39 protein-coding genes, 1 tRNA gene and 1 riboswitch (1 of these 41 only partly in view) are annotated in these 48787 nt (G+C 71.8%); of the genes, 16 read left to right on the top strand and 24 right to left on the bottom strand.

Features of this window, described 5'->3' with window-relative positions; all coding sequences use genetic code 11:
- Positions 1-42 precede the first annotated feature (42 nt).
- A complete protein-coding gene (locus ACFV88_RS09945) occupies positions 43-1605 on the bottom strand; it encodes a hypothetical protein (RefSeq protein WP_385488041.1) in 1563 nt (520 codons plus the stop codon).
- A gap of 628 nt (positions 1606-2233) precedes the next feature.
- On the opposite strand from ACFV88_RS09945, the gene ACFV88_RS09940 reads away from it, so the two are divergent.
- Positions 2234-5590, top strand: a complete 3357-nt coding sequence (locus ACFV88_RS09940) for a S8 family serine peptidase (protein ID WP_385487985.1) — start codon at positions 2234-2236, stop codon at positions 5588-5590.
- Positions 5591-5702: 112 nt separating this feature from the next.
- On the opposite strand, the gene ACFV88_RS09935 is transcribed toward ACFV88_RS09940, so the two are convergent.
- From ACFV88_RS09935 to ACFV88_RS09905, 7 genes are all read right to left on the bottom strand, one after another.
- Complete coding sequence (locus ACFV88_RS09935; RefSeq protein ID WP_385487982.1) at positions 5703-6167, bottom strand: transglycosylase SLT domain-containing protein; 465 nt, start codon at positions 6165-6167, stop codon at positions 5703-5705.
- Positions 6168-6496: 329 nt separating this feature from the next.
- Entirely contained in the window at positions 6497-7429 is a 933-nt protein-coding gene (locus tag ACFV88_RS09930) for an ECF transporter S component (protein ID WP_385487980.1), read from the bottom strand.
- Entirely contained in the window at positions 7426-9045 is a 1620-nt protein-coding gene (locus ACFV88_RS09925; protein WP_385487977.1) for an ABC transporter ATP-binding protein, read from the bottom strand. Before ACFV88_RS09925 ends, ACFV88_RS09930 begins: the two co-directional genes overlap by 4 nt.
- On the bottom strand, positions 9042-10247 hold the full coding sequence (locus ACFV88_RS09920) for a CbiQ family ECF transporter T component (RefSeq protein WP_385487974.1): 1206 nt from the start codon (positions 10245-10247) through the stop codon (positions 9042-9044). The genes ACFV88_RS09925 and ACFV88_RS09920 overlap by 4 nt, the downstream gene beginning before the upstream one ends.
- A 3-nt stretch (positions 10248-10250) precedes the next feature.
- A complete protein-coding gene (locus ACFV88_RS09915) occupies positions 10251-10949 on the bottom strand; it encodes an SCO2322 family protein (protein WP_385487971.1) in 699 nt (232 codons plus the stop codon).
- Positions 10946-12163, bottom strand: coding sequence for a prenyltransferase/squalene oxidase repeat-containing protein (locus ACFV88_RS09910; protein ID WP_385487968.1), 1218 nt, complete (start codon positions 12161-12163; stop codon positions 10946-10948). Before ACFV88_RS09910 ends, ACFV88_RS09915 begins: the two co-directional genes overlap by 4 nt.
- A gap of 140 nt (positions 12164-12303) precedes the next feature.
- Positions 12304-12375: riboswitch (cobalamin riboswitch) on the bottom strand.
- Between the two features lie 64 nt (positions 12376-12439).
- Entirely contained in the window at positions 12440-14557 is a 2118-nt protein-coding gene (locus ACFV88_RS09905; RefSeq protein ID WP_385488039.1) for an MDR family MFS transporter, read from the bottom strand.
- Between the two features lie 1072 nt (positions 14558-15629).
- Between ACFV88_RS09905 and ACFV88_RS09900 the strand changes: the two genes are divergently transcribed.
- On the top strand, positions 15630-16436 hold the full coding sequence (locus ACFV88_RS09900; RefSeq protein ID WP_385487965.1) for a peptidoglycan-binding protein: 807 nt from the start codon (positions 15630-15632) through the stop codon (positions 16434-16436).
- A 78-nt stretch (positions 16437-16514) separates the two neighbouring features.
- Here the strand turns inward: ACFV88_RS09900 and ACFV88_RS09895 are convergent, their stop codons facing one another.
- Complete coding sequence (locus ACFV88_RS09895) at positions 16515-17201, bottom strand: HAD-IA family hydrolase (RefSeq protein ID WP_385487963.1); 687 nt, start codon at positions 17199-17201, stop codon at positions 16515-16517.
- A 354-nt stretch (positions 17202-17555) separates the two neighbouring features.
- Positions 17556-18137 carry a TMEM165/GDT1 family protein gene (locus tag ACFV88_RS09890; RefSeq protein WP_385487960.1) on the bottom strand — a complete coding sequence of 194 codons (582 nt, stop codon included), beginning with the start codon at positions 18135-18137 and terminating at the stop codon, positions 17556-17558.
- Between the two features lie 672 nt (positions 18138-18809).
- Here ACFV88_RS09890 and ACFV88_RS09885 point away from each other — a divergent pair.
- From ACFV88_RS09885 to ACFV88_RS09870, 4 genes are all read left to right on the top strand, one after another.
- Positions 18810-19517, top strand: coding sequence for a DUF1524 domain-containing protein (locus ACFV88_RS09885; protein WP_385487958.1), 708 nt, complete (start codon positions 18810-18812; stop codon positions 19515-19517).
- Between the two features lie 145 nt (positions 19518-19662).
- Positions 19663-21399 carry an alkaline phosphatase D family protein gene (locus ACFV88_RS09880; protein ID WP_385488036.1) on the top strand — a complete coding sequence of 579 codons (1737 nt, stop codon included), beginning with the start codon at positions 19663-19665 and terminating at the stop codon, positions 21397-21399.
- 198 nt (positions 21400-21597) lie between these two features.
- Positions 21598-22053: a DoxX family protein gene (locus ACFV88_RS09875; RefSeq protein WP_385487955.1), complete on the top strand. Its 456-nt coding sequence runs from the start codon at positions 21598-21600 to the stop codon at positions 22051-22053.
- 569 nt (positions 22054-22622) lie between these two features.
- Positions 22623-23246, top strand: a complete 624-nt coding sequence (locus tag ACFV88_RS09870; protein ID WP_385487953.1) for a DedA family protein — start codon at positions 22623-22625, stop codon at positions 23244-23246.
- 189 nt (positions 23247-23435) lie between these two features.
- Here the strand turns inward: ACFV88_RS09870 and ACFV88_RS09865 are convergent, their stop codons facing one another.
- On the bottom strand, positions 23436-23684 hold the full coding sequence (locus ACFV88_RS09865) for a DUF2277 domain-containing protein (RefSeq protein WP_385487950.1): 249 nt from the start codon (positions 23682-23684) through the stop codon (positions 23436-23438).
- Between the two features lie 133 nt (positions 23685-23817).
- Between ACFV88_RS09865 and ACFV88_RS09860 the strand changes: the two genes are divergently transcribed.
- A complete protein-coding gene (locus tag ACFV88_RS09860) occupies positions 23818-24162 on the top strand; it encodes a hypothetical protein (RefSeq protein ID WP_385487947.1) in 345 nt (114 codons plus the stop codon).
- 182 nt (positions 24163-24344) lie between these two features.
- On the opposite strand, the gene ACFV88_RS09855 is transcribed toward ACFV88_RS09860, so the two are convergent.
- Positions 24345-24416: transfer RNA gene (locus ACFV88_RS09855), tRNA-Val, on the bottom strand.
- A gap of 272 nt (positions 24417-24688) precedes the next feature.
- Here ACFV88_RS09855 and ACFV88_RS09850 point away from each other — a divergent pair.
- From ACFV88_RS09850 to ACFV88_RS09840, 3 genes are all read left to right on the top strand, one after another.
- Positions 24689-25489 (top strand): DUF4097 family beta strand repeat-containing protein, encoded by an 801-nt coding sequence (locus ACFV88_RS09850; RefSeq protein WP_385487944.1) that lies wholly within the window; start codon positions 24689-24691, stop codon positions 25487-25489.
- A gap of 407 nt (positions 25490-25896) precedes the next feature.
- Positions 25897-27210, top strand: a complete 1314-nt coding sequence (locus ACFV88_RS09845; protein WP_385488034.1) for a hypothetical protein — start codon at positions 25897-25899, stop codon at positions 27208-27210.
- Positions 27211-27325: 115 nt separating this feature from the next.
- A complete protein-coding gene (locus ACFV88_RS09840; RefSeq protein WP_385487941.1) occupies positions 27326-27544 on the top strand; it encodes a zinc ribbon domain-containing protein in 219 nt (72 codons plus the stop codon).
- Between the two features lie 40 nt (positions 27545-27584).
- Here ACFV88_RS09840 and ACFV88_RS09835 read toward each other — a convergent pair whose 3' ends face one another.
- Both ACFV88_RS09835 and ACFV88_RS09830 read right to left on the bottom strand, forming a co-directional pair.
- Positions 27585-28220, bottom strand: coding sequence for a response regulator (locus tag ACFV88_RS09835; RefSeq protein WP_385488032.1), 636 nt, complete (start codon positions 28218-28220; stop codon positions 27585-27587).
- Entirely contained in the window at positions 28220-29374 is a 1155-nt protein-coding gene (locus tag ACFV88_RS09830) for a sensor histidine kinase (protein WP_385487938.1), read from the bottom strand. The genes ACFV88_RS09835 and ACFV88_RS09830 overlap by 1 nt, the downstream gene beginning before the upstream one ends.
- Before the next feature lie 132 nt (positions 29375-29506).
- Between ACFV88_RS09830 and ACFV88_RS09825 the strand changes: the two genes are divergently transcribed.
- Positions 29507-30187, top strand: a complete 681-nt coding sequence (locus ACFV88_RS09825) for a DedA family protein (protein WP_385487935.1) — start codon at positions 29507-29509, stop codon at positions 30185-30187.
- Here the strand turns inward: ACFV88_RS09825 and ACFV88_RS09820 are convergent.
- From ACFV88_RS09820 to ACFV88_RS09810, 3 genes are all read right to left on the bottom strand, one after another.
- On the bottom strand, positions 30102-30848 hold the full coding sequence (locus tag ACFV88_RS09820; protein ID WP_385488029.1) for an HAD family hydrolase: 747 nt from the start codon (positions 30846-30848) through the stop codon (positions 30102-30104). The two genes, ACFV88_RS09825 and ACFV88_RS09820, sit on opposite strands and share 86 nt — an antisense overlap.
- A 107-nt stretch (positions 30849-30955) precedes the next feature.
- Complete coding sequence (locus ACFV88_RS09815; protein ID WP_385487932.1) at positions 30956-33712, bottom strand: phosphoribosyltransferase; 2757 nt, start codon at positions 33710-33712, stop codon at positions 30956-30958.
- A 12-nt stretch (positions 33713-33724) separates the two neighbouring features.
- On the bottom strand, positions 33725-34891 hold the full coding sequence (locus ACFV88_RS09810; protein ID WP_385487930.1) for an HpcH/HpaI aldolase/citrate lyase family protein: 1167 nt from the start codon (positions 34889-34891) through the stop codon (positions 33725-33727).
- 197 nt (positions 34892-35088) lie between these two features.
- Between ACFV88_RS09810 and ACFV88_RS09805 the strand changes: the two genes are divergently transcribed.
- Positions 35089-35916 (top strand): TerD family protein, encoded by an 828-nt coding sequence (locus ACFV88_RS09805; RefSeq protein ID WP_385487927.1) that lies wholly within the window; start codon positions 35089-35091, stop codon positions 35914-35916.
- A 65-nt stretch (positions 35917-35981) separates the two neighbouring features.
- On the opposite strand, the gene ACFV88_RS09800 is transcribed toward ACFV88_RS09805, so the two are convergent.
- The 6 genes from ACFV88_RS09800 to ACFV88_RS09775 all read right to left on the bottom strand — a co-directional run bounded on the left by ACFV88_RS09800 (position 35982) and on the right by ACFV88_RS09775 (position 40852).
- A complete protein-coding gene (locus ACFV88_RS09800; RefSeq protein ID WP_385487925.1) occupies positions 35982-36719 on the bottom strand; it encodes a Tellurium resistance in 738 nt (245 codons plus the stop codon).
- A 166-nt stretch (positions 36720-36885) separates the two neighbouring features.
- Entirely contained in the window at positions 36886-38028 is a 1143-nt protein-coding gene (locus tag ACFV88_RS09795) for a DUF475 domain-containing protein (RefSeq protein WP_385487923.1), read from the bottom strand.
- A 74-nt stretch (positions 38029-38102) separates the two neighbouring features.
- A complete protein-coding gene (locus tag ACFV88_RS09790) occupies positions 38103-38678 on the bottom strand; it encodes a TerD family protein (protein ID WP_385487921.1) in 576 nt (191 codons plus the stop codon).
- Positions 38679-38834: 156 nt separating this feature from the next.
- Positions 38835-39410 (bottom strand): TerD family protein, encoded by a 576-nt coding sequence (locus ACFV88_RS09785; protein ID WP_385487919.1) that lies wholly within the window; start codon positions 39408-39410, stop codon positions 38835-38837.
- A gap of 113 nt (positions 39411-39523) precedes the next feature.
- On the bottom strand, positions 39524-39982 hold the full coding sequence (locus tag ACFV88_RS09780; RefSeq protein WP_385487917.1) for a peroxiredoxin: 459 nt from the start codon (positions 39980-39982) through the stop codon (positions 39524-39526).
- A 432-nt stretch (positions 39983-40414) separates the two neighbouring features.
- Complete coding sequence (locus ACFV88_RS09775) at positions 40415-40852, bottom strand: DUF3052 domain-containing protein (RefSeq protein ID WP_385488027.1); 438 nt, start codon at positions 40850-40852, stop codon at positions 40415-40417.
- 588 nt (positions 40853-41440) lie between these two features.
- Here ACFV88_RS09775 and aceE point away from each other — a divergent pair.
- On the top strand, positions 41441-44188 hold the full coding sequence (gene aceE / locus ACFV88_RS09770; RefSeq protein ID WP_385487915.1) for a pyruvate dehydrogenase (acetyl-transferring), homodimeric type: 2748 nt from the start codon (positions 41441-41443) through the stop codon (positions 44186-44188).
- Between the two features lie 167 nt (positions 44189-44355).
- On the opposite strand, the gene ACFV88_RS09765 is transcribed toward aceE, so the two are convergent.
- Complete coding sequence (locus ACFV88_RS09765; protein ID WP_385487913.1) at positions 44356-44829, bottom strand: peptidase inhibitor family I36 protein; 474 nt, start codon at positions 44827-44829, stop codon at positions 44356-44358.
- A gap of 1037 nt (positions 44830-45866) precedes the next feature.
- Between ACFV88_RS09765 and ACFV88_RS09760 the strand changes: the two genes are divergently transcribed.
- From ACFV88_RS09760 to ACFV88_RS09750, 3 genes are all read left to right on the top strand, one after another.
- On the top strand, positions 45867-47078 hold the full coding sequence (locus tag ACFV88_RS09760) for an alpha/beta hydrolase (RefSeq protein ID WP_385487911.1): 1212 nt from the start codon (positions 45867-45869) through the stop codon (positions 47076-47078).
- Positions 47079-47153: 75 nt separating this feature from the next.
- Positions 47154-48020 (top strand): DUF4429 domain-containing protein, encoded by an 867-nt coding sequence (locus ACFV88_RS09755; protein ID WP_385487909.1) that lies wholly within the window; start codon positions 47154-47156, stop codon positions 48018-48020.
- 103 nt (positions 48021-48123) lie between these two features.
- Positions 48124-48787, top strand: partial view of a sensor histidine kinase gene (locus tag ACFV88_RS09750; protein ID WP_385487907.1) — the start only. 752 nt of this gene lie beyond the right edge of the window; the window shows 664 of its 1416 coding nt (coding positions 1-664); the start codon lies at positions 48124-48126; the stop codon falls past the right edge of the window.

The raw sequence follows: 48787 nt of genomic DNA, 5'->3' as shown, positions 1-48787 counted from the left end.
GCGTGTGACGCCGCGCCCCCCTCCCGCGTTCCCGACCGACGGTCAGGGGCAGGCCCCGCTGCTCGGGCGGGACCCCCAGGACGACTCGATGCGGTACGTGCCGGCCTCGGGGGCGACGAGGCGGGTGTACTCGCCGTGCTGCTCCAGACAGGCGCCCTCGACCCGCAGCCACGGCGAGTGGGCGATCCGCACCGTGGAGGACCCGGCGCTGCCCATCCGGACGGTGACGTCCGTGCTGCTGGAGTCCAGGACGGTGCCCGGCGCGGAGGCCAGCGGCACGGCGTCCCGCACCCGGTAGACGCGCCAGTGCGCGTCCCGCCACACCGGTTCCAGCCACTGGGGCTCCGAGCGGACCAGCGCGGCCTCGGCCTGCGCGGGGCCGTCCGGCTTCCCGTCGTGCAGCACCACGAACCCGACGGCCCACCGGTCGAGCCAGTCGCGGTAGGTGGCCTCGGAGAACGAGCCGTCGTAGAAGAGCCGGCCGCGCTCGACGTCGAGCTGCCGGTTCCAGCCCCGGGCGAGGTTCATGTGCGGGGCGAAGGCGCTGGCCTCGCGGTGGTTGCGGGCGGGCACGACCTCGATCCGCGTCCGGTCCGCGCCGAGCCGTTCCAGCTCGGCGATGACGTCCTCGGTGTTCTTCGCCCAGGCCGGCACCTTGGTGGACACGATCAGGTCGTCCACGGTCTTGTGGGTCAGCCACACCGAGGACAGCACCAGCGCCACCGCGAGCACCGCCCGGCGCAGCCGGTCCGCCTCGGGCACCAGCAGCGCGGCGAGCAGCACCGCGGGCGCCGCCAGCAGGGCCAGGCGCTCCACGTTGGTGCCGATCGGCGAGGAGATGAGATGGCTGAGGACGACGCCCACGGCGTAGATGAGGGCGCCCAGTCGGACGACGCGCCAGCTCTTGGGCGCGGCGACGGCCACCGCCAGCGCGAACCCGGCGGGCTCCAGGATGCGGCCCGCGGACATCGGCTGTTCGCCCTTGAACGGGAAGAGCAGGGTGGTCAGGCCGACGACCGCCGCCGGGGGCAGCAACAGGACCAGGGCCGGGCCCCAGCGCCGCACCAGGAACCACGCACCGCCGGCGACGACGAGGAACAGCCCGGACACCGGACTGGCCATGGTGGACAGCAGCGCCAGCACCGCGGCCCGGACCAGCGCGGGGCGGGGGCCGGTGAGGACGACCAGGGCGGCGAACCCGAAGGCGAGGCCGAGCGCGAAGGTGGTGCGACCGGAGGCGACGTCACACCACAGGGCGATCGACAACAGGACCGCGGGGCCCAGGGGGCGACGGACTCCGGTCCGCTCGACGAGCAGGGCAGCGAACCAGGTGGACACGATGCCGGAGGCGACGGTCACCGCCGGCACGCCGACGGCCGCCATGAGGTAAGGGGACAGCAGGCTGTAGTTCGGCACGTGCATGCCGCCGTACCAGAAGAGGTTGTACGGCGAGCCCGGGTTCTCGGTGGCGAACCGGGTCCACGCCACCTGCGCGGCGAGGTCACCGGCGCCGGTCGCGAGGAACGCCCACCACAGCGCGTACAGCGGCAGCGTGGGGACCGTGACGAGCAGCGGTACCCGGTAGCGGCAGGCGAAGGCCACCAGGCGGTGCGGTGCGGCGCCCGTGGCCCCGGGTCCGGTGCCCTCCTGCCCCGGGGCCGGGCGGGCCGCGGGGACTCCGGGAGGTGCCAGCGTCTGTGACCGGAGGGCTCCGGCACGCGCCTGCTGTGACGGGAGCTCCGGCGCCGAGTCCGTACGGGGCGTAGTGAGGGCTGGCGGCTCGGGAACCACGATGACCGTTTCTGCTGGAGCCCGGAGGGCGGCGGACAGACGAGTACGTCAGCCTAGACGCGCCGCGCCGGGGAAACGTTCACTGCCCCTGGATTCCGGCCCGCCGGTGGGGCCCGGCCCGGGGTGCGGCATCCAGCGGACCCACGGCTGCGGTGCGCCCGCCCCTCGACGGACGCGGTGTCCGCACCGCTGACCGGGGCGGCCGGAGCCGGGGGCCGGGCCGACCGGCGGCGCGCCCCGTTCCGGACGGCGCCCGCCCGACCGGTCCACCAGGGGCGACGGCCCCCGGGCTCCACGAGGTGACGGGAGTCACCTCCCCGCTCCCCGGGGAGGGCCCGTCACCCGGCTGGCGCGATCGCGCCGGGTGCGGCGGAGCCGGGTCCCCAGCGGGCGGGCGGCTGGTCGAATCGTCCTCTTCGACTCTGTCCCTCTGGGGGGAGACATGCAGATTCCACGTACCAGAGCGCGGATCTTCGTGACCGCGCTGGCGACCGTCGCGGGCCTGACGGCCGGTCTGACCACCCCGGTGTCGGCGCCGCCCGGCGCCGAACCGACCCACCGCTCGGCGAAGGGGCCGAAAGCGTCAGACGCCGGGCCACTGCGGACCGTCCCGCTCCTCACCGGGGACCGGGCCGTGGTGGACGAGAAGGGCGCGCTCGTCTCGGTGGAGCGGGGCGAGGGCCGTGAGCGCATCGCCTTCGAGAGCCACGAACGGGACGGCCACACGTACGTCATCCCGGCCGATGCGCGTCGGCTGATCGACAGCGGCAGTCTCGACCGGCGACTGTTCGACATCACGGAACGCGCGAAGGCGGCCTACCGCAGCGCGCACGGCACCGGGCTGAAGGTGATCGTCCGGTACGGGGACGGGGCCCGCTCCCGGGACGCCGCCCGCTCACAGGTGCGGGCCGCCGACGGCACCCGGCTCGCCCGGAGCCTGGCCACCCTGGGGGCCGACGCCCTGACCGTCTCCCGGGACGGCGCTGCGGACCTGTGGAACGCCCTCACCGACCCCCGGGGCTCCGGTGGCCGGGCCGCCGCTCCGGGCATCGACCGGGTCTGGCTGGACGCGGTCACCAAGGCGAGCCTGGACAAGAGCGTCCCCCGGGTCGGGGCACCCGCCGCCTGGCAGTCCGGGTACGACGGCACCGGGGTGAAGATCGCCGTGCTGGACACCGGAGTGGACGCCACCCACCCGGACCTCGCGGGGCGGGTCGTCGCGGAGCACAACCTCACGGACACGCCCGACACCAAGGACCGCCACGGCCACGGCACCCATGTGGCCTCGACGGCGGCGGGCAGCGGAGCCCGGTCCGGCGGCACCCACAAGGGGGTGGCCCCCGGGGCGTCGGTGCTCAACGGGAAGGTGCTGGACGACGGCGGGAGCGGCCTGCTGTCCTGGGTGGCCGCCGGCATGGACTGGGCCGCGGCGCAGGGCGCGGACATCGTGAACCTGAGCCTGAGCGCCGACGACACCCCCGAACTGGACGTGATGGAAGTCCAGGTCAACACACTGGCGCGGACCAAGGGCGTGCTGTTCGCCGTCGCGGCCGGGAACGCGGGCCGCGGTTGGCTGGGTTCGCCGGCCACCGCCGAGGAGGCACTGGCGGTGGGTGCGGTCGACGCCGCCGACAAGGTCGCGGACTTCTCCGGCAGTGGCCCCGGCGTCGGCACCGAGCTCGTCAAGCCGGAACTCACCGCGCCGGGCGTCGACATCAAGGCCGCGGCCAGTTCCCTGACGAACGGCGGGGCGGACCCGAGCGGGTACACCGCCATGAGCGGCACGTCCATGGCGGCGCCGCACGTCGCGGGCGCGGCGGCCCTACTGAAGCAGCGTCACCGGAACTGGACCCAGCGGGAGTTGAAGGGCGCCCTGATCGCCTCCGCGAAGGACACCGGCGATCCGACCCTCGTCCAGGGCACGGGTCGGCTCCAGGTCGACCGGGCGCTGACGCAGACCGTTTTCACCGACCCGGTCTCCCTGGGCTTCGGAACGGCACAGTGGCCGCACCACGACGACGTCCCGCGCACCAAGGAGATCACGTATCGCAACACCGGGTCCCGGGACGTCGTCCTGGACCTGAGCGTGACGGGCGAAGACCAGCAAGGGCGGCCCGCTCCGCAGGGCTTCTTCGCGCTCGGGTCGCCCCGGGTCACGGTGCCGGCGGGCGGTAGCGTCTCGGTCGGGCTGGCCGCGGACACCCGGCTCGGCGGCGACGTCGACGGGCACTACACCGCGGAGGTCGTCGCCACCGGCGGCGGGCAGAGCGTGCGCAGCGTCGCCACGGTGCACCGGGAGGTCGAGTCGTACGACCTGACGATCGAGACCCTCGGACGCGACGGCCTGCCGACCCGGGAGCACGCCACCACCCTCAACGCGCTCAGCGGCCCCGCCAAGGGGCAGCAGTACCGGCCGCACGACCCGTCGGGCACCGTCCGGCTCCGGGTCCCGGCCGCTGACTACAGTCTCGTGAATCCGGTGTACGTGGCCCTGAACGACGTGTCGAAGGGGATGGACCTGATCGTCCAGCCGAGGCTGCGGCTCACCGGGGACACCAAGGTCACCGTCGATGCCCGCACCGCCCGGCCGGTGGACATCACCGTCCCCGACGCCGGGGCCGCGCCGGTGAACGCCAGCCCGTCCTTGCGGGTGGACTCCGGGCAGGTCGTGCGGAACTTCGTGTGGGCGCTGCCCTCCTACCGCGTCCTGCGCACCGCGCACCTGGGCGAGCAGGTGCCCGACGGGTGGTTGTCCCAGCAGTGGGGCGGGCAGTGGGTGACCGGGCGCGGCGAGGAGTACAACACCGTGCACCGCACCCCGGTGAACGCCTACGCCACCGGTTACGCCAAGCAGTACCGGCCCTCGGAGCTGGCGACGCTGCGGGCCAAGCTCGGCGCGTCGGTCGCCGGCAAGCAGGGCGCCCTGTTCCTGTGGCCCCTCGTGCAGGGGGGCACCAAGACCCCGACCGTCCGCGTCCCACAACCGGTGCCCGGCGTGCGCACGGTGCACGTGTCCGCAACGCCCGCGGTCTCCTGGGACATGGAGTACCGGCAGAACAGCGGCGTCGTGGACGAGTGGGGGCCGGTCCCGGAGGTGTGGCAGAGCCTGCCCGCGGCGGAGACCTACCTCCCCGGGCGGACGTACCGCAAGGCGTTCAACACCGGGGTGCTCGGCCCGCGGCTCGGCGACCACTTCGGGTTGTACCGCGAGGGGAACGAGGTCTACGGCATGGTGCCGCTGTTCTCGGACGCCCGACGGAACCTGGGCCGGTCGGACCTCGCCTCGGTCCGCACGACCCTGCACCGGGGGGACGTGCTCGTCGGGGAGAACGACGACGCGCTGTTCGGCTGGAAGTCGTTCCGGGTGCCCGCGGACGAGGCCGAGTACCGGCTGAGCACCTCGGTGACCCGGGCCGCGACGGTGGCCACGAACGCGTCCCGGGTGGATGCGAGCTGGACCTTCCGTTCGGCCGCCGGGCCGGCCGGTGCGACGCGGCTGCCCGCGTCGGTGGCGTGGTTCGACGCCTCGGTGGCACCCGACGGGACGGTCCCCGCGGGCCGCGTCCAGGTGTTCCCGGTCCGGGTGGAGGGCACGGCAGCGGGCACCGCGGTGCGCTCCCTCACCGTGCAGGCCTCGTACGACGGGGGCGCCAGCTGGGACGAGCAGGACGTGCGGAACGGGAAGGTGAGCGTGCGGAACCCGGCGGCGGGCCGGGACGTCTCGCTGCGGGCCCGGCTCGTCGACCGGGACGGCAACGTCTCGACGGTGACCGTCCACGACGCGTACCGGGGTCGCTGACCCGGGGGTCTGGCGGGAACGGGACCGGGAACGACGGAACGGCGGCACCCTGTCGGGTGTCGCCGTTCCGTTGCCCCGGTGAGGGGTCGTGCAGAGGTCGAGCGGGGGCCGCTCAGTACCAGCTGTTGGCCTTCCAGAAGTCCCAGGCGCCGACGGGGCTGCCGTAGCGGTCCTCCATGTAGTCGATGCCCCACTTGATCTGGGTCTCGGCGTTGGTGCGCCAGTCCGAACCGTGGGTCGACATCTTGGAGCCGGGCAGGGCCTGGACCAGGCCGTAGGCGCCGGAGGAGGAGTTCTGCGCCGTGACGTCCCAGTTGGACTCACGGGTGACGATCTTCTCGAAGGCGGCGTACTGCGTGTCGTTCGCGATCAGCTTCTTCGCGATCGCCTTGGCCGACGTCGCCTGGGCCGCCTTGGCGGTCACCGGGGCTGCCTGCGGTGCGGTGGCGGCCTGGGCCGGGGCCGCGGCGAGCAGCATTCCGGTCGTGGCGGCGGCGACGGCGACACCGGTCAGGGCCTTCTTCGGGGACGCGACACGGCGGAGCAGGGAAGCGGAGGAGGCGAACGAGACGGACACGGTGGACCTTTCGGCCGGGGACAAGGACGGTCACCCGCGTTCCGTCCCCACGGCTGTGCCGGGGTGAGGAATGCGAGGGCGCCGCGGCCCGGGTGGGCTCGTGGCGCCTTGCGACTCGGTCCAGAGAAACAGGTTCGGGAACGTCCCGCAATCACCCCTTTTACTAGTGGGAGTCGCATGTGCTGGACCGACCCCTGGTGTGACGTGGCTCTCAAACCGCAGGTCAGACCCCCTGACGACGCGAACACGTCAAGGCGATCCGGCTACGACCCCGCCTAGTGGAGGGCCGAAGCCCTGTGGCGCGCCTCACCGGTCGCCCCCCGCCCCGCTCACGGACCGCGGTCGGGTCCGTACTCGGTGGGGCCGGTGGATGTGACCGGCGTCGCAGGAACCGGGTCGCGCGCGGGCCCTTCGGTGGACGCGGGCCCGTCCGTGGAGGCGGACCCCTCGGTGAACGCGGGGCGGGCGTCGAACGCGGCCCGCCGGGTCGCGCGCCGCAGCGCCTTCAGGACCGTGCCGCCCAGCGCCAGCGTGAGCACGGCGGTGAGCACCGCCCGTCCGAGGTCCCACCCCAGCGAGGTGGCCAGGCAGTAGGCGAGGAACCGGACGAGGTTCTCCGGGACCGGCTCCCCCGGCTGGAAGGCGACGGACGAGGTCAGCTCCCCCATGAACGGCCAGCCGGCGAGGTTCATCACCGTGCCGTACGCGAACGCCGCGAGGAAGCCGTACCCGGCCAGCAGCAGCCGCTCCCCCGCACCGCGCAGCCGCTCGGACCCGGGCAGCAGTCCGGCGCCCAGGGTGAACCAGCCCATGGCCAGCATCTGGAAGGGCAGCCACGGGCCGACTCCGCCGGTCAGCAGCGCCGAGGCGAACATCGTGACCGAGCCCAGCACGAAGCCGAAGCCGGGCCCGAGCACCCGCCCGCTCAGCACCATCAGGAAGAACATGGGCTCCAGTCCGGCGGTCCCCGCGCCGAGGGGTCGCAGTGCGGCGCCCGTCGCGGCCAGCACGCCGAGCATCGCCACCGCCTTCGCGCCCAGCCCGGACTCGGAGATCGTCGCCGCGACCACCCCGATCAGCAGCACCAGCAGCGCGGCGAAGAGCCAGGGCGCGTCCTGGGCGTGGGCGTTCACCGAGGAGGCGGGAGCCGCCAGGAACGGCCAGCCGAAGCCGGCCACCCCGACCGCGCCGACCAGCAGCAGCGCCGCGGCGGACCGGGGCCCCAACCGCACCGCCCTCGTCGTACCGTCCGGACGGTTCACCGCAGGGCCTCCCGCACCTGGGTCACGGTCAGCCACGGCCCGCTCCCCAGGACCTTGGCGACCTGCGGGGCGAAGGACGGGGAGGCGAGGACCACCTCGGCGGCCGGGCCGTCCGCGACGACCTCGCCCTCCGCGAGGATCAGCACCCGGTGTGCGAGTTCCGCGGCCAGCTCCACGTCATGGGTGGCCAGCACGATGGTGTGGCCGTCGGCGGCGAGCCCCCGCAACACCCCGACCAGCCGGGCCTTGGCCGCGTAGTCGAGGCCCCGGGTGGGTTCGTCGAGGAGCAGCAGCGGCGGTCGCGCGGCCAGGACGACGGCGAGCGCGAGGACGAGCCGCTGCCCTTCGGAGAGGTCACGCGGATGGGTGTCGTCGGTGATCGAGGGCAGCAGCTCGGACACCAGCGCCCGACAGGTGCCGGGCGGGGCCTGGGCGTCCCCGTCGGCGGCGGCGCACTCCGCGGCCACCCTGTCGGCGTACAGCAGGTCGCGGGGTTCCTGGGGAACGAGTCCCACCCGGCGGACCAGGTCACGCGGTCGGGTGCGGTGCGGCGCGGCGCCCCCGACCCGGACGGTGCCCCGGGTCGGCTCCACCAGGCCGACGAGCGCGGACAGCAGGGTGGACTTCCCGGCGCCGTTGCGGCCCATCAGGGCGACGGTCTCCCCCGCCCCGAGGGTGAGGTGGACCCCGCGCAGCGCCTCGACCGGGCCCCGTCGCACGCGCAGTCCCACGACCTCGGCGACCGGCGCGGCGGCCACCGGGGCCGCGGGCGGTGCGGGCGGGGGCGCGTCGGCGAGCCGGTCCCGCAGCGGCGCGGCCCGGCGCCGTGCGTCCCGGACGCTCAGCGGCAGCGGTGACCAGCCGGCGAGCCGCCCGAGGGCGACGACCGGCGGGTGGACGGGCGAGTGGGCCATGACCTCGGCCGGCGGGCCCAGCACCGGACGGGCGTCGGGGGCGGAGCCGGGGCCGGGCAGCAACAGCACCTGGTCGGCGTACTGCACCACGCGTTCGAGTCGGTGTTCGGCCATCAGGACGGTGGTCCCGAGGTCGTGCACCAGCCGCTGGAGGACGGCGAGCACCTCCTCCGCGGCGGCCGGGTCGAGCGCCGAGGTCGGCTCGTCGAGGACCAGGACCCGGGGGTGCGGGGTGAGGACCGAGCCGATGGCCACCCGCTGGCGCTGGCCGCCGGACAGGGTGGCGATCGGCCGGTCCCGCAGTTCGGCGAGGCCCAGCAGGTCGAGGGTCTCCTCGACCCGGCGGCGCATCACGTCCGGGGCGATGCCCAAGGACTCCATGCCGTAGGCGAGTTCGTCCTCGACGGTGTCGGTCACGAAGTGCGCGAGCGGGTCCTGACCGACGGTGCCCACCACATCGGCGAGTTCACGCGGCTTGTGGGTGCGGGTGTCCCGGCCGGCCACGGTGACCCGACCGCGCAGGGTGCCGCCCGTGAAGTGCGGTACGAGTCCGCTGACGGCGCCGAGCAGGGTGGACTTGCCCGCCCCGGACGGTCCGACGAGCAGGACGAGTTCGCCTTCGGGCACCGCGAAGTCGGCGCCCGCGAGCGCGTCCCGCCCGGCGCCGTCGTACCGCACGGACACGTTCTCGAAACGGATCACGAACCCCTCGCCTCCTCCTGTGGCCCCGGTGACCCCGTGGGGCGTGGGCGTTGCGTGCGCTTCGGCGGCGCCGGTGCGACGAAGGCGGGCAGCAGCCCGAGCAGGATCGCCGCGGCCGGCCACAGCGGCAGCTCGGGAGCCGTCAGCGGCACCACCCCCGGCCGCAGCACCTCGGCAGCGGCCCCGCCGAACGTCCCCCAGCCGATCAGCACCGCAGCCGCGCCCACCCCCGACCCGGCGACCAGCCAGGCCCGCGGCCCCCAACCGTCCGGGCGGTAGCGGGTGCGCACCGAGCGACGGCCGCCGAGCCACAGTCCGCCGAGCGCGGTGCACAGCCCGAGGAGCAGCAGCGGCAGGGCGTACCCGGCGCCGTCCGCGCCGAGCAGCCCGTACGTTCCGGCGCACACCCCGAGCAGTCCGCCCAGGGTGAGCGCGGCGGTCAGGCGGCGCACCGGGGCCGGGACGAAGGCGGTGCGCCCGTAGCCGCGCGCGTCCATCGCCGCGGCGAGGGCGACGGACCGTTCCAAGGCGCCCTCCAGGACCGGCAGCGCGACCTGGAGCAGCCCGCGCGGTCCGCGGTCCGGGCGGCCCCGCAGCCGCCGCGCGGCCCGCAGCCTCCGTACGTCGGCGATCAGGTTCGGGGCGAACGTCATCGCGACGACGACGGCGACCCCGGCCTCGTACAGCGCGCCCGGCAGCGACTTCAGCAGCCGGGACGGGTTGGCCAGGGCGTTCGCGGCGCCCACGCAGATGAGGAGGGCGGCGAGCTTCAGCCCGTCGTAGAGGGCGAAGACCAGTCCTTCGAGGGTGACCCGCCCGCCGATCCGCACGCCCTCGGCCCATGCGGGCAGCGGCAGCTCCGGCAGGGTGACCAGGACGTGCGTCCCGGGGATCGGCGATCCGAGCAGCACGGCGAACACCAGCCGGATGCCGAGGACCGCGAGCGCGATCTTCACGAACGCGCCGTACGACCGCGCCCACGGCGCTTCGGTGCGGCGGGCCGCCACGACGTATCCGGCGACCGCGACGAGCAGCCCCAGCAGCAGGGGGTTGGTGGTGCGGGACGCCGCGACCCCGAGGCCCAGGGCCCACACCCACCAGGCACCCGGGTGCAGCGCGCCCGACCGGTCCGCGGCGGGCGCCGCGAGACGGGTCGCCCGCGGCGCGGTGGCCGACCGGGAAGGGGACGGGCGCTCGGACATGCGTCAGCCCCGGCGCCGGGAGCGCCAGACGGCGGCGGCGCCCAGGGCCGCGACGGCGGCGGCGCCCACGTAGACCCCGGCGGACGGCCCGCCGCCCTCGCCGCCTTCGCCCGCTCCGTCCGCGGCGGGGCGCTCGGGTGTCGTCGCCCGGTCGGCGGAGACCTGTTCGCCGCAGCCGGTGCGGGGGTAGCCGTCGATGGCGCAGAGCAGTGCGTTGCTGTCGTAGCGCAGCGGTTTGGCGACGGCGGCCAGGGCCTCGGCGCTGGTCGCGTCGGTGCCGACCCGCGCGCACGCGGTGCGGGCCGCCGGCGGGCTCTCGCCCCCGGGGGCGTCGGCCGGGGTGCCGGGGTCGATGACGAGCGCGACCCGCTTGGTCCCGTCACGCGGGGCGGTCGCGCCGCAGATCCCGGCGAAGTCACGGGGTCCGCGGGGTTTCGCCGCGTCGCCGGAGTTCTCGCTCACCGAGAAGCGGAAGCCCTGGACGTCCCCGTCGGCGGGGCGGGCGAGCGCCGGCCCCTGGGTGGCGTACGTCCAGGAGCCGTCGGTGAGGTCCCAGAAGGACCAGTAGCGGTATCCGGCGGCCTGCGCGGGCGCGGCGGTGAGCAGGGCCACGGCGAGGGCGGTGAGCAGCGCCGTCAGCACGGCCGCCACCCGGCCGGGGGCGGAGGCGGAGGGTGCGGGGGCCGGGGGTGCGGCGGTCACTGTTGCCGCTTCCGGCGGCTGACCAGGAAGCCGATGCCCGCCCCGAGCAGGAGCGCGGGACCGATGATCCACACGGCGGCGGGACCGTCATCGCCGTCCTTCCCCGTGGCCTCGTCACGCGCGGCGCTCGGCTCGGGGCCGGTGGCGTTCAGCCCGGCGACCAGGTCGGTGCCGCCGAAGTCGCGCGGGTCGGCGCCGGTGGCGTGGGCGGCGAGCACCAGTTGGGCCCAGGCCGCGGGGCCGGTCTGCTTGGCCCAGTCGACGGAGTTGCGCTCCAGCCAGGTGACCGCGGGGGCGGCCCGGTCACCGAGTCCGGCGGCGGCGAGGGCGACCACGGCGTCCGCGGTGTTGCCGTGGTCGGGTTGGTCTTCGGCGCCCGGCAGGCTGCTCCCCAGGTGTCCGTCGGCCTTGAGCGCCCCGGCGAGGTGGGCGGCGCCGTCGCGGGCGGCCTCCTCGGCGGTGCGGGGCTTGGCGCAGTCGCGCGGAGCGGCATCGGGTGCGGCGGTCGGGGCGAGGGTGCGGTCCAGGCCGCCGAGCACTCCGGCGGCGGTGGCGTCGTCGTTGGCGACCAGCGCGCCCTTCTTGTCCGGCTGGTAGGCGAAGGCGCCGCCGCCCTCGGCCGCCGTGCAGGGCACGGTCAGGGCGAGGAGCGCGTCGTGCGGGGTGGTGCCCTCCGCGGAGCGGACCTGTGCGGGGCGGGCACCGGTGGCGGTGAGGGCGCCGATGACGAGGCCGGTGGAGTTGGTGTCGCTGGGCGCCCCGGGCAGGTAGCCCCAGCCGCCGTCCGCGTTCTGGACGGACGTCAGCCAGTCCACGGCGTCCCGGGTCGCGTCGTCCTGTCCGCCGAGGGCGGCGAGTGCCTGGACGGCGGCGGCGGTGCTGTTGGTGTCGACCGGGGTCTTGGCGTCGCACGGGGCGTCCGGAGCGGCCCGGTACGCGGCGAAGGCGCCGTTCGCGCACTGCTGGCCGGTGAGCCAGTCGACGGCAGCGGCGGCGGGGACGACCTCCGCGGTGTCCTGGGCGAGCATCGCCAGGGACTGCCGCCAGACGCCGTCGTAGGTGGGGTCGGTGGTGCCGTACAGGCCGGTCGGGAGCTTGGCGGACGGGGACGGCGAGGGGGTTCCCGCGGCCTGGTCGGCGAGGGCGACGGGGGCGGTCACCGTGCCGAGCACCGCGGTGGCGGCGAGGACCGCGGCGATGCGGCGGATGTTCATGGTCGGCGTGTGCCCTTTCGCTGCGGACCGGGCGCACGGGCACGCGTCGCTGGGGCGGCTCCGGGCGGCTCCGGCCCCGTGTTCCTCGACGGTGCCCGTCACCGGTTCCCGGTGGCGTGAGCCGGTCACGTCGACGTACGGGGTGCTCCGGCTGGCGCCCGGTCGGGCGGCTCACGGTTGCGGGTCAGCGCCGGATTCGCACCGGCTTCCCCCCGTGGGGACGTGATGACGACCCCCCATGCTACCGGTCGCCCGACCCTCCCCACGGCGGGCGTCTCACGGCGGCGGCCCGGTCGGTGGTGTGGTCGGCGGCCCGGTCGATGAGTCGGTCGACGGCCCGGCGGGCGGGCCGGTACCGGGCGGGCCGGTGTAAGGCGAGGTGCCGGTACCGGGCGGGGTGCCGGCGCCGGGCGCGGGGTCCGCGACCGTGCCGGGTCGGGGCGGGCCCTTGGGGCGCTCCGCGTGGGACCCGCACAGCTCCGCGCTCAGGGTCCGGACGAGGGCGGTGAGGTCGGCCGGCCGGTCCGGTCCCCACCAGTCCCCGAGCAGTTCGGCGAGCGATTCCTCCCGCGCGACGGCCAACGCGTCGGCGGCCCGGCGGCCCCGCCGGGTCAACGTCAGCCCCAACCCCTCCCGTGCGCCGAGCCCCCGCTCCTCCACCTGCCGGGCCGCCGCGGCGACCACCTCGAAGGGCACGTTGCCGCCCTCCGCGAGGATCGACGGCTCCACGACCCCGTGCCGGCGCATCCGCAGCAGCAGCCAACTGCTCGCGGGGAGCAGGTCGTACCCGGCTCGGCGGGTGATGGTCTCGTAGATCCGCCGTCGCCCCTCGCGGGTGCCGAGGACGGACAGCGCCCGTGCGCACTCGTCGTGCGAGGAGCGCTGCACGGGGTTGCTGGCCAGCGTCTCGGTGCCGTCGGGAACGGTCACCGAGCCGCGCAGCCGGTCCTCGTGGAGGAACCAGGCGAGGACGAATCCGAAGAGGGCCACCGGCACCGCGTACAGGAACACGTCGGTGATCGCCGAGGCAAAGGCGTCGAGCACGGCGGGGCGCACGGCCGGCGACAGCCGGTCGAGTCCCCGGGGATCGGCCGCGAGCGACGCCGCGTCCACCCCGGGCGGCAGCGCCTGCCCGCCCAGCGCGGCGGTCAACTTGTCGGTGAGGCGCCCCGCGAAGACGGACCCGAAGACGGCCACCCCGAAGGACGCCCCGATGGACCGGAAGAAGGTCGCCCCGGACGTGGCGACGCCCAGGTCCTCGTACGCGACCGCGTTCTGCACGATCAGCACCAGGACCTGCATCACCAGTCCGAGGCCCAGCCCGAACACGAAGAAGTACGCACTCGTCACGGCCGTGCTGGTGTCCGGGCCGAGGCGGTGCAGCAGCAGGAGGCCCAGGGCGGTGATCCCGGTGCCCGCGACGGGGAAGACCTTCCAGCGGCCGGTGCGGCTCACGATCTGCCCGGACCCGGTGGAGGCGAGCAGCAGCCCGACGACCATCGGCAGCATGTGCACGCCCGACATGGTCGGCGACACGCCCCGGACGATCTGGAGGAACGTCGGCAGGTACGTCATCGCCCCGAACATCGCGAAGCCGACGACGAAGCTGATCAGCGCCGCGAGCGTGAACGTCCGGATCCGGAACAGCTTCAGCGGCAGCACGGGTTCCGCGGCCCGGCGTTCCACCAGGACGAACGCCCCGGCCAGCAGCACTCCGAGCACCGTCAGGCCGATGATCCGCGCCGAGCCCCAGGCCCAGGTGGTGCCGCCGAGGGAGGCGACCAGGACCAGGCAGGCCGCGACCGAGGCGATCAGGAAGGTGCCGAGGTAGTCGATGGTGTGCCGGGCGTCCCGGTGCGGGATGCGCAGCGCGGAGGCGATCACGACCAGGGCGACCGCACCGATCGGCAGATTGACGTAGAACACCCATCGCCAGCTCAGTTGTTCGGTGAGCAGCCCGCCCAACAGCGGTCCGAGCACGCTCGTGGTGCCGAACACCGCGCCGAACAGCCCCTGGTACCGACCGCGCTCCCGGGGCGGGACGAGGTCCCCGACGATCGCCATGGACAGCACCATCAGTCCGCCGCCGCCCAGCCCCTGGAGCGCGCGGAAGCCGATGAGCTGCGGCATGCTCTGGGCGGCCCCGCACAGCGCCGAGCCCACCAGGAAGATCACGACGGCGGTCTGGAAGAGCTTCTTGCGACCGTACTGGTCGCCGAGCTTCCCCCACAGCGGGGTGGCCGCGGTCGACGCCAGGAGGTAGGCGGTGACGACCCACGAGAGGTGGTCGAGGCCGCCGAGGTTGCTGACGATCGTGGGGAGCGCCGTGGACACGATGGTCTGGTCGAGCGCGGCCAGCAGCATGCCGAGGAGCAGCGCTCCGATCGAGACCATGACCGAGCCGCCGAGCCCGTCCTCACCGGCGGCCCGACCCCGCTGCGGGAGGGTTCCGTCCCGCCCCTGCTCACCACGTGTCATGCACACCTCCTGAGCGGATCCGTGCTCTCCGCACCTCCCATCGTGGTGCGTGGACCCGGGTCCGGCCTGTCGGGAGCGGGGGGCGCGGTGCCTGCGGGGCCGCCCGGTTGTCTGCATAATCGCCTTCAACCAAGGGGAGGGGACCCAGACGGTGAACCGACAGACATGTCCACGGTGCGGGATGCCGCAGGGTGCGCAGGCACCCGACGGCTGCGGATGCGCGGCACGTACCGGTGCGACGGCTCGGGGAGCCGGGCAGGGCACCGATCCGACACACCCGTCCGGGCCACCGGACCCGACGCGCCCGCCGCGGCCCGCGGACCCGCAACAGCACACCGAACTCACCGACCACACCGGGCAGTTCGCCCGCCTCCAGGTGCGCCCTTACCTGGGTCAGGGACAGCCGGACTCCCCCACGAACGCCTTCGGGCCCGGCGCCCCGCCCGGCCCTGAGCCCCGACCGGGGCCGCCCCCGCCCGACTCCCCCACCCAGCCCCTGCCCCGAATGGCGGCGGGCGCCGACGGCACGCCCCCGGGGCCCACGCCCGGGGCCTCCCCCACGCCGGGCGCGGACGCGGGGAGGGCCGGACATCCCGCCGCGGGACGGTCGGACGCGCTCCCCGGCCCCATGCCGCCCTTCGACGACGCGGCCGGACCCCCGGCGCAGGTGCAGGCCCCGCAGGGGTACGGGCCGGGGCAGACGCCCTCGCAGGGGCGGGGGCAGGGGTACGGGCCGGGGCAGACGCCCACGCAAGGACAGGCTCCCTCGCCGGGGCATGGTCAGGGACACGGGCAAGGACAGGGACACGGCCAGGCGTACGGTCAGGCGCAGCCGCAGCCCCAGCCACACCCGGCGGACGGAGAGGTCGGGTGGACGGTCGAACAACCGGCGGCGGGCTTCCAGGCCCCCCACGCCCCCGCATCCGCCCCTCCCCCGACCTCCGGTCAGCTCCCGGGACCCGGCCACGGCGTGCCGGAGCAACCCACCATGAGCTTCCCGCACGGTGTCCGCGGCGAGGCGGAGGTCGGCCCGCGGCCGACCCTCGCCACCGACGGCCCGGGCAGCCCCGGGCGGCACCGTCCGGGACCGCGTGACCGGCACGAGCCCCCGGAGCCCGACCCCCGGGCCCGCCGGCGCCGCCTCGCGCTCATCGCCGCTTCGACCGTGGCGGTCGCCGCGGCCGGCATCGGCATGGTCGCCGGCGGGGTCTTCAGCTACGACAAGCCCCGGCACGACAAGGCCCTGCCGGACATCGACACCACCATCCCGGGCACCTCGGCACCGAACGCGGCGCCGCCCACCGGGAAGACCTCGGCGGGATCGACTCCGTCGAACAGGGCGACGAGCCGGGCGCCTTCGACGACCCCCTCGGCGAGCTCGTCCACCTCGACCGGACCGGCCGCCCCCGGAGCCACGACGAGCCCGTCCAAGAGCCCGAGCGAGAAGTCCACCGCCCCCAGTTCCAGCGCTCCGTCCAACTCCGCCTCCCGCCCCGCCGAATCGACACCGCCCCGCTCCGACGGCACCCTGCGCGCGGGCGACCGGGGCGCGGCGGTACAGGACCTCCAGCAGCGGCTGTGGCAGATGCGTCTCTACACCGGTTCGCGCGACGGCGTCTTCAACTCCGAGGTGGAGCAGGCCCTCACCCGCTACCAGATCGCCCGGGGCATCTCCGAGGAGCGCGGCACGTACGGCCCGTTGACCCGGGGCGTCCTGGAGTCCGAGACCTCGTCCTCCGGCGGGGGCGACGGACGCGGCGGCGAGGGCGGCAGGAGCGGCGGCAACGACGACTGACGGCCCGACGGCCTGACAGCGCGGTCAGGTCATCGGGCCGTCAGGCCGTGCGTGAGTGAGTGCGTGCGTGCCGTCAGCTCAGCTCAGGGTGAGTCGGATCGCCCCGTCCGCGGCCCGGTCCACCCGGATCCGGGTGAGGTCGTCGACCTGGACGGTGGCCCCGTGCTCCGCCGCCCGGGGCCCCACTCCGACCACGCGCATGCCCGCGGCCAGCCCCGCGGCGATCCCGGCCGCGGAGTCCTCGAAGACCACGCACTCGGCGGCCGGCACCCCGAGCTCCGCGGCGCCCTTCAGGAACCCCTCGGGATCGGGCTTGCTGGCCCCCACGTCCTCCGCGGTCACCCTCACCCGGGGCAGGGCGAGCCCCGTCGCCCCCATCCGGGCAGCCGCCAGCTCCCGGGTCGCGGAGGTCACGAGCGCGTACGGCACCGCCAGCGCGGCCAGGGCGGCGAGGAAGGCGGGGGCACCCGGCACCGGGACGACCCCGTCCAGGTCGGCGGTCTCCTCGGCGAGCATGCGGTCGTTCTCCGCGTAGTTCTCGGCCATGGGTCGGTCGGGCAGCAGCAGGGCCATGGAGGCGTAGCCCTGACGACCGTGCACGACCGACATCACCGCATCGGGGTCGAGTCCGTACCGGGCGGCCCAACGCCGCCAGCAGCGCTCGACCACGGCGTCGGAGTTCACGAGGGTGCCGTCCATGTCCAGGAGGAGGGCGCGGGTGGTCAGAACGGCGGTGTCCGGCGTCGGTGTGGCCGTCATCGGCATGCTCCAGGGTGAGGGTGGGCGCCACGGAACGCGCTGGCGCACGGAACGGTCAGGACCCCGCGTGCCAGGGTGGGACCGGCGCGGGCGGGGCCCGGTGAGCCCCGGGAGCCCTCAGGGAGGCGCACCCGGTGGACGGGAGGGCCGGTGACCGCGGGGCGCGGGCCCGCGCACGGCAACCGGCCGGTCCGGACGGCAACCGCCCGGACGATGACCGCCCGGGCCGGACCGCCGGCGGGGCCGGGCGGGCGCACGGGCGGCGCAGCGGACCAAGGTGGCCCCGCCCGCTGGTCAGGGAAGGCGAGCGGAACCACTTTGTTCAAACACGGTACAAAACAAACGGCGTGAATGCCACCGTCAGCCGGCCACCGCCTCGTACAGGCTCCAGACGCCGAGGCCCAGCATCAGCAGCGCGGCGATCCGGGTGATGAGCGCCAACGGCACCCGCTTCATCAGCGCCTTGCCGCCCACGATCCCGAGCCCGGCCACGGCCCACAGCGCCAGTACGGCGCCGAGCCCGACGGAGAGCGGGTCGTCGTAACGGGCGGCCAGGTTCGCGGTCATGATCTGCGTGAGGTCACCGAACTCGGCGACCAGGATGAGCATGAATCCGGCGCCGGAGACCTTCCAGAAACTCTGGTCCTCGGGCTGGCGGATCTCCTCGTCCCCGTCACTCTTCTTGAACGCGAGCACGGCCGCGCCGCCGAGGAACAGGACGCCCGTGATGGCGCTGAGCAACCGTTCCGGGAGCAGGGTGAGCACGCTTCCCGCGGCGACGGCGAGCGCGACGTGGACGGCGAAGGCCGCCGCGACCCCGGCGAACACGTACGAGGCCCGGTACCGCGTGCCCAGGACCAGTCCCGCGAGCGCGGTCTTGTCCGGCAGCTCGGCCAGGAAGACGACGCCGAAGACGAGCGCCACCACACTGATGCTGATCAAGGTTCCTCAATCGGTCGGGCTGCCCCACCGAGAGTCACTGCGGACGACGCCCTCGGCACGGCAGCGCTCCACACGCGCACGGGTGTGCGCATGAGCACTGCTGGCCGAAGGTCTCGCTGGCCGGACCCGGTGCACGGGCCCCGCCTCCGGGCGCCGGCTCAGACGAGCTGAGCAGTATGTCGACGGTCCGGCGAAGAGCTACTCCCCTTCTGCTGACCCCATGGTACGCGAGAGCGCCGCGCCCGCCCCAAGGACCTTCGTCACCCCGCACCGCGACCGACCCCCGACCGGCGCGGAGATCCCCGCGCAACCGGACCCGCCGGACAGGGGGCCGCCGTACGCCCGAACCGCCCGGGGCGCGGTCGCCCCACGCAACCCGGCCGCACCGCTCCGACCCGTCCGGCGCACCCGGGGGCGCACCCTCGCACGGCCGCGGACCACCCGCGCACCCCACCGCAGGACGGCGCACGACGGAGCACGGAACCCCCGCTCATTCTGGGAGGATTCACAACTCTTCACCTCTACGCGGAACATGATCCTCCGTTATCCCTCTTGATGTGACGTGCCCATGCCGCAACCCTGTTGTCCGGCACTCACTTTCCGGCAATCCCCGGACGCCACCACGGCCGCGCCCGCCCGGCGCCGCCACCCCATGACGATCAGGGAGCCCTCATGTCCCGTGGCCACGCGCACCAGTCCCCCACCGACACCCCGTCCGCCACCCCGCCTGCGGTCGGCGACCGTACCCGCACCCGCCGGTTCGGCGCCGTCGTGGCACTGACGACCGGACTGTCCGCCATCGCCGCCCTCACCGGCCCGACCGCCCAGGCCGCGCCGCCCACCCCGGTGAACGCGGCCACCGCCCGCGTCTACCTCGCCCAGCTGAACGAGGCCCCCGAGGGCTCCTCGACCGGCTACAGCAGGAGCAAGTTCCCGCACTGGAGCACCGTCTCCGGCACCTGTAACACCCGTGAGGTCGTCCTCGAACGCGACGGCACGAACGTGGTGCAGGACGCCAATTGCGCGGCCGTGTCCGGCACCTGGTTCTCCGAGTACGACGACGCCACCTGGACCCTCGCCTCCGACCTCGACATCGACCACGTGGTCCCGCTGTCCGAGGCGTGGCGCTCCGGCGCCGACAGCTGGACCAACAGCGCCCGCCAGGGCTTCGCCAACGACCTCGTCCGTCCGCAACTGATCGCGGTCACCGACAACGTCAACCAGGCCAAGGGCGACAAGGACCCGGCCGAGTGGATGCCGCCCAGCGCGTCGTACCACTGCCTGTACGCGCGGATGTGGGTGCAGGTGAAGAAGCACTACGCCCTCGACGTCGACACCGCCGAGAAGGCCGCGCTCCAGGGGATCCTCAACTCCTGCTGACACCCTCCCCCACCTGGGGGAACACGCCTCTCGCAGCTCCAAGCGGGGGACCCGCAGGACGGCGGCCACAGCCGCGCCAGCGGGAACCGGCCGGCCCTCCCCTGGCGTTCCGTACCGTACGGGGCGACAGAGGAGAGTGATCACCATCACGGTGCTACGCCTGGGGCCACTGCTGAGGTACGTCGACGACTCGTCGGCGACCGTGTGGATCGAGACGGGCCGTCCGTGCACCGCCGAGGTGCGCTGTGCGGACGGTTCGGCCGGCGCGACCCCGACCTTCCAGGTCGCGGGACACCACTACGCACTGGTCACGGTCCGGGGGCTGACCCCCGGCACCGCCACGGAGTACGAGGTGCTGCTGAACGGCACCCGGGTGTGGCCCCCACCGCACTCCACCCTCCCGTCGGCCACGCGGTTCCCGGCCTCGGTGATCAAAACCCCTGCGGCTCCCGCGGCCGACGGCACCGGCGACCCGAGCAGTCCGGTGCGGATCGCCTTCGGTTCCTGTCGCTGGGCCGCGCAGCCCCCCGGGGAACAGGACCCGATCGGTCCGGACGCCCTGGACGCACTGGCCGCCCGACTGGCCCTCGACCCCGGGGCCGACCGGCATCGCCCCGACGCACTGCTGCTGTTGGGCGACCAGGTGTACGCCGACGAGGTGTCCCCCGCGACCCGCCGCTGGCTCGCCACCCGTCGCGACCTCAGCGAACCCCCGGGCGCCCAGGTGGCGGACTACGAGGAGTACACCCGGCTCTACTACGAGTCGTGGCTCGACCCCGCGGTCCGCTGGCTGCTGTCCACCGTCCCGTCCTGCATGATCTTCGACGACCACGACGTGATCGACGACTGGAACACCAGCGCCGCCTGGCTCACCGAGATCAGATCCACCCCCTGGTGGCGCGAGCGGATCCTCAGCGGTCTGATGTCGTACTGGGTGTACCAGCACCTCGGCAACCTGCCCCCGGACGAGCTCGCCGACGACGAACTCTTCGCCCGGGTGCGCTCGACCCCCGACGGCACGGACGTGCTCCGGGCCTTCGCCGCCGAGGCCGACGCCGAACCGGCGGGGGTGCGCTGGAGCTACCGCCGTGACTTCGGACGCGTCCGGCTGCTGATGGTCGACACCCGCGCGGCCCGCGTGCTGGACGAGGACCGGCGCGCGATGCTCGACCCGGACGAGGCACGCTGGTTGCGGAAGCAGGCCCACGACGCACCCGGGAGCTACGACCACCTCCTGATCGGCACCTCCCTGCCCTGGCTGCTGCCGCCGCTGGTCCACGACGGCGAGGCGTGGGACGCGGCACTGTGCCGGGGCGACCGTGGCGAGCGCTGGGCACGCTTCGGCGAGCAGCTGCGCCGGCGGGCCGACCTCGAACACTGGGCGGCCTTCCCGGAGTCCTTCGCCCAACTGACCTCGCTGATCGCCGAAGCGGGCTCGGGCCCGTCCGCACCCGCAGCGGTGTACGTCCTGTCCGGCGACGTCCACCACGCGTACCTCGCCGAACCGACCGAGTGGCCCCTGGGCACCGACCCCGCGGCCCGCGTACTCCAGCTGACCTGCTCCCCCGTCCACAACTCCTTCCCCGCGCACCTCGCCTGGGCCTTCCGCTTCGGCTGGAGCCGGTTCGCCACCGCGCTCGGACGGGTCCTGGCGGGTCACGGACAGACCGGCGCGCGCGAGCTGAAGTGGGCCAAGCGCGGCGGACCGTGGTTCGGCAACCAGTTGATGACCCTGACCCTGCGCGGACGGGAGTCGTGGCTCCGGCTCGACCGGGCACGGCCGGAAGCGGACGGCGGAGCCCGACTGGAAGAGGTGTGGGAGACGATGCTCACCCCGGCCGCGGGAACACCGGCCGACACGGGGCGCACCACCGGCGGATGAGCCGGATCCGGCCTGCCGGGGCAGCAGCGCTCACCCGGCCCGCCGGGGCAGCGCCGCTCAGGGATCGCACGGGAACTCCACACAGGGACTACACAGGGACTACATATGGCCAAATGTTGAACTTGCAAGCACTCATTAGGTCAACCTAACCTGTGGCTTCACTCGGTTACGTCCCCACCACACCGAAGGAGTCCCCCCATGACTGGACGTCTCAACAACGCCCAGCCCTACGCTCTCGGCCTGTTCCGCATAGTCGTCGGCCTGCTCTTCGCCTGCCACGGCGCCGCCTCCCTCTTCGGCGTCCTCGGCGGCGCACACGGCGGCGGCACCATCTCGGCCGGCACCTGGCCAGGTTGGTACGCCGCGGTCATCCAACTCGTCGGCGGCGGCCTGGTCATGATCGGCCTGGGCACCCGCGCCGCGGCGTTCATCTCCTCCGGCTCCATGGCGTACGCCTACTTCAAGGTGCACCAGCCGGAAGCCCTGTGGCCGCTCCAGAACAGCGGCGAAGCCTCGGCGATGTTCTGCTGGGCGTTCCTGCTGCTGGTGTTCACCGGCTCGGGGGCCTTCGGTCTCGACCGGCTGCTCTCCTCACGGTCGCGGAACGAGGAGGGAAAGCAGTCCCGGCAGGAACCCGCGGCGGCCTCCGCCTGATCCGCTCCCCCGGGGCGCTCAGAACCTGCATGCCACAGACCGCAGACCGCACACCGCTCGCCGGGAGACTCCGGCGGTCGGGGCACCGGTAGCCGAGGCCGAGCCCCGAGCCCGACCTGACACCCAGCACGGCATCCGCCCACCCCTCTCGGCCCGGCACCACCGGGGTCGGGCGCCCGACCCGGCGCCCGATCCGGGCGCCGGGAGGGTAGTGGGCGGCGGGACGGTCGTGGGAGGCGGGACGGTCGCGGGCGGCGGAACCGGACAGGAACCCAGCCCCGGCCCGGACCGCCCCGTGCAGCACCTTCGAGCCCGCGCGGCACCCCCATCCCCATCGCCGCGCGGGCCCGCCCGCCTCACGGGCCTTTTACCTCACACCTGCGCTCACCTCAAGAGCACCATCAAGCCATCCTCCCGCCCGCCGAGAGTGAACACCGCGTGGAGAACATTTGAGCCCCCGGTGGATCACAGGAACGAACCTCCGCGTACGCTGTATGGCTGTCACCAAGCGCCGCCCCTGCCGCACCACGCGACATCGCGGCATCGCGATGCCGACCGGGGGAGATTCGGTGCTGGAGAGTATGGGCCCATTGACCGGGAGCTCATGGATCTACGCCATTGTGGCGATTTCCGTCCTTTTTGATGTGTTCCTACCGATGCTGCCCAGCGGCGTCCTCGTGATCACGGCGGCCACGGCCGCCGCGGCGGGGACCGGGGCGGCCACCGGCCAGGTCCCGCACGACGTGCCGGACATCCTGGCACTGATCCTGTGCGCCGCGACCGCGTCGGTCCTCGGCGACTTCTGCGCGTACCGGCTGGCCCGGCGCGGCGGTGCGCGGTTCGATCGGGCCATCGCCCGCTCCCGCCGGCTCACCTCCGCACAGGCCCGGCTCGGCTCGGCGCTCGCACGGGGCGGCGGGCCCCTGGTGGTGATCGCCCGGTTCGCCCCGGCGGGCCGTTCACTCGTCTCACTCGGCGCCGGCGCCGCACAGCGCCGCAACCGCGACTTCCTGCCCTGGTCCGCACTCGCGGGCATCGCCTGGGCCGGCTACAGCGTGGGGCTCGGCTATGTGGGGGCGCAGTGGCTGGGCGCGACCTGGCTGGCGGCCGGGGTGTCCCTGCTGGCGCTCTTCGGGGCGGGAGCCGCAGCGGCGTACCTGATGCGACGCCCCGTCGCGACCACCACCGGCTGAAGCCCTCCCCTCGGCACCCGGACCCGGGCGGTCACGGCCGGCTCACCCGGCGAGTGCCGTCGACCACCGCCCCCGGAGCCCGGCCGTGAGGGCTCCGGGGCCCGGACGGGAACTCAGGAGTCGGGGTCAGGCCCAGGAGGCAGGTCAGGCTCAGGGGCCGGGCCGCCGGGCTTAGGAGCCGGGCCGGGCTCAGGAGGCCGCGGCCGAAACGTGAGCCTTGCCCGCGGACCGGCCCCTGACCTCAAGCCCGGCCAACAGTTCCGCCGTGGCCGCGGCCACCGCCTCCACAGCGGCGTCGAACACCTCACGATTATGGGCGGCCGGGGCCCTGAAGCCGGAGACCTTCCGCACGTATTGCAGCGCGGCGGCCCGGATCTCATCCTCGGTGGCCTCTTCGGGGATGACGGGCGGACGGAGCGTCTTGATGCTGCGGCACATGACCCCAGTCTCCCTCCACGGACCCGACGGCTCCAAGCCCGCACCGGCATGACGGCGCACCCCCGCCACCCCCCACGCCGCGGGGGTCCGCCACGACTCGCTCGATAAATTCGAACAGGCGTACCATTCCTGCGTGGCTGCCACCTATGACTTCCCGAGCGACCTCCTGGCCGGCCAGGAGGAACTGCACCAAGTACGCGCGGAGCTCATCGACCTGCTCAAGCGCCTCCCCTGGTCGGTGGAACCCCTCGACGGCTTCAGCGACGAGACCAGCTGGCGCAGAGTCGAACGCCCCGCTTCCCCCGGCTGGACCCCCGACGAACAGGCTCAGGTGGAGAAGCTCCGCGCACGAGAGCGCGAACTCGCCGTCTTCGTCACCTGTCACCGCTACTGGGCCGAGGTCACCGCCCCCGACCAGGTCAACGCCCGAGCCGCCCTGAAGCACGCCCACGGCGCCCCGCCCGGCCCGCCGCCCTGAGCGGCAGTAAGGCACCGGGACCCGCGCGTACCGGCTCACCCACCTCGCCCGCCCGACGCGCCCGCTCTCCGGGATTCCGCGCACACGAAAACGGCCCCCGGAGCCACGTACTCTCCAGGGACCGTTCCGACGTCACACAGCATCAGATCGGTCGGGGATCACACCAGCACGACCGATTCCGGTGGGCGCGGACGGTTTCGAACCGCCGACATCTGCCTTGTAAGGGCAGCGCTCTACCACTGAGCTACGCGCCCGGGATGAGTCGACAGCCTACCTTGCTTCCTGCCGGGCCCCACAAACCCATTTCCCGCAGCGGCCGGGGGTTATCCCCACCCCAGATCCGGTAGGGACCCCGATGCCCGTGCGGACCGTTTCTCCCTATCGTCGAATCACGCTCCGGCGGCGGCCCGCGAGGCCCGCCGGCCCACCGACCCGCGAGGCACCTTGCGTACCGCTTCCGGGCACCGGAGCCGCACAGCGGTACCGGGGAGTGCCGCTACGGATCGTTCGTCCCAGGGGGATATCCATGACCGCACCGATCGCCCATCGGCGCCCGCGTCGCCGCCGCACGGCGCTGCTCGCCGCCACGGGAGTCACCGTTCTCGCCCTCACCGCCAGCGGCTGCGCGAGTGACCCGGAGGACGATTCCTCCCCCGACCGACGCTCCTTCGCGCTGTCCGGCAAGACGCTCACCGTCGATTCCGACGACTCCAGCCTCGAACTCGTGCCGACCGACGGTGACGAGGTCGAGGTGACCCGCTGGATCAAGGCCCGGAAGCTGATCGGCTCCAAGTCGACGTTCAACTGGCGGATGGAGGACGACCGTCTCGTCCTGCGTCGCGACTGCTCCGGATTCATCGCCACCTGTGGTGTCAAGCACCGCATCGAAGTCCCCCGCGGGGTGACCCTCGTCGTGAAGAACGACGACGGCCCGGTGCGGGCCTCCGGCTTCCGCACCTCCGTGGACATCAGCACCGACGACGGCTCCGTGAAGGTCGAAGACCTCAGCGGCCCCCTCACCCTCCGTAGCGGCGACGGCAGCATCCGCGCGAGCGACCTGCATTCCCGCGAGATGGCGGCCCATACCGAGAACGGGTCGCTACGGCTGGCTCTGACCTCCGTCCCGGACCGGGTCACCGCGCGCAGCAACGACGGCTCCGTCTCCGTCACCCTTCCCGGCCGTGAAGGCGACGCGACGGGGTACAAGGTGTCCGCGAAGAGCAATGACGGGAGCGTGAAGGTGTCCGTCCCCCGCGACGACAGCAGCCACCGCTCCGTCTCCGCCCACAGCGACAACGGAAGCGTCACCGTGCGGAACGTGAACTGAACGCCCCGTGTGTTCGTCCGTACCAGGTGGGACAATGACACTGGGCACGGCGGACCACAGCACGGGAGAGGTAAGTGACGGCGACACCCAGACAGCCGTACACACCGACAACACCACAGGCGTTCAACATCCCCCATCCTTCGGACACCCCTGACACCTCGGACGGCTCGGCCGGCGCGGGCAGTCCGGGCAGTCCGGGCAGTCCGGGTAGTCCGGGTAGTCCGGGCGACTCAAACGGCGCGGGCAGCCCGGACGGGCACCGCCCGGCAACAGCAGCCGGGGCACTGGCCCACGCCTTCGCACCGGCCACACCGAGCGCACCGGCCGCATCCGCTCGTGCCACGGTCGACCCGCGGACCCGTGACGGCCGTAGCGGCTCCCCCGCTCGGAACGCCCTCGCACGCTGCCTGCTCCCCCTCACCTTGCCCGTCGCCCTGTTCGCCGTGGCGGCCGTGGCCCTCCCCGGCGCCTTCAACGGCGGCGGCACCCGTCGCTGGTTCGGCGGGCGCGCCGAGGGCCAGCGAGCCCAGGCCCAGGCCGCCAAGGACGCCGCAGCCGCCGCCTTCTACGAACTGGACACCGCGCAGCGCGACCTGCGCATCTCCATAGAGACCATCACCGCCGTCGACGATTCGCCGGCCGCCCGGCGTGCCGTTGCCGACTTCGCCGCCCTGAGCGGACGCATCGACGACGTCAGCCACCAGTACATCGCCGCCGTCGACGCCCATGACCTCGACCGTGACGATCTGGAGGCGTCCACCGCGTCCCGGGCCCGCACCGAACTGGCCCAGGCCAAGGACGCCCTCACCAAGGTCAAGGAGGAACTGGACCGCTTCTCCCAGGGCCTCGGCCCCCTCCTCGACAAGGCCGAGACCCAGCTCGCTCGTCTGGCACCCGCCGTCGAGCGTGCCCGGCAGGCGCTCCTGACCGCCACGACCGCCCTCGACACGACACGTGCCTCCGGGCTGAAGGCGGACGACCTCGCCGCCCGCCTCGCAGCGCTCGCCCCCGAGTTGACCAAGCTCAACCAGGGAGCGGGACGCCACGGGGTCCCGGAAACCCTCCACCGCGCCGAGCGGGTCACCCGCGACGCCGAAGCGGTACGCGTGGCGGCCGAGCGACTTCCCGAGCGCGCTGCCGAGATCGACCGCCGGCTGGTCTCCCTGCGCACCCGTGCCGAGGCCCTCACCACCCGTGCCGAACAGGTGGAGCCGGTACTCAGCGAATTGCGCCGCCGCTTCACCATCGCCTGCTGGCAGGACCTCCAGCATGTGCCGGGCCAAGCCGCAGCCGACGTCCGTCGGGCTGAGGACAAGCTCGCCGAGGCCCAGACCGCGCGTGACGCTCAACGCTGGCCCGATGCCACCTCCCTCCTCTCCACCGTCCGCGCCCTGCTCAACGCCACGGACGAAGCAGTGTCCGCGGCGGGCAACCGCCTCCAGCGGTTGAACGCCGTCTCCAAGAGCCCCGAGGACGAGATCGAGCGCACCCGCTTCGCCATCCGCGATGCCCAGCGCCTCGCCATGGCCGGCCGCCACACCCCCGATCCCCGCCATGCACGCCCCCTGGACGAGGCCGTTGCCCGGCTGGAACGGGCCGTCCAGACCCTCCAAGGGCGCCACCCCGACTACTGGCACTTCCTGACCGAGACCGAGGCCGTGCGCCAGCAGGTGGCCGCGGTGGTGTCCCGCATCCGCGAGGACCGCGGCACCAGTACCTGACCTCTCCCCGTCCCTCCCTCCGCTCCCCTCCCGTGCCGCCGGCTCCTGAAGCCCGCCGTCAGGTGTCACTCGCGCACCACCTGAGCGGCCTGGACACGGCCGCTAACCTGTTTCCATGCCTCGCTACGAGTACCGCTGCCGGACCTGCGGCGACACCTTCGAAGTCAGTCGCCCCATGGCCGAGTCCTCCGCACCCGCCGACTGTCCGGCGGGCCACGACGACACGGTGAAGCTCCTGTCGACCGTCGCCGTCGCCGGAAGCTCCGCCGCCCCGTCGCCCCCTCCGTCCTCGGGCGGTGGCGGTGGCTGCTGCGGAGGGGGCCGCTGCGGCTGACCCGGCGTGGCGCCGTGCCTCCGGGCACGGCGCACCCGGCTCACGTCCCCAGGTAGCGGAGCACCGCGAGCACCCGGCGCGAGTACCCCGACCCCCCTGCGAGTTCCAACTTCTCGAAGATCGCGTTGATGTGCTTCTCCACGGCGCTCTGCGAGATGTGCAGACGACCGGCGATGGCGGCGTTCCCGTGCCCTTGCGCCATCTCCGCCAAGACCTCCCGCTCCCGCGCGGTCAGCCGGACGAGTTGATCGCCGTGGGAGCTACCCCCCAGGAGCTGACGCACCACCTCCGGGTCGAAAGCCGCCTCTCCCCTCGCCACCCGTGCCAAGGCGTCGAGGAACTCGTCCACTTGCACCACCCGGTCCTTCAGGAGGTAGCCCACTCCTCCCGCCTGCCCGGACAGCAGTTCCCTGGCGTAGCGCTTCTCGATGTACTGGGACAGCACGAGCACCCCCACCGTGGGCCAGCGTTCGCGGATCTCCAGGGCAGCGCGGAGCCCTTCGTCGGTATGGGACGGAGGCATCCGCACATCAGCAACGACCACGTCCGGGCGTTCCTTGGCGATCGCCTCCAGTAGCGCCTCGGCGTCCCCCACCGCGGCCAGGACCTCGTGTCCCTCGTCCGCCAGGAGCCTGATCAGCCCCTCTCTCAGCAACGTCGAGTCCTCCGCGAGCATCAGACGCACGGCAGCTCCACAGTGATCTTGGTAGGCCCTCCGGGTGGGCTCCGCACCTCGAACGTCCCGTCCAGCGCTGCGACCCTTCGGGCCAATCCGGTCAGCCCTCCGCCCTCGGGCACCGCACCGCCCTGGCCGTCGTCCTCGACCGTGACGTACAGCCGGTCGCCCTTCTCCTCCCCGATCATGACCACTATCTTGGTCGCGTTCGCGTGCTTGACCGTGTTGGTGACGGCTTCCGCGACCACGAAGTACGCGACCGCTGCGACTGCCTTGGGCGGCGGATACATGACGTGGTAGCCGAGGAGCACCGGTATCTCCGAGCGGTCCACGACCGTGCTCAGCGCCGCTTCCAGGCCCGCCTCGTCCAGCGCCGCGGGGTACACCCGCCAGGCGACCTCCCGTAGATCCACCAGAGCACGGTGGCTCTCCTCGTGCGCCTGGCGGAGCAGCACGCTGGTGCGGTCGGGGTCATCGCCGCGCCGCGCCCGTCCCAGCAACATCCCGAGGGCGACGAGGCGTTGCTGCACCCCGTCGTGGAGATCACGTTCGATGCGTCGGCGTTCGTCGTGCACGGCATCGACCACCCCGGCCCGGCTGGCGAAGAGTTCGTCGATGCGTCGGCGCAGTTCCTCCTCCGGGCTGGGTCCGAGGAGGTGCGTGATGAGTCGGCGTTCGAGCATGGTGACCCCGAGCACGCCCTGAACCGCCAGGAAGAGCAACAGGAGCCCACCGATGACACTGAGCATCACGTCGTCGGGGTGTCTCACCTCCATCACGATCCAGCCGAAGGTCAGGAACACCCCGTACCCGAGGCCGAGCACCAGACAGCCCAGCACCGCACCACCGAGGAGCCCCAAGGGCCAGCGGGCGGCGATGTAGCGCAGTGCGCGATCATCGCCGTCCGGCGCCCCGTACAGTGGAGGCAGCCGGGTCCGCTGGTACGCCGCGAGTCTCGCGCGTTCCCACGCCACGAACCGCCGCCCTATCCTGTGCACAGGTCGTAGCACGGTGTGGTGGCCCCGGGGCCAGGCGCGCAATGGCAGGAGGATGAGTCCGGCGAGCACGACGAAGACCAACTCGACGACTGCCGTGCAAGCGCCGAGTGCAAGTCCTGTGACGAGCTTGAGCCCGCCGCGTACGGCTGTGTTCACGTCGCTCACAGTAGCCAGCCGCAAGACACCCGCACATTGCGGAAAACCGCACTTCTTGACTGTGGCGCGCACCACCGAAAGCTTGTGGTCGGCTTCAGTGTGCATTCAGCTCGCATTTTCTACGGTGGAGTCATGATCGAAAGCAGCGCTCCGCAATGGATCAACAGCCTGATGGACGAGCTCGGGGCTCCGGGCGCCGGGCTGGCCATTGCACTGGAGAACCTGTTCCCTCCCCTGCCCAGCGAAGTGATCCTGCCGCTCGCAGGGTTCGCGGCGAGCACGGGGCAGATGAACCTCATAGCGGCCCTGTTGTGGACCACGGCGGGATCGGTCGTGGGCGCACTAGCCCTGTACGGCATCGGAGCGGTGCTCGGCCGCGACCGCATGATCGCGATAGCGGCCAAGCTTCCGCTGGTGAAGGTCGCGGACATCGAGAAGACGGAGGCGTGGTTCAACCGTCACGGAACGAAGGCCGTCTTCTTCGGACGGATGATCCCGATCTTCCGCAGCTTGATCTCCATACCCGCGGGTATCGAGAGGATGTCACTGCCCATCTTCCTGGGCCTGACGACACTCGGTAGCGCGATCTGGAACACCATCTTCGTCCTCGCCGGGTACCTCCTGGGTGAGAACTGGACGGAGGTCACCGGCTATGTGTCGGCCTACTCGAAGGTCGTCCTGGTCCTGGCGGTTCTCGCGGTGGTCGCCTTCATCGTGGTGCGGATGTTCAAGCCCGGTCCGGGGCAGCGGCGCGGGTCAAGCTCGTCAGGATCTGCTCGCCGGCAACGACCCCCCTCTGCGGAAGAGCTGTGAGGTGGGGGGCCTGCCAGTTCTCGTCGGCGAGTTCACCGTGGCCCGGCCGCCAGGCCAGGTCGGCGGCGAGCAAAAGGTCGGCGTCGAGCAGCGAGTCCCCTGCCGCAAGGATGCGGGTGGCCCCGGTGCGCCGGGCCACCTCCCGTACCGCCGCGCTCTTGGTGAGCGGCTTCGGCACGACGTAGATCTTGCGGCCCTGTAGCGAGACCGTCCAGCCGCGGTCCTCGGCCCATGCCGCCAGTTCCTTGACCCACTGTGCGGGCAGCAGGGCACGTTCCACGACCAGGTAGGCGAAGAACTCGTCCGCGACGCGTTCCTTCAGGAGCCAGGCGGGGTCGGCGGTCTCCCGCAGATGGGCACGGATCTCGTCGAGCGGGGCGCACTCCGCGGTGACCTTGCCGAGGACGTACCGCTGCCAATCCCGGTCGGGGTGTCCGTCCACGAGGATCTGACCCCCGTTGGCGCAGATCGCGTAGCGGGCGTCGGGGCCGGGCAGGTGGATGCGGCGGTACTGCGCGAGAGTGCGGGTTGTGGTGGGCACGAAGTGGGTGGTGCGGGCCAGTTCCGCCAGGAGCGCGGCGGCGGTCTCGGTCAGGTAGGACAGCGGCTTGCCCTCGTAGACCTCGACGCACAGCAGACGGGGTGCTTCGACGTCGGGCATGCGCAGGCCGAGCGCGGCGGCCGAGTAGATCAGGGTGCGGTCCAGGTCGCTGGCGACGAGGACCGGGCGCCGGTCGGCATCGGCGGTCGAGCGGTCGGGTGCGGTGCTCACAGCGAGGTCACCGCCTTGCCGTCGGAGCCGGTCGCGCCACGGGTGTAGTGCGGGTGAATGAGCCCGACGCAGCTGTAGGGCAGGTCGTGGACCTCCTCGACGGGGACGCCTCGCTGTTCGGCGAGGAGGCGTACGTGTTCCAGGTCCGCGCCGGCGCCGTGCCGGGCGAGGATCTTCCAGGGAACGCGACGGAGCAGGACCCGCGTGGTCTCCCCCACCCCGGGCTTGACGAGGTTGACGTCGTGGATGCCGTACTCCTCACTGATCCGCTCGACGGCGGCCCACCCTTCCCAGGTGGGTGCCCGGTCGGCGGTGAGCATCTCCTTCACCTGGACGTCGACGGTGTCGACGACCTCGGGGAAGTGGGTGGCGATCCGGTGGAGGAAGTCATGGGAGACGTCCGCACCGGCCAACTCGCGGTAGTACTTGGCCCCGTGGTAGTCGTCCGGTCCCACGAGGTCGGCGCGCAGGACGGTGCGGGACACCAGTCCGGAGACCGTGGAGTTGAGGCAGGCCGAGGGGATCAGGAAGTCCTCGCGGGTGCCGTAGGTGCGTACGCAGGCCCCGGGGTCGGCGAGAACGGCGATCTCGGGGTGGAACCCGTGGACTCCGGTGGCCTCCTGGAACTCCTTGAGCGCCTGGGCGAGTTCGCGGGTGATGGCCCCCTTGCCCGTCCAGCCGTCCACGAAGACGACATCGGTGGGGTCGTGATGGGTCGCGAGCCAGCGCAGGGCGTTCGCGTCGATTCCCCGGCCCCGCACGATGGACACGGAGTAGTGGGGCAGATCGATGCCGTAGCGGTGCAGGGCCCAACGGCGCATGAGGATGCCGACGGGGGTTCCGGCACGGGCGAGGGAGACCAGCACGGGGCGGGGAGAGCGCTCGGCGAGGACCAGGTCCGTGACGGTACCCACGGCCTGGGCGATCCGGCGGGCCGAGACGTCCAGGGCGCTGTGGAAGAGCTGCTGGTACTGCGGGCTCGGCTGGTACTCCACCGGTAGGGACTCCGCGTAGTGCGCCCCTCCTTGCTGGATCGCTTCCTCGCGTTCCTCGGTGGGGGCCTCCAACGTCACGGAGGACAGGTCCTGGAGCAGCCAGCCGACGTCTTCGGGGGCGTATGAGGAGAAGGCAGGGCCGCGCAGGGGCTCGGGGAGCAAGGAGGGCCTTTCGGAGGTGGGGGCCGCGGGGTGCGGAACATGGGACGGTACGACGGCGAGGACGACCCGGGAGGTGTGGCGCGTGAGGAGGGCGAGCAGGCCATCGGGGGCGTGCAGCGCAGGGGTGTCCGCCACCGAGTCGACCACGAGGACGACGGCGTCGAAGCCGGCACCGGCCACGTTGTAGGCGTAGCGGTCGCCGGGGCCGTCGCCGGGGCCGTCGTGGGCGGGGAAGACGAGGCTGCTGCGTATCGCATAGCCGGGGTCGTCGACGGGGAGCACGGGCGAGCGCGTGGTGGTCGAGTAGCGGACGTCGGCGAAGCCGAGTTCCTCCAGCGCGGTGGCAAGGCGCAACGGGGCGTACATCAGCTCTTCGAAGCCGAGTACGAGGACCCGGGGCCGGTCGACCGGATCGCCGTCCGCCGTGGGAGCGCCGTTCCCACGCGGGAGATGGGCGGCCAAGCCCTCGGCCAGGCCGGGAAGAGCGGCTTCCAGCCGGGCTCGGTGTTCGGGGGTGAACCCGTGGCGACCGCCGTCGGGCACCCCTGCGGGCCAGCGCAGTTCGGCCCGGGCCACGGACGCGGGCGGAGCGGCCTCCGCTGGATCGGGGCGCAGGTGGCCTTCGATTCCGGGGTGTCCGGTTCCGGGATGTCCGGTTCCGGGCGCGGTCTCGTACTGGGCGACGAGGGCACGGCCCTTCTCCAGGACCCCGTCGGGCAGCCGGACGGTGCCCGAGGCCGCGGCCACGAGGTCGACCCGCGCGCCGATCTCCCCGGCGAACGCGTCGAGCCGCCCGCGGTCCCCGGGGGAGCGCATGTCGACCAGGGCGACGATCACGTACTGCTGGCGGGGGTAGCGGGCGTGGAGGGCGCGCACGGTGTTGAGGACGGTGTTGCCCGTGGAGAACTCGTCGTCCACCAGGACCAGGGGTCCGTCGCCCGTGAGGAGGTCGGGATCCGCCGGGAGCAGCAGGTGGCTGGTGGCGTGGGAGTGCGCCTCCTCGAATCCCGCGGCTTCCGCGACGCCGGCCACAGGGCGCCGGGTGGAGTGCAGGTAGGGGGCGACGCCGATGCCGTCGGCGACGCAGTGCCCGAGCCCCGTGGCGGTCTCGGCGTAGCCGAGGACCACGGCCCGGGGGGCGATGTCCTCGCCCAGGAGGTCACGGACCCTTCGGCCCAGGTCGTACCCGTACCGGTGGACGATCGCCGGCGACTGGGGAACGTGTTTGCCGAGCACGTTGGACACGAGCAGGTGGGCCCGCTTGGGGTTGCGGCGCAGCGCGAGTCCCAGCAGCTCGCGGAGCGCTGCGCCGCCGTCGAGCCCTTCCTGGGGCGCGCCGGTGTCCCCGGTCGCGGGCGGGTCCGCGGTCGTGCTGGGGTGGAGGGTGACCGGCGCACCCCGTCCGCTCCCCCGGCCGTCCTGCGTGCTCTGTCCCGTCCCAGCACCGGTCCCACCGGTCCCACCGGTCCGGGCACCGTCGGCGGTGGCCTCCGGTCCGTCGGGAGCGTCGGGGCCGCCCCCGGCCGGGGCGGCCCCCACCAGTTCGATCCCGAGCCGTCTGGCGACCCACGTCCCCGTCCACACCACGTCGTCCACGCTTCCTTACGATCAGCCGGTGAGCCCGGCGGCGAGCAGCTCCACGAAACCGACGTCCTCACCTGCGACGCCGAAGACCTCGGCGCGCTGTAGGGTCCGCTCGGCCCACGCGCGGTGCGGCTTCACCTCGTTCATCTTGTTGGTGTAGGCCGAGCGCATCACTCCGCCGCCTTCGCGATCGGGCCGCAGGATGTCCCGCGCGTCGCTGTACTCCTCATGGCTGACCACGGACAGAGCGTGGACCGGGAGCACGTGCGACGGATGGATGCAGGTCTTGCCCAGGAGCCCGTTGACGCGGTCGAGTTCGATCTCGCGCAGCAGTCCGTCGAGATCGTGGTCGATGAGTTCCTGGCGCAGTTCGTCGGCGCGACCGGCGAGGAAGGGGCTGCGACGCAGTTGGGGCTTGAACATCCGCTCCTGGCGCCGGAAGTACTCCCAGACGGGGCCGGTCACGGTGAAGCCCGTGCCGTCGGACCGCCCGAGGAGGTTCACGACGTCCGCGATCACCGACGCCACGATCTGCACGTCGTAGGCGGTCATGTCGGGGGGCCTGCGCAGACCGTACGCGGAGCAGAAGTCGGTGACGCCCAGACGCAGGGCGAGCACGCGGTCCCGGTACTTGTCGACGGTCCGGGCGATGCCGTCCAGCGTCTCGCGGCGGGACTCCAGATGGAGCAGTTCCGGGGACTCCAGGACCGGCATCGCGAACAGTCGACGACCGTGGGCGGCCTCCGTGGCCGCAAGTGCCTCCAGGAACGGGACGCCGCGTTCCTCGGTGAACTTCGGCAGTACGAATCCGGACAGGAGCGCCGCGGAGGAACCCAGCCGTCGTACGAGATCGGGTATCTGTTCCGGGGTGCGCACGCGCATGAACAGCAGGGGCAGGTCACCGACCGGCCGGGTCGCCAGCTCGACGACCTGGCGGACGACGTTCTCCTCGGCTTGGGGGACCTCGGAGTCCTCGATCGAGTCCTCCAGACAGATCACCATCGAGATCACGCCTCGACCTGCCTGTTTGCGGATGTCGTCCGCGAGCGTGGGCCTGATGGCGGGGCTGTACAGGGTGGCTCCCAGCGCAACCGCGAGCACACGGGCGGGGGAGTCGGCGGTGAAGTCGCACGGCTCCCGGTAGAAGAGGCGCTGACGCACCTGTGGGGCTATGTGCCCGAAATGACGCATGAGTCTCCCCGTGTTGCCGGAGTGTTCCGACGCGATGTGGCCGGTAATAGTACGTAGGAACGTGTGTCAAGGGTTCCCATGCCCCATGAAATCCTGGTAAGCGAAGCATGTCGCCCTCATGGTCGCGCTCCTTGACCTCACCGTGCAGCACGGCACCCGCATTGTCCTGGCGGCGACCGGGAGGGCAGGATGGCCGCATGACGCACGCGATGCTGAAGGGGTCGAACGTCCCGCTCGAAGCCGCGGCGGTCCGTGCCGTGCTGCGGTGGGCCACCGGGCAGGACGTCCCGGACGTCGACGTCTCCGCACTGCTCCTCGGACCCGACGGCCGGGTGCGGTCCGACGAGGACTTCGTCTTCTACAACCAGCCCCGACACCCTTCGGGCAAGGTGTGGCGGCTCGGGAAGAAGCGGGTGCCGGAGGGGCTCGCCGACACGATCCAGACGGATCTCAGGGGTCTGCCGAGCGAGGTCGACCGGGTCCTCCTGGTGGCGTCGGCGGACGACGTGCCCTTCCACCGGGTGCGGTCCCTGCGCATCCAGGTGCACGACGCGGGCGCCGCGGACGACGAGCCGATCGCGTACTTCGACATCACGCCCGAGACGGGTGCCGAAACGGCTCTGATCTGCGGTGAGCTGTACCGACGCGGCGACGGGTGGAAGTTCCGGGCCGTGGGCGACGGCTATTCGAACGGCCTGGTCGGGCTGGCTACGGACTTCGGGATCTCCGTGGACGAGTCGACGCCGGAGAGCGGCGACGCACCGGAACAGCCGCTGCCGACGTCCCCCCAGCCGTCCGTGCCCCCGCCCGCCCCGCAGGAGCCGGTCACCCAGCCCGCGTACGGCTACCCCCCGCTGCCGGAGGGCCGCCCGGCGGCCCAGCCCGCGTACGGGTACCCGCACCCCGTGTCGGGGCAGCCCGGCGGCGCACAGCAGCCCTCCTACGGCTATCCGCAGCCGGTCTCCGCGGTGCCGGACCCGAGTTTCCGGCTGCCGCCCCAGGGCCCACAGTTCCAGCCCCGCTGACCCGGTGACGACCGGGCCCTCGGCCCCCTTTCCCCGGTGGACGCGTGCGGCCCGGAGGCATGGGCTCAGCGGTCAGCCTTGGACTTGTACCCGCGGCCCCATTGGAGCCCCCAGCCGTACAGCCGGTCGAGTTCCGCCTGGAAGCCGTACACGAACTTCACCTCCCGCCGGACGATCAGCTGGTCCTTGACGTTCTCCAACGAGAACACCGCACAGGAGCGGGCCTGCGGGGCGCGCTCGTCGAGGCTGATCTCGATGCGGGGGCCACTGCTCGGGTAGAGGGTGACGATGGCGTGGGTGCGGTCGAAGGCGGGCGTCTGGTCGTAGATGTAGACGAAGATCAGGAGCCGCTTGATCGCTTCGCGCTGGTCGAGGTTGATGAAGATCGTCTCGCCGGTGCCGGAGCCGAAACGGTCGTCACCGCTCAGTTTCACGTACGGGGAGCCGTTGAGGTCCCCGAAGAAGCCGCCCAGTGGTTGGACCACGCCCTTGGACCCGTCCGACAGCTCGTACAGGCAGCCGAGGTCGAGGTCGACGTTGACCATGCTCTGGGTGTGGGCCTGGACGGCGTCGGGCTTGAACATCCTGAACGGGTTGCTCAGCAGCCCGCCGCGGTCCGGGCCCCCTATGTCGGAGGTGCGCATCCGCCAGGACAGGTTGACGCGCAGGTTCCCGGTGGCCGCCCCCTGCTTGGTGAGCGAGACCGAAGGGTTCCGCTTGGTGAGTTCGATGGAGTTGGTCGCCGAGCTCCCGGACTCGAAGTCCGCCGAGCGCCCGCGCCACAGACTGTCCCAGAAGGACATGCAGCCCCCCAATGCCCTGATATCCCCGGGCCCGGCGGTGTCGGCCCGGGCTTCCTTGCGTACGTAGCGGGGCGGCCGTGGGAACCATGTCCCACGGCCGCCCCGCTGAGAGCGTTCCTCGTGGCGAGCCCGGTCACACCCTCGAACCGGTCACATCAGTCGGTGCTCATGCCTTGGAGGTGATCTTCGGCTTGCCGTCCGAGTTCTCGGCCCCGCCGCCGGCCGCTGCGAGGGCGCGGTTGCGACGGACCGACGACCAGAACGACCAGCCGATCAGGACCACGCCCACGAGCCCGGTGATGACCTCGTTGACCTCGTACCGAATGGTGATCAACAGGATCGCGGCGAGTGCGCCGATCGCGTAGTGCGCGCCGTGCTCCAAGTAGACGTAGTCGTCGAGGGTGCCCTCACGGACCAGGTAGACCGTGAGGGACCGGACGTACATCGCGCCGATACCGAGGCCGAGCGCCATGAGCACGATGTCGTTGGTGATCGCGAAGGCGCTGATGACCCCGTCGAAGGAGAAGGAGGCATCCAGCACTTCCAGGTACAGGAACATGAAGAACGCGGCCTTGCCCGCCATCAGCACCACGGGCTTGCCGCTGCGCTTGGCGGTCTCCTCGGCCTCGTGTTCGCGTTCCTCCTGCTCTTCGAGCCTGCCCTCGAAGAACCCCGAGAGACCACCGACGACGAGGTAGGTGATGAGTCCGGCGATGCCGGAGAGCAGCACCGTCTCCGTCTTGTCGGCATGGGTGCCGCCGTGCTGGTGGGCCTGCGGCGCGAGGGCAACCGCGCTGACCAGGAGCACGATCAGGGCGAGACAGACCGACAGCATCTCGACCTTGCCGAGCCTGGCGAGCGGGCGCTCGATCCAGCGCAGCCACTTGATGTCCCGCTCCTCGAAGACGAAGTCGAGGAAGATCATGAGCAGGAACATGCCACCGAAGGCGGCGATGGAGGCATGGGCGTCAGTGACGAGTTCCTCGTAACGGTCCTTCTCGGTGAGGGCGAGATCGACCGCTTCGATCGGGCCGAGCCCGGCGCTGACGGCGACGATCACCACCGGGAACACCAGTCGCATACCGAAAACGGCGATCAGGATGCCGATGGTGAGGAAGATGCGCTGCCAGAAGGCGTTCATCTTCTTCAGGATTCCGGCGTTGACCACCGCGTTGTCGAAGGACAGCGAGATCTCCAGGATGGAGAGTATGGCGACGACACCGAAGCCGACCCATCCCCCGTACAGCAAGGCCGCGACCAGACCGAGCGCGGTGACCGCGAACGACCAACCGAAGGTTTTGAGAATCACTGGCTACCCATTCCTGTCACGGGGGTCCCCCGGTAGGAGTCCGGCAGGAGGTCACCCCCGCACCGGGCCCAGCTTCACGAAACACTGACCCCGAAGTCTAGAGCGATGCCCCTCAAACCCGATGCGTACCCCTGCCCCACCGCACGGAACTTCCATTCACTTCCGTAACGGTAGACCTCGCCGAAGATCATCGCCGTTTCGGTGGAGGCGTCCTCCGACAGGTCATAACGGGCGAGTTCCTGACCGTCCGCCTGATTCACGACACGGATGAATGCGTTGTTGACCTGGCCGAAGGTCTGCCCCCGGGCGTCCGCCTCGTGGATGGAAACCGGAAAGACGATCTTCTCGCAAGTCACCGGGACCAAGGCGAGGTCGATCACCAAGGACTCGTCGTCGCCGTCGCCCTCACCCGTGAGGTTGTCTCCGGTGTGCGTCACGGAGCCGTCCGGGCTGGCCAGGTTGTTGTAGAAGACGAACCACTCGTCGCCGAGGATGCGGCCCGCATTGCACAGCAGCGCGCTGGCATCGAGATCGAACGGGGCTCCCGTGGTGGAACGTGCGTCCCATCCGAGGCCGACCAGGATCTGTGTGAGGTTCGGTGCGGCCTTGGATAGGGAGACATTGCCCCCCTTGGCAAGCGTGACACCCATGTTCGTCGTCCTCCCCGAGGTGATGCAGCGCCATCCCGGGGACGGACAGACACACGGCCGTGCCGTGCTCCCCCCGGGCCCCCGACCGGGGGCTGTTGTCCTGCCCGACCCGGTGCGACGCCGCGCGGGCGTCGCACCGGGCGGTCGTGCTCCGACTCAGACGTTGACGCCGAAGTCCTGCGCGATGCCGCGCAGGCCAGAGGCGTAGCCCTGGCCGATGGCGCGGAACTTCCACTCCGCACCGTTGCGGTACAGCTCGCCGAAGACCATCGCGGTCTCGGTGGAGGCGTCCTCGGAGAGGTCGTAACGGGCGATCTCCTGGTTGTTCGCCTGGTTCACCACTCGGATGAACGCGTTGCGGACCTGGCCGAAGGACTGCTGGCGGCTCTCGGCGTCGTAGATGGAGACCGGGAAGACGACCCGGGCCACGTCCGCGGGGACCGCGACCAGGTTCACCTTGATCTGCTCGTCGTCGCCTTCGCCCTCACCGGTGAGGTTGTCACCGGTGTGCTCGACCGAGCCGTCCTGACTCTTCAGGTTGTTGAAGAAGACGAAGTTCTGGTCGCTGGTGACCTTGCCCTCCGTGTTGGTCAGGATGGCGCTGGCGTCCAGGTCGAAGTCCGTACCCGTGGTGGTGCGGACGTCCCAGCCCAGCCCGATCACGACCGCGGTGAGGCCGGGCGCCTCCTTGGTCAGCGATACGTTGCCGCCCTTGCTGAGGCTGACTCCCACAAGTCCTCCCAATGGTGTCTAGGGGCGGGGAGCCCCGTCGTGCTCTGGTATCGAATCAACGTTTCGATCCTAGTGACGGGTTCCCGTGCTCCGCAGGGGTTGGTCCCGAAGAATCACAGGGTGTCGAGGGCCTTCACGTAGTCGTTCAGGTCCCGGGCGTCCGGCAGGCCGTTCACGATCGTCCAGCGCACGACGCCCTCCTTGTCGATGACGAAGGTGCCGCGGACCGCGCAGCCCTTGCCCTCGTCGAAGACGCCGTACGCGCGCGAGGCTTCACCGTGCGGCCAGAAGTCGGACAGCAGGGGGTACTCGAGGCCCTCCTGCTCGGCGAAGACGCGCAGGCTGAACGGGGAGTCGTTGGAGACCGCCAGCAGCTGGACGTCGTCGTTGACGAACTTCGGCAGTTCGTCGCGCAGTGCGCACAGCTCGCCCGTGCACACCCCGGTGAAGGCGAACGGGTAGAAGAGCAAGACGACGTTCTTCTCACCACGGAAGTCGGACAGGCGCACGGTCTCCCCGTGCTGGTTCCTGAGCTCGAAGTCCGGGGCCTTGGTGCCGACCTCAATCGCCATGGTCACGCATTCCCTTCGCGGGGCTGTTCGGGTGGTGCCCACCACCCTACGCAGCGCGAGCACTCAGGTCTGTGTCAGGGGAGACCGCGCCGGAACGTGGCGGTGTCCATCCCGCGAGCCGGCCGGGCCGCGGAGGCTGCGGGGAGCCCGGGAGGAAGGGGGGGTGCGCACCACGTGGTCCGTGGGCTTGGAGATCGTGCGGTCCGTGGGCCTGGGGCGGGGGCTGTCGGGCACGGGCCCGGGTACCCGGATGCCGCCCACGGCGCGGCCTCGCAGGGCCGGGAGATCCCCACAACCCCCGCCGAGCACGCCCCGGGAGTGGCCCGGGAGCGCCTCGGAAGCGACGAAGTCCCCGCCGACTGGGTCGACGGGGACACACGCTGGAGTGCGTAGGGCTCCCGTGGGGCGATGATCCCCCACGGGAACGCAGTGTCAGCGCTTCTTTGCTGCGGCCTTCGGCGTGACCAGGCGGCTCCCTGTCCAGTCCTTGGCCACGCTGATGCTCTTGGTCTGGGAAAGACCCGCGGTCTGCGCGGACTCGTTGATGTCGCTGGGTTCGACGTAGCTGTCCCGGCCGGTCTTGGGCGTCAGCAGCCAGACCTGGCCGCCGTCGTCGATCAGCCCAATGGCATCGACCAGCGCGTCCGTCAGATCGCCGTCGTCCTCGCGGAACCACAGCACTACGACATCGGCGACATCGTCGTACTCCTCGTCGACGAGGTCGCTGCCGATGGTCTCCTCAATGGCCTCGCGGAGTTCCTGATCGACATCGTCGTCGTAGCCGATCTCCTGGACCACCTGCCCGGGCTGGAACCCCAGCCTGGCGGCAGGGTTCGTCCGCTCCTCCGCGTGGTCCGCGGTCGCGCTCACCGTTTGCCTCCTGATCATGTTCGGATGTTGTCCTGATGGGCCTCGCGCCAGCGCGGGGCGTTGGCCGTAGTCCACACGGGCGGGGCGGATCGCGCAAGTACCCGGCCGTCGAGACCGCCGAAACGGTGACGTTCCCGACCGTGTCACCGCAACTTCCGATACGAAATCGCGGCAATCAGTGACACACACCACGACAGTGTGCCCTATTCGCCCGCTTCGCGAACCGGAGTCCGGGTAGGTGGAGCCTCGAAGAATTCCCGAGAAGTACCGAGGGATGCGGTGAAGCTCCAGAAGCGGGGGGTCAGGGAACGGGCAGAGGTCGACCACCCGCAGCCCGTCCGTCACGGACAAACCATACGGGCACACGAGGGCCGAACGGACACGGCACCGACGAACGACCCGGATCGACGGACACACGGTGGACGTATTGTTACGTTTTAGACGATCATGCCCCATTTGCCGAGTCGAGGTCCCGGTTACCTCTCGGTACGAATGACGTTTCCCACCCCGAGGTACACGATGGGAGACGGCGCACCCACCAGAAGTGGCACGTCCCACGACCGTGCCACCGGACAGCGAAGGAACAGCGTGGCTTCCGGATTCGATCGCAACCCGATCATCATTGGCGGCCTTCCGAGTCAGGTCCCCGATTTCGATCCCGAAGAGACCCAGGAGTGGCTCGACTCGCTCGACGCCGCCATCGACGAACGGGGCCACGAACGGGCCCGCTACCTGATGCTCCGCCTCATCGAACGGGCGCGCGAGAAGCGCGTGGCTGTGCCCGAAATGCGCAGCACGGACTACGTCAACACCATCGCCACCAAGGACGAGCCGTTCTTCCCGGGCAACGAGGAGATCGAGCGCAGGGTCCTCAACGCCACTCGTTGGAACGCCGCGGTGATGGTGTCGCGGGCCCAGCGCCCGGGGATCGGCGTCGGCGGGCACATCGCCACCTTCGCTTCGTCGGCTTCCCTCTACGACGTGGGCTTCAACCACTTCTTCCGGGGCAAGGACGAGGGCGACGGCGGCGACCAGATCTTCTTCCAGGGCCACGCTTCGCCGGGGATCTACGCACGGGCGTTCCTCCTCGACCGACTTTCCGAACGCCAACTCGACGCGTTCCGCCAGGAGCGGTCGAAGGCCCCGGACGGGCTGCCCAGCTATCCGCACCCGCGACTGATGCCGGACTTCTGGGAGTTTCCCACGGTCTCGATGGGGCTGGGACCGCTCGGCGCGATCTTCCAGGCCCGCATGAACAGGTACGTGGAGGCCCGGGGCATCGCGGACACCTCGTCCTCGCACGTGTGGGCCTTCCTCGGTGACGGCGAGATGGACGAGCCGGAGTCGCTGGGCCAGCTGTCCATCGCTGCTCGCGAGGGGCTGGACAACCTGACCTTCGTGATCAACTGCAACCTCCAGCGGCTGGACGGTCCGGTCCGGGGCAACGGCAAGATCATCCAGGAGTTGGAGTCCCAGTTCCGGGGAGCCGGCTGGAACGTCGTGAAACTGGTCTGGGACCGCTCGTGGGACCCGCTGCTGGCCCAGGACCGGGACGGCATCCTGGTGAACCGGTTGAACACCACCCCCGACGGGCAGTTCCAGACCTACGCCACGGAGACGGGGGCGTACATCCGGGACCACTTCTTCGGTGACGACCACCGACTGCGCGCGATGGTCGCGAGCATGACCGACGACCAGATCCTGCACCTGGGCCGGGGCGGCCACGACCACCGGAAGATCTACGCTGCCTTCTCCGCGGCGAAGGCCCACAAGGGTCAGCCCACGGTGATCCTGGCGCAGACGGTCAAGGGATGGACGCTGGGCCCCAATTTCGAGGGCCGCAACGCGACCCACCAGATGAAGAAGCTCACCGTCGGCGATCTGAAGGGATTCCGCGACCGGCTGCACCTGCCGATCAGCGACCGGCAACTCGACGACGGTCTGCCGCCCTACTACCACCCGGGCCGCAACTCGGAAGAGATCCAGTACATGCACGACCGCCGCACGGCACTCGGTGGATACGTGCCGTCGCGGGTGGTGCGAGCGAAGCCCCTGGCTCTGCCCGACGACAAGGCCTACGCGAGCGGCAAGAAGGGGTCCGGTCATCAGTCGATCGCCACCACGATGGCCTTCGTGCGGCTGCTCAAGGACCTGATGCGGGACAAGGAGATCGGGAGGCGGTTCGTCCTGATCGCTCCGGACGAGTACCGCACGTTCGGTATGGACTCCTTCTTCCCGAGCGCCAAGATCTACAATCCGCTCGGTCAGCAGTACGAGTCGGTGGACAGGGACCTGCTCCTCGCGTACAAGGAGTCGCCCACGGGGCAGATGCTGCATGACGGTATCTCCGAAGCGGGCTGCACGGCCTCACTCATCGCCGCGGGTTCGACCTATGCCACTCATGGCGAACCGCTCATCCCGGTGTACGTCTTCTACTCGATGTTCGGTTTCCAGCGCACCGGTGACCAGTTCTGGCAGATGGCCGACCAGTTGGCACGCGGGTTCGTCCTGGGAGCCACCGCCGGGCGCACGACCCTGACCGGCGAGGGCCTCCAACACGCTGACGGCCACTCGCAGTTGCTTGCCTCCACCAACCCGGGTTGCGTGGCCTACGACCCGGCCTACGCGTACGAGATCGCCCACATCGTGCGGGACGGGCTGCGCAGGATGTACGGCGAGACCGAGGACGGTTCGCCCGGTGAGGACGTCTTCTACTACCTCACCGTCTACAACGAGCCGATCCAGCACCCGGCCGAGCCGGAGAACGTCGATGTCGAGGGCATCCTGCGGGGTGTGTACCGGCTGAGGGCGGGTGACCGCGGCTCGCTCCCGGCCCAGATCATGGCGTCAGGCGTCGCCGTTCCCTGGGCGTTGGAGGCCCAGCGGATCCTCGCCGAAGAGTGGGACGTCAAGGCGGATGTATGGTCGGCGACCTCCTGGAACGAACTCCGCCGGGAGGCGGTCGAGGTGGAGCGGCACAACCTGCTGCACCCGCAGGAGGAACAGTTGGTGCCGTACGTGACGCGGAAGCTGTCGGGCGCCGAAGGTCCGTTCGTCGCGGTGTCCGACTGGATGCGATCCGTTCCCGACCAGATCGCGCGCTGGGTGCCGGGTACCTATCAGTCGTTGGGGGCCGATGGATTCGGCTTCGCGGACACCCGGGGTGCGGCACGGCGTTACTTCCACATCGACGCGCAGTCGATCGTGGTGGCCGTGCTCACCGAGTTGGCACGGGAGGGCAAGGTGGACCGGTCAGTCCTCAAGCAGGCGATCGACCGGTACCAGCTGTTGGACGTGGCTGCCGCCGACCCGGGTGCGGCCGGGGGCGACGCCTAGGCTCTTTCGCGGGCGTCAGACCGGGTCAGCGGGCAGGCCCCCCTTGCCTCCTGCGCCCCACGAGAAGCCCGACAGGGGTCCGTAGCTCGGTCGTCCTACGGTCCGGGGCGGGATCAGGGACCGTAGGGAGTCCGGGCGTCCGTACCGATGGCCGGCGGTCCCGACCGTCAGTTCTCCCACACCTTGAACGCTCTGATGCGGTGAGGTGACTGCGGGGTCCAGGTGCCGTTCCCGGGATAGGTGTCGAACTCTCCGGTCTCCTCACACTCGGCGGACTGGTAGGTGGTGACGGGGCGTCCGAGTCGATTGGCGAGGGCCTGCGCGCTGCCCCCCGCCGGCAGCGCGACGCAACTCTCGATGTCGATCTCGGACAGTTCGTAGGTGAGCCGGGTGCCCTTGAAGTCGGTCTTCGCCCACAGGCACAGCTCGCCCGGTCCGCAGCGGCCGAGCGTCGTGGCGGTGGTCGTTGCGGTGGATCGGGGCTGGGTGCTCGGAACGGCCTGTTGCTGGGTCGCCACGCGGTCCGGCGGGTTCGCCGGACGGGCGGTCGGCACGCTGGTGGTGCCCGCGTGAGCGGGACCGAGGAGCACCGCCGCGGTGGCGACCGCGAGGGTGGTGGACCTGAGCAGGGTGGAGCGCATGTGGTTCATCCCCCGTGTTGGACTGATCACTTGGTGCAACCATCGCCGGTCGCGGGGAGCGGAAGGAAGCCCTCCGGGCATGTGCCACCCGGACAGGCGAAATCCCCGCCGCTCGGGAACTGTTGAGTCGTCCCAGATGTTGGTGGCTATTTCCCGGAGGCCGGAGCCGCGCGTTCGGCCACACCGTCGCGGGACCGAACACGCCTTCAGAGGTGGGGCGTTGGATGTGAACCGACGCCGGATGTGCATCGACGTCGGATGTGCACCGCGCCGCAGCCGGCCTCCGCTTGGGCGCCCTGCTCAGGCAGCAGCGCAACGAAGCCCGCGGCGAACCCGACACCCGGGGCGACGAGGCAGGCGAGACCCGTTCCGGAGGAGGCGACCTCGGTGATCGTCACGGCGGAGCACGCGGGGAGGTCCGGCGACGCCGGTGCGGCACCCCGCCTGGGCAGCCGCGGCCACCCGGTCGAGCCCTTCGGGACCGAGCGGCGGCAACTCGGCGTCCGTCCAGCCGTCCGGCAGCACACTGCCCGGCTTCGAGGCCGGCGCCATCCCGTCGGCCGGGCACACCGACGGGGAGAGCATCGGGCCACGGCGCCCCTCACCCTCCGCATGCGCACGTACCAGATGATCGAATCGACGCCTGCGCACGGCGAGACGCTTACGCCCTGGGCCGCGGACCAGGACACCGACATCGCCCAGTAGGAATCTCACCGAGCGCTACCCGCACGCAGCGACTCCCGCACTGGCGGCGGACCGGCAGGGCGCCCACCCGCCGAGTAGCGCACCGCGGCACCGCGCACCGCCCTGCCCACGGGCCCTCGACGGCGTCAATAGGAGTCCGCGTCCGACACGCGAGGTCAGGCCCCACGACCGTCGGACCGTGCGATCTCCGCCCGTCGAGACCCACACCCAAGGCCAGCAAGGCGATCTACGGTCTTCACGACACCACCCCGTAACAGCATTCCGCCCAGGGAAACGTGATCTGTGTCACGCATTGCCCAGGGGGGTGTGGGCGTCTCCTAGGGTGTCCCGCAGTGACTTCCTCCGATGCATCCCCCCAACTCGACGTCTGGCGCGCCCTGGTCGCCCTGGGCGTCGTCTTCATCATGCTGACGACCACCGGCTGGACGGCCCACAGCAGCCGACGCGACGGTGGCTCACCGCTCAAGGCCGCGCTGGCTGCCTGGGAGAACGGACACCTCCAGGGGCGGGAACTGCCCGACCCCCAGACGTCCCCGCGGCAGCTCGCCCGGTTCTTCGCCTCGCTGACCAACGACCAACGCGACCGGTTGGCCGACCGCCACCCGCTCGTGGTCGGCAACATGAACGGCGCCCCGCTCACCCTGCGCTACCGGGCCAACCGCACCGCCCTGGACGTCGCCCGCGAAGCGGAATCCCGGCGCGTGCGCGACGACCGTCTCTCGCCCGAGGGCCAGCGCCAGGCGGAACGTCGGATGCACCGCTACGCGGCCTTCATGCACCCCGACCGCCGCGTACTCGCCTTCGACCCGACCGGCGCCGGGCGGATCGCGGAGGTCCTCGGCGACCTCGCCCACGCGCAGCGCGTCTCCGTCATCGTCCCGGGCGTCGACACCAGTCTGGTGACCTTCGAACGGCCCGACCGGGCGCACTCGACGCCCCTGGGCATGGCCCGAGCCCTGTACGACGCCGAACGCGCCGCAGCACCCGGGGCCCGCACCGCGGTGATCGCCTGGGCCGACTACACCGCCCCCGAAGGGCTCGGCGTCGAAGCGGCCACGGCGATACGGGCCAGGAGCGGTGCGATCCGGCTCAACGCGATGGTGCGCGGGCTCCCCGGCAGGGCGGAAGTCGCCCTCTACTGTCACAGCTACGGTTCCGTGCTGTGTGGCGTCGCCGCGCCCGCCCTGCCCTCCCGCGTGACGGACATCGCCGTCGCCGGCAGCCCGGGAATGCGCGCCGATCGAGCGTCCCACCTCGACACTCGCGCCCGGATCTGGGCCACGCGCGACAGTGACGACTGGATCGAAGACGTGCCCCACCTGGAACTGGGCGGCATCGGACACGGCGCCGACCCCTTCTCCCGGGCGTTCGGGGCGAGGCTGTTGTCCGCGAGCGGCGCGGACGGTCACACGGGCTACTTCGAACCCGGGACCGAGAGCCTCAGCAACTTCGCGGAGATCGGCGTGGGCGCCTTCCTGGGGCTGCGCTGTGCCGATCGGGATGACAGTTGCAGAAGTGGTCTGTCCTCGGCCGCAACGGTCTGACGCGCGTAGAAAACGGGAGAACTGCGGCTCGTCGCAGGCGGGACGGGGGCGTCCGTGCCGCATACGATGACCCGCATGGGTGATGTACTGGCCGGATTTCACGCCGCTTGGGAGTTCGCGTCCGACTCCGTGCACATCCGCTTCGAACGGGGGATACGCACGCCCAAACTCTTCCAGGCGCTCGTCGAGCGCCGTGTCCCACACGAGGCGATCACCGCGGTCACGTTGACCCCGGGTAGACGCGGCACCGTCGTCCTGCACGCCGTGCCCCGCCCCGGGGCCGACCCGCTGATGGACGCGGCCGCCGGGCAATTGAAGGAGGCCTCCGACCCCTACCGACTGGTGCTCCCGGTGGAGCGTGCGACGCTCGCCGAGTACTACGCCGACGAACTGCGCCCGCTCCTCGCACGCGACAGCCCCGTCCGTTCCGCCGGCCGCTACCTGGTGGCCCCTCCCGCACCACCCCTCACGTTCAAGGCGTACGACGGCAAGGCGGCCTTCGACGGAACGGCCGTCTCGTACCGTTGGTCGTGGACGGGCGCGTCCTCGACCAAGTGGAAGGCCGGCGACCAGAAGTTCGCGGTGGCCGACCTCAGTGGCGTCGAGTGGCGTTCCCCCGAACTCTTCGAAGGCCACCTACGACTCCTGCGTCGCGATGAACCCGGGCCGACCGGGCAGGCCGACCAGGACCCCGCAGCGGTCGTGTTCGGCCTCGGGTACGGACCCGTTCACGAGTCCCTGCCGTTCGCCGCCTCGGTCCTGGCCGCAGTGCGCTCGGCGGGACCGGTGGTGTCGGTGCCCGCTCAGCACTCCCCGTCGGGCGGCAGGGACCCCGCTGACATCGCCGACCGCATCCGGCATCTCGGCGAACTGCACCAGGCCGGTCTCATCACCGACGAGGAGTTCCACTCCAAGAAGGCCGAGTTGCTCGCCGAGCTCTGACCGCGCTGCTGGCCCTCCTCCCTCTCATACCTAGGTATGAGAGGGGTTCCAGCCCCTCGGTATGACGGCACGGTCGTCCACCCTTGCCTACGCTGAGCGGGACATGAGCACCACACCCACGTCCCCCCAACCATCAGGACACGGGCCGGGGCCCGCACCGGGGCGGCGGTCCGTTGTCCTCGTCATGGACGGGCTGCGCCACACCGGTTCCCTGCTCACCGCTCCCCCGGAGCGCCCCCGAGCGTTACTGGCGGACTCGCCCCGCGCATGGGTCCGACGGTTACCCCCTCTCGTCGCGCTCGCCCTGGTGGCGATCCTGCTGCCGGTCACCGCCCACCTCCTCACCAACCACTACGCCATCGGCGTCGGGCTCGCCATCCTCCTTGCGGTGGCACAGGCCGGTCCCCTCATCCTCGCCGTGACACGGCCCCTGCGTGCGTGGGGGATCATCGCGGTCGCAGACGTGACCGGTGCAGTGGCGGCGATCGGTTCGACCGAGTCCAGACCGGCGCCCTGGACGCCCACGATCATCATCGGCTACCTCGCCCTCTGCGTCGCGCTCTCCCAGCGGGAGGGTCGACGCACGCTCGGCGCCGTCTGGCTGGCGACCCTCGCCGCGACAGCGGTGCTCACCGAGTACAACTCCCCCGGCAGCCACAGCACGAGTGCCGTGACGATCGCCCTCAGCGGCGGGGTCCTGCTCCTCGGGACCCTGGTGAAGGAGCGTCGGGAAGCACAACACAAACTCGCGGAACAGGAGACCATCA

The sequence above is a fragment of the Streptomyces sp. NPDC059816 genome (assembly GCF_042732055.1).
In the GTDB taxonomy this organism is placed as follows: Bacteria; Actinomycetota; Actinomycetes; order Streptomycetales; family Streptomycetaceae; genus Streptomyces.
This window is presented reverse-complemented; position numbering and strand designations above follow the sequence as displayed.

What these genes read in the sequence shown, in the direction of transcription:
- ACFV88_RS09940 (WP_385487985.1), top strand. Translation starts at nt 2,234, where the DNA reads ATGCAGATTCCACGTACCAGAGCGCGGATCTTCGTGACCGCGCTGGCG.
- ACFV88_RS09920 (WP_385487974.1), bottom strand. Translation starts at nt 10,247, where the DNA reads ATGTCCGAGCGCCCGTCCCCTTCCCGGTCGGCCACCGCGCCGCGGGCG.
- ACFV88_RS09910 (WP_385487968.1), bottom strand. Translation starts at nt 12,163, where the DNA reads ATGAACATCCGCCGCATCGCCGCGGTCCTCGCCGCCACCGCGGTGCTC.
- ACFV88_RS09905 (WP_385488039.1), bottom strand. Translation starts at nt 14,557, where the DNA reads ATGGTCTCGATCGGAGCGCTGCTCCTCGGCATGCTGCTGGCCGCGCTC.
- ACFV88_RS09900 (WP_385487965.1), top strand. Translation starts at nt 15,630, where the DNA reads ATGAGCTTCCCGCACGGTGTCCGCGGCGAGGCGGAGGTCGGCCCGCGG.
- ACFV88_RS09895 (WP_385487963.1), bottom strand. Translation starts at nt 17,201, where the DNA reads ATGCCGATGACGGCCACACCGACGCCGGACACCGCCGTTCTGACCACC.
- ACFV88_RS09885 (WP_385487958.1), top strand. Translation starts at nt 18,810, where the DNA reads ATGTCCCGTGGCCACGCGCACCAGTCCCCCACCGACACCCCGTCCGCC.
- ACFV88_RS09875 (WP_385487955.1), top strand. Translation starts at nt 21,598, where the DNA reads ATGACTGGACGTCTCAACAACGCCCAGCCCTACGCTCTCGGCCTGTTC.
- ACFV88_RS09865 (WP_385487950.1), bottom strand. Translation starts at nt 23,684, where the DNA reads ATGTGCCGCAGCATCAAGACGCTCCGTCCGCCCGTCATCCCCGAAGAG.
- ACFV88_RS09850 (WP_385487944.1), top strand. Translation starts at nt 24,689, where the DNA reads ATGACCGCACCGATCGCCCATCGGCGCCCGCGTCGCCGCCGCACGGCG.
- ACFV88_RS09840 (WP_385487941.1), top strand. Translation starts at nt 27,326, where the DNA reads ATGCCTCGCTACGAGTACCGCTGCCGGACCTGCGGCGACACCTTCGAA.
- ACFV88_RS09835 (WP_385488032.1), bottom strand. Translation starts at nt 28,220, where the DNA reads ATGCTCGCGGAGGACTCGACGTTGCTGAGAGAGGGGCTGATCAGGCTC.
- ACFV88_RS09825 (WP_385487935.1), top strand. Translation starts at nt 29,507, where the DNA reads ATGATCGAAAGCAGCGCTCCGCAATGGATCAACAGCCTGATGGACGAG.
- ACFV88_RS09820 (WP_385488029.1), bottom strand. Translation starts at nt 30,848, where the DNA reads ATGCCCGACGTCGAAGCACCCCGTCTGCTGTGCGTCGAGGTCTACGAG.
- ACFV88_RS09810 (WP_385487930.1), bottom strand. Translation starts at nt 34,891, where the DNA reads ATGCGTCATTTCGGGCACATAGCCCCACAGGTGCGTCAGCGCCTCTTC.
- ACFV88_RS09805 (WP_385487927.1), top strand. Translation starts at nt 35,089, where the DNA reads ATGACGCACGCGATGCTGAAGGGGTCGAACGTCCCGCTCGAAGCCGCG.
- ACFV88_RS09800 (WP_385487925.1), bottom strand. Translation starts at nt 36,719, where the DNA reads ATGTCCTTCTGGGACAGTCTGTGGCGCGGGCGCTCGGCGGACTTCGAG.
- ACFV88_RS09790 (WP_385487921.1), bottom strand. Translation starts at nt 38,678, where the DNA reads ATGGGTGTCACGCTTGCCAAGGGGGGCAATGTCTCCCTATCCAAGGCC.
- ACFV88_RS09780 (WP_385487917.1), bottom strand. Translation starts at nt 39,982, where the DNA reads ATGGCGATTGAGGTCGGCACCAAGGCCCCGGACTTCGAGCTCAGGAAC.
- ACFV88_RS09765 (WP_385487913.1), bottom strand. Translation starts at nt 44,829, where the DNA reads ATGCGCTCCACCCTGCTCAGGTCCACCACCCTCGCGGTCGCCACCGCG.
- ACFV88_RS09755 (WP_385487909.1), top strand. Translation starts at nt 47,154, where the DNA reads ATGGGTGATGTACTGGCCGGATTTCACGCCGCTTGGGAGTTCGCGTCC.